Genomic DNA, 44,918 nt, shown 5'->3' on the forward strand with positions numbered 1-44,918 from the left:
TCATCCGGGTTGACCAGCCCCTGCACCACCGATTCGCCCAGACCATACGAGGAAGTCACGAACACCACCTGGTCGAAGCCGCTTTCGGTATCGATGGTGAACATCACCCCGGCCGCGCCCACATCGGAGCGCACCATGCGCTGGATGGTGCACGAGAGTGCCACCAGCTTGTGGTCGTAGCCCTGATGCACGCGGTAGGCGATGGCGCGGTCGGTGTAGAGCGAGGCGTAGACCTTGCGGATCGCATCGAGTACGTTGGCCGCGCCGCGAATGTTGAGATAGGTCTCCTGCTGGCCGGCGAACGAAGCATCGGGCAGGTCTTCGGCCGTGGCGGAGGAGCGCACTGCCACCGTCACCTCCTCGCCCAGCGCGGCATAGCTGTCGACAATCGCCTGCTCCAGCGCGTCGGGCAGCGGCGTCAGCATGATCCAGTCGCGGATTTGTTTGCCCGCCAGAGACAAGGCTTGGATATCATCGACATCGAGCTTGGCCAGCAACGCATCAATACGTTCGGCCAAGCCAAGATGCGACAGAAACTGGTGCCAGGCCTCGGCGGTCGTGGCAAAACCGCCCGGCACGCGCACACCCTTGGCGGAGAGTTGCGAGATCAATTCGCCGAGCGAGGCATTCTTGCCGCCCACCCGAGGCACATCGCTCATGCGCAGCTGGGATAAATTGATAACCAGCGAACCAGATACGGGTGATGCTTTCATATGACACAGCTCCTTCGTGAGGTGGTTTGTTGCTGCGCACAAATATATGGCACAAACTTTATGCAAACAACTAAAATGTAGTCGTTTGTGAATAACTACATTTTTAACCATCCCCGCAAAATTGCCATGACGAGAACCGTATTTTTTGTTTCCGACAGCACTGGTATCACGGCAGAAATGCTTGGCCACTCGCTGCTTACCCAGTTTTCAGGCGTCAGCTTTCAGCAGATCACCCTGCCGTTCGTCAACACACCTGAAAAAGCTGATGAAGCCGCGAAAACCATTCGCCAACAAGCTGGCAAAGATCAGGCCACACCCATTGTGATTGCCACGCTGGTTGACCCGGCCCTGAACCTGAATGAGCGCGTACCCGAAGCGCTGCATCTTGATCTGTTCGCGCCTTTCATCGGCAAACTGGAAACCGAGCTGAAGCAAACTGCCTCTCATCGCCCCGGTGTGGCGCATGCCATCTCGGATATCACGGAATACATGAATCGCATGGAGGCGGTAAATTTTTCCATGAGCCATGATGACGGCGTACGGCCGCGCGATCTGGCTGAGGCCGATGTGATCCTCGTGGGTGTTTCGCGTTCCGGCAAGACGCCAACCTGCCTCTACCTGGCACTGCAATATGGCATCAAGGCGGCCAATTACCCGCTCACCCCGGATGATTTCGGCAACAGCAACCTGCCGAAAATCCTGCATCCCTGGCGCAACAAGCTGTTCGGCCTGACGATTGATCCGGAACGCCTGTCGCAAATACGCACCGAGCGCGCACTCGGCAGCAAATATGCAGCACTGGAAAACTGCCGCTTTGAAGTGGAGGAAGCCGAAGCCATGATGCGGCGCAGCGGCATCGGTTTTCTGGATACCACCACGCTGTCGGTGGAAGAACTGGCCACCACCATCCTGCATCGAACCGGATTGAAACGGCATATTTTTGCCTGAATGCGCAATGCTTGACGGTCTGCGTCCTTTCACCGGACCGGGCGAACCGGTAAACTCGCGACTTCACCGATAAAACGTATCACCCGATGTCCCAGATCAAGATCCCCGCCTCTGCTGCCAGTGCCTTTGAATTTCGCAGTGCCGACCTGAAACTGGTTGCCTTTGCACCTGCCACGCTTGACCCGTTCAAGCTGGAAATTGCCCTGCGCGAAAAACTGGGTCAAGGAGAGCACTTTCTCTCGGGCGACCAGATCGCGCTTGATTTTTCCAGCCTGCCGGAAACACCGGAAGCCGATGAAGTGGCTGCGCTGGCAACCTTGCTGTCCCGCTTCAACCTGCAACTGGTCGCAGCACGTGGCGGCAACAAGGCACAGATGACGGCAGCCAGAACCGCAGGCCTGATCACGCTGTCGGATGAAAGCATGGCACCCGTCGCCGTCAGCGCCCCCGCAACCAGCGCAGCACGTACTCCGACACTGGTAATTACCCGGCCGGTACGCACCGGCCAGCAAATTTATGCCAAGGGCGGCGATCTGGTGGTGCTGGCACTGGTTTCGGCCGGCGCCGAAGTGATTGCCGATGGCGATATCCACGTTTATGCCCCCTTGCGTGGCCGCGCACTGGCCGGTGCCAAGGGCGATACCAGTGCCCGTATCTACACCACCTGCCTGGAAGCCGAACTGGTCTCGGTCGGTGGGGTTTATCGCACACTGGATGAGACATTGCCGACTTCGATCAAATCGCAGCCGGCGCAGATTTACCTCGATCAGGACAAGCTCGTGATCGAAGCCTTGAACGAAATCCGGTAAGCATCTACCGGCAACAACAGGCGGTATAGACCGCACAGATTAAGACAGGGGAACCAAGTGGCCAAGATTATCGTTGTCACTTCCGGCAAGGGTGGTGTCGGCAAGACCACCACCAGCGCCAGCTTTGCATCCGGACTCGCCTTGCGCGGCTACAAAACCGTCGTCATCGATTTCGATGTAGGCCTGCGCAACCTCGATTTGATCATGGGCTGCGAGCGGCGCGTCGTGTATGACTTTGTCAATGTCATCCAGGGCGAAGCGCTGCTGCGCCAGGCGCTGATCAAGGACAAACACTGCGACAACCTCTTTGTGTTGCCCGCATCTCAGACTCGCGACAAGGACGCGCTCACGCGCGAAGGAGTGGCCAAGGTCATCGACGAGCTGATCCACGACGGTTTTGAATACATTGTGTGTGATAGCCCGGCCGGCATCGAGACCGGCGCGCTGATGGCGCTCTATTTTGCCGACGAAGCCATTGTTGTCACCAATCCTGAAGTCTCATCGGTACGCGATTCCGACCGTATCATCGGCATTCTCGATGCCAAATCGAAAAAGGCCGAAGCAGGCGAAAGCGTGAAAACGCATCTTCTGATCACCCGCTACAGCCCCAAGCGCGTCGAGGCGGGCGAAATGCTCTCGCTGGATGACGTACAGCACCTGCTGCGCATTCCGCTGATCGGTGTGGTTCCCGAGTCGGAAACCGTATTGCAAGCCTCCAACGACGGTACACCGGCAATTCATCTGCACAACACCGATGTCTCCGAAGCTTACAAGGACGTGGTGTGCCGCTTCCTGGGCGAACAGAAGCCGTTGCGTTTCGTCGATGTCGCCAAGCAGCCGTTCTGGAAACGGCTGTTCGGAGGATAAGCCATGTCGATTCTTGATTATTTCCTGGGCAACCGCAAAAAAACCGCCAACGTCGCTCGCGAACGCCTGCAGATCATCCTGGCGCACGAGCGCGCTGGCCGGACCGGACCTGACTATCTGCCACAACTGCAGAAAGAATTGGTCGAAGTGATTTCCAAGTATGTTGCCGTGAACCCGGACGACATCAAAGTACAACTGGATCGCAAGGATGAACTGGAAGTACTGGAAGTCAATATCGTATTGCCGGAAATCACACGCCGCTGACCAGCCACTACGTTTCAGTTAGAATTCATTCTCATCCGGATGGCATCAGCCATCCGGCTTCTTGCAATACATACGATTCACGACGGCACAAGTCGTCCCAGCCGGATTTCAAGCATGTCCATCATCATCAAGTCAGCCGAAGATATCGAAAAAATGCGCATCGCCTGCCGTCTGGCCGCCGAAGTGCTGGATTACATCACGCCTTTCGTCAAACCGGGCGTGACTACCGAGGAGATCGATCGTCTTTGCCACGACTACATGGTGAACGTGCAAGGCTGTATTCCCGCACCGCTCAACTATGCGCCGCCGGGCTATACACCTTACCCCAAATCGATCTGCACCTCGGTCAATCAGGTGATTTGCCACGGCATTCCCTCTGACAAGCCATTGAAAAATGGCGATATCGTCAACCTGGACATCACCGTGATCAAGGATGGCTACCACGGCGACACCAGCCGCATGTTCCTGGTCGGCGACAATGTAGCCAGCCACGCCCGCCGCCTTTCGCAAGTCACGTTCGAATGCATGTGGATCGGCATCGATCAAGTCAGGCCGGGCGGGCATTTTGGTGATATTGGCGCAGCCATCCAGAAATATGCCGAGAGGGCCGGTTATTCGATCGTGCGCGAATTCTGCGGTCACGGTATCGGCCGTGGTTTCCACGAAGATCCGCAAGTGCTGCACTATGGTCGCGCCGGCAGCGGAGCGGAATTCAAACCCGGCATGATTTTCACCATCGAGCCGATGATCAATGCCGGCAAACGCGAGATCAAAAGCCTTGCAGACGGCTGGACCATCGTCACGCGCGATCGCAGTCTGTCGGCGCAATGGGAACACACGGTTCTGGTCACCGAAACCGGTGTCGAGGTGCTGACCCTCTCGGATCAATGCCCGGCCCGACCTGACCACCTCTTGCTGGGGTAAGCATCAATGACTGCTGTTGCCGAGATCCGCCAGGCCTATCGCGCTGATCGTGAAGCACTGCGCCTGCGCTATGCCAACCCGTTCAAGGCCTCGCCGTTGTTGCACGAAATGACCGAGCTCAGCGACCGGACCTTACAGCAACTATGGCAGCAGCATGCTTTCCCGGAAAACTTTCTGCTGGTGGCCGTGGGTGGTTATGGCCGGCGCGAGCAGTTTCCATTTTCCGATACGGATATCCTGATTCTGTTGCCTGATGACGCGACACCGGAACAGCTGGAATCCGTCAGTGCCTTCGTGGGCGAACTGTGGGATATCGGCATGGATGTCGGCCACAGCGTGCGCACGCTGGCTGAATGCCTGGCCGAGGCCGAAAAAGACATTACGGTGCAGACCACGCTGATGGAAAACCGCCTGCTGGCCGGTGACATGCAGCGATTTGCCGAACTGCGCCGGACACTGCACTGCCATATCGATCCCAAGGAATTTTTCGAGGCCAAGCTGCAAGAACAGCAAGTCCGCTACGACAAATACCAGAACGCGCTGTACAAGCTAGAACCGAATATCAAGGAAGCACCGGGCGGCCTGCGCGATTTGCAGCTGCTGGGCTGGATTACCAACAGCCTGGGTCTGGGCAAGAGCTGGCGCGCACTGGCTGCGATGGGACTGATCACCCCGGAAGAGCACCGCAAACTGCGCCGGGCAGAGCGCGTGCTGCGCTGCTGCCGCATCCAGCTGCACTGGCGCGCCAATCGGCACGAAGACCGCATCCTGTTCGATTATCAAAACCAGCTGGCCGAAGATTTCGGCTTCACCAGCACCGGTCAGGGCTCGCTCGCACTGCGCGCCAGTGAAGCCTTCATGGCGCAGTATTACCTGGCCGCACGCGTGGTCGGGCAGTTGACTCCGCTACTGTTGCAGGCGCTCAGGCAACGCATCTATTCCCAGATCGACACACCGGTCGTAGCCATCAATGCCCGTTTCCAGCGTCGTGGCGACCTGCTGGAAATGACTTCGCCCGATGTATTCGAGCGCACACCCTCGGCCATCCTGGAAGCCTTCCATCTCTACCAGACCCTGCGCGAAGTACGCGACATTGCACCGGCCACGTTGCGCGCACTATGGAATGCGCGCCCACTGATCGATGACCGTTTTCGCAATGATCCGGTCAACCGGCAGCTGTTCATCGACATTTTCAAGGCACCCGCCGGCCAGACGCATACGCTGCGGCGCATGAACCAGTATGGCGTGCTCGGTCGGTTCATCCCGGAATTCGGCGATATCGTCGGGCGCATGCAGCATGACCTGTTCCACGTCTACACCGTGGATGAACACACCATGATGGTGCTGCGCAATCTGCGCCGCTTTGCCGACCCGGCCTTTACCCATGAGTATCCGCTGTGCTCGCGCCTGCTGACCGAGTGCAACCATCCGGAAGCGCTTTATCTGGCCGCATTGTTCCATGATATCGGCAAGGGCCGCGGTGGTGACCATTCAGCCAAGGGCGCCGAGATCGCACGCAAGTGGTGCGCCAGCCAGCCGCTCAATGAGGAAGACCGTGAACTGATTCCGTGGCTGGTGCAGCATCACCTGGTCATGTCGCACGTCGCCCAGAAGGAAGATGTCTACGATCCAGACACCATCACGCGCTTTGCCGAGCTGGTCGGCAACCAGCGCCGGCTACGCGCGCTTTATCTGCTCACTGTCGCCGACATCCGCGGTACCAGCCCCAAGGTGTGGAATGCCTGGAAAGCCAAGCTGCTGGAAGATCTGTTCAGGGCGACCAGTCGTCTCCTGACCAGCCAGAACATCACGCTGGATTCCTGGATGGAAGAACGTCAGGAAGAAGCCAAACGCCAACTACAGCTCTATGGCTTCCGTCCGGACGCACACGAGCGCTTCTGGCAGGATCTGGACACCGTGTATTTCCTGCGCCATGATGCGCGCGAAATCGCTTGGCACACCCGCAACCTGTTTTCTCGCATCGAAACACAGGAACCGATCGTGCGGGCACGCTTGTCCGAATCCGGAGAAGGCCTGCAGGTACTGGTCTACACCCCCGACCAACCCGATCTGTTTGCGCGTATCTGTGCCTTTTTCGAGCGCGCCGGTTACAACATTTTCGATGCCAAGATTCATACGACACGCCGGGGTTACGCGCTCGACAGCTTCTACGTCTACATAGCCGACAACCGCCATCAATCCTATCGGGATCTGATCAGTTACGTGGAATACGAGCTGGCGCACCGCCTGAAAGAGCATGCCCCGCTCACGCCGCCACACAAGGGACGCGTCTCGCGCCAGCTGCGCCACTTCCCGATGGAGCCGCGCGTGAGCATCCGCCCGGACGAGCGCAGCGGAAAATTCCATGTCCTGTCCGTGCTGGCCGGCGATCGTCCGGGCCTGCTCTCGACCATTGCACACGAACTGTCGGCCAATTGCATCGCCATCGAATCGGCGAAGATCATGACGCTCGGCGAGCGTGCCGAGGATACCTTCCTGATATCGGGCAAGTTGCTCGATGACGACAAGGCGGTGGTGCAGCTCGAAACAGACTTGCTGCAGGCATTGCGCGGTTAGGCTTGGTTGAAAACAAAAAAACCTGTCGGGGACAGGTTTTTTCATGGGCAAGTAACTGCTGGCGGCAGATCAGCCCTCCAGGCTGACATAACAGACTTCGAGGATTTCAAGATCCTCGATACCGGTCGGGGTGCGCAGCTGTACCACATCACCCTCGCGCGCCTTGAGCAAGGCGCGGGCCACCGGTGAAGTCCAGCTGACATGATTGCGCGTCAGATCGGTTTCATCGATGCCGACGATGGCAATGGTTTCCTCTCGGCCATCCTCGCGCGCATACGTCACCGTGGCACTGAAAAATACCTGATCAGTGGCTTCGCGCGTCTCCGGATCAACCACTTCGGCATTTTCCAGACGTTTGGTCAAAAAGCGGATGCGTCGATCGATTTCGCGCAGCCGCCGTTTGCCATAGATGTAATCACCATTTTCGGAGCGGTCCCCATTGGATGCAGCCCAGTTGATCAACTGCGTCAACTCCGGCCGATCCTTGTGTACCAGCTGGTACAGTTCATCGCGCATGCGACGGTGCCCGCCCGGCGTCATATAGTTCTTGCTGCCGCTCGGCACCTTGAGTTCGGCCGGGAGATCGTCCTCGTCCTGATCCGTTTCCTTGGTGAATGCCTTGTTCATGCCCGAAACCCGTTACTCTCTGTCGACCGTCGCGCGCTTGACCGCCGTTTTTTCCTGACCGTTCAAACGCAAACCCGCCCACTTGATCATGGATAGCACTTCGGTCTCGTTCAGCTCATAAAACTGGCCGCGCTTCAAGCGCGGTGGCAGGCCGAATGCACCGAAGCGCACCCGCATCAGGCGGCTCACGGTCAGGCCGAAATATTCAAACATGCGGCGGACTTCGCGGTTGCGGCCTTCTTTCAGAATCACGTGATACCAGTGGTTCTGCCCTTCCCCGCCGCCATCGGCCAGTCTGTCAAAGCGTGCCGGACCGTCATCAAGCTCAATGCCGGCCAACAGTTCCTTTTTCTGCTCGTCGGTCAGCTCACCCAGGACGCGCACGGCATATTCACGCTCGACCTCAAAGCGCGGGTGCATCATCTTGTTGGCCAGATCGCCGGACGTGGTAAAGATCAGCAAACCGCTGGTGTTGAAGTCCAGGCGACCGATTGCGATCCACTTGCTGTTGTCGATCTTGGGCAGACGATCAAACACGGTAGTACGGCCTTGCGGATCATCGCGGCTGACCAGTTCGCCTTCCTGCTTGTGATAGAGCACGATACGCGGCAAACGATCCTGCCACTTGATATTCACGCGTTTGCCATCGTAACGCACCTCATCACCAGGGCGAACTTTGTCGCCCAGATGCGCGACCTTACCGTTGACGGATACACGACCGGCTTCAATGGCTTCTTCCATTTCACGACGGGAACCATAGCCCGTCATTGCCAGGGCTTTTTGCAAACGCTCGGCGTTAAGCTGTTCCGGTGGCAGGCGCTTTTCGCGTAGCTGCTTCAGAATCGCCACTTCCTTTTGCGAACCTGGGCGAACTTTCAGGCGCTTGGCACGAGTGGCAGGATCCGGATCGCGACGCTTGGTCTGACGTTTCTTGGCATCCTGCTGTTCGCCTGGCACACCAGAGGTGGATTGTGAACGCCCGGTATCCGGCGTAGCACGCACGGCATCGCGGGGGGGGCGTGTCTGCCATTCATCAAGCGGATCACGACGTTTGGAACGGGCCTGGGAAGCAGGCTTACCCGCGCGCAGCGTAGCCGCATCGTTGCGGGCGGTTTTCTGCTCGCGGATCTCTGGCTGCGGGCGACGGGCGCGGGGAGCGGATTTCATGGCGATACCAATCTGAAAAAAGGCATTGATTATACAGGGTTATAAAACATTCGGGCCGCTCATCGCGGCCCGATATTCATGGAATTCGACAAGCGCATCAAGCCTCGGTAAAAAACGCAATGCACCCCAAGCTGGTCAACCCAAGATTGAAATGCTGGCATGTCATCGACTGGCCGCTCAGACGCAATTCTGCCCGACGAATCAGGACATGCAGCACCTCAACTTCCTTGAAACGCTTGAGCAGCATCGTATCGTTGTTGATCAGCTCAGTGACCTCGGCAATCCTGGCATTGTCTCCCATTGCCAGGACGTGACCTTCATCCGGACTATGCAGTTGTATTGCCGGTGGAATTCGTACACCCAGTCTATTGATTGCCTCGGTCAGCACCTTGCCATACTCGGTCAAATCGCTGGCAGCCTTGGCACGAATATCTGCCAGTCGGATCCCATCTTCATCACCAGCATCGCTGGCCCCCAGAAAACGCGCGATCCCGGCATCCAATCCGGAACTCACAACGGCTTCATTACTCGCTTCCACAGCTATCCTTTCTTTACCATTTATCCTGATGACAAAATCGTCCATGCAAGCATTAGCTTTATTATTCATGCCACGAATCAACATAGCAAACCGATATATCAGTAAAAGCTGAAACTGACGAACGGTCAAGAGGTCATGCCACAAATGCCTAACTTGGCAAGTTCTGCTGCCAGGCCTCGACTGCCGCCAATTTGTGCACCTTGCGTAAAAAACACTGAAATGTCAGCAGAACCTAGACCAAACCATGCGCCAAAGCATAACGAAAGAGCTCGACATGGGAAGCGAATCCCATTTTTTCCATCAGGTTGGCTTTGTGAGTACTCACCGTTTTATTGCTGATCCGGAGCCGATCGGCAATTTCGCCAACACCCTTGCCTTGCGCAAGGAACTGAAAAACCTGCATTTCCCGACGGGTTAACCGATCCAGATGTGGCCCATCTGCCGCGCCATGCGTTTCAAAAGCCATATTCTGTGCAATCTGCGGATCGAGGAAACGTCTGCCAGTCGCTACCTCGCGAATCGCGGCAAACAACATTTCAGGATCCCGGTCCTTGGAAAGATAGCCCGCCGCACCGGCCCTGAGGGCTTGGCGGGCAATTTGTGGCTCGTTGTACATCGACAGCACAAGGATGGGCAGTCGTGGAGAATGCGCCCGCAACTGCGCAATGAGTTCTTTTCCATTGAGGCCGGGCATGTTCATGTCCAGCAGCAGCAGATCGGCCTCCAGCGTCTGGAGACACGCGATAATTTCCTCGCCGCTTGCCGCTTCAGCCACCACAGCGATATCCGGCACCAATGAAAACAGCTGCTTCAATCCTTCGCGCATGATCGTATGGTCATCCGCAATGAGCAGACGAATCATCCCTGTTCTCCTTTTCTTGCACCGGAAAGCGTATCTGGATTGTCGTTCCCTGCTCGGGAAGACTGACAACGACAAGTTCACCACCAAGCCTCAGCGCACGTTCGCGCATGCCCAGCATCCCCAGCGATGTCCACGCGGGAACCCTGCTATCAAACCCACAGCCATCATCACGAACTTCCAGCACATAATCATCGCTCTGGCGGCGCAGGACAACATTGACCTGGCGAGCTGCGGCATGCCGGGCAACATTGGTCAGTGATTCCTGAACAATACGAAAGAGCGCCGTCGCACGCATATCGTTCAGAGGTACATCATTTTCCTCGATGACCAGATGTGTGGCGATTCCGGTATGGCTGGCGAACTCTGTCAATTGCCACTCCAGTGCCGACACAATACCTGCATCAATGACAGACGGACGAAGGGTGCTGGCCACATCGCGCACGACCTGGATTGCCTTGTCAGCCAGGGCAATCAGCCCCTGTGCGCGTTCAACCAATGCCGGTATCTGCGCTGAAAACTGAAAACGCAAGCCGGAAATACCCATGCGCAATGAAGTGAGATGCTGGCCCAGCTCATCATGAATTTCCTGGGCGATATGTTTTCGTTCAGCCTCAAGGGCGATTTCCCGCTGCGTCATGAGTTCCTGCAACAACCTCAGTGACTCCTGAAGCTGCCGCTCGGTCTGCTTGAGCGCAGTGACATCATGGCCAATGGCCAGGAGTCCACTCACCCTGCCATCCAGGTCATATTCCGGAACTACATGGATGGCCAGGCTCATGGCTTGTCCGTCGATCAGGCGCGGCCATTCAAGCAGGATCTGCGCGGATTCACCGCTATCCATGACTTTTCGCAGGACTGCCAGGTACTCCTCAACCGGCATGCTCGCCCGCCAGCCACTGCCAGGAGCCACCCAGAGCACATCATCCATCGGAGCCAGAATTTCTTTGATGTAGACGTGATTGACATAGGTTCGCCGGCACTCTCTGTCATACCGCATGATGACACTGGGAGAATTTTCCGCCAGCGTACGGTACTTCTGTTCGCTGATGCGAAGCTCGAGTTCCGCACGTTGGCGCTCAGTGCGTTCGCGCAAAGAGGCAATGCCAAAGGCTAGGTTGCTGGCCAATTCTTCCAGCAGCAGTACTTCATCCGCGCCAAAAGCATGTGCTTGCGCACTGAAGATATTGAGAACGGCTGATGCCTTTGGACCCAGGCTGAATGGCAGTGCGATAGCTGCGCGCAAACCAAAGCGCCGTGCAATTTCCCGGCGAGCCAACCACGCGGGATGACGAGGAATGTCACGCTCGACCCCGACACGTCCGGAACGGACTGCATCTCCAACCATGCCGGGATCATGGCCTGCACCTGCGCAGGTAATCGCGGCATCAGCCAGATATGCTTCAGCCCCACCAGCAGTGGCAATGGGCGTTACCCCTCCGTGTACGTCGGGTATCAGGCGGCCGACCCAACACATCAGGTACCCGCCGACATCCACGATTTGCCGGCAAATCTCCTTCAGCAAATCGGTCTCATCCGCTGCCTGAATCACTGCCCGGCCGCATGCACTAAGCAACTTGAGTTCGCGATTGAGTCTGCGCAAATCATTTTGCGTGCGCGTGCTTCCCATCAGATCGGGCCTGACTCCAGCTATGCGCTGGACTCGCCCTCCCTCGTTACGCACCGTGATCCGCGTGGTACGGAAAAAGCGGCGACCACCGGGCAAATCCAGCTCCTTTTTCTTCAACTGACAACCCGCCCACCAGGCCAATACTTGTCCAAGAACCTTCGCGCTATCGCGCCAGCCAGACACGTGGCAAGCAAGCAGTCGACCAGCTGCTCAAATACAGTTGATCGACCGTCTCCGGCATTCTTCTTCAAAGGTTCGGATCAATGCGAGATTGCGTCATAGCCCGCAACGCCCCTGCCAACGCTCTGGTCATGAGCAGCTGGGGAACTCGCTAAAAGGCAAGCCATGAAAAGCATGGATTAAACGTACGCTTCCTCAATAACCTTTATCACAGTCTGTAGGCAGAAACGATGCCAGCCATTTCGCCTGCGAGACTATCCAGCGAGGTTGCAGCCCGGGCACTTTCTACCGCTGCAGCACTGCTTTCTTCCGACATTTGTGCAATCTTCTCAATCTGCGCTGCGATATTGTTGGTGGCCGCACCCTGCTCGCGGATCGCCGCTGCGATCTCCTCGACCATGCCCACCGCGTTGCGGCTGCCCTCACCAATGCGACGGATCGAATCGTTGGCTTCATTCGCGCACGCCACGCCCTGGCTAACTTCCGCCACCGCAGCTTCCATGCTGTGCACTGCATTGCCCGCGCTGGCACGCATTGCATCAATGGTACTAGCAATTTCTTGCGTGGAAACTGCCGTTCGTTCAGCAAGCTTGCGCACTTCATCAGCAACCACGGCAAACCCGCGCCCCTGCTCACCCGCACGTGCAGCTTCGATAGCCGCATTCAGCGCAAGCAGATTGGTCTGGTCGGCCACTTCCTTGATTACGGCTACCACACTGGAAATGCGGGCACTGTGTTCTTCCAGTTCATGGATACGAGAGGCTGCATCATGCACCGTCGTCGCAATCTGGTTAATTCCATGTGCTGCCTTGCCGATGACAGCCTCCCCCGAGACAGCCAGTTGACCGGATTCACTTGAAATACGGTTGGTTTCCTGCGCGCGATCTGCCACATGATTGATGCTGACAGTCATCTCCTCAACGGTGGCTGCCATGCCCGAAGCCGCCTCGCTTTGCTCATGCGAAGCCGTGGCAACCTGTGACGAGGTAGCTGCCATTTGGCTGGAGGCGGCAGCCACGGATTGTGCGCCAGCAGCAATCGATTTCAGATTGCCTTGCAGCCGATCCAGGAGGTTATTGAACGCGTGAACGGTGTTACCCAATTCATCCATGCGCGAGATGGGCAGCCGTTCGGTAAAATCCAATGCGTGATTCACCTGCTCCATCATTTGTTGCAGTCGGCTCAGACGGAATCGAAGTTCCCGAACCAGAAATAATCCAAGCAGGCCTGTCACAATCACGCCAATGACGATGGTGATCAGCGAAGCCAATTTTCCCTGCTCGGCACTGGCCAGGGCATCCTGGGAAATCTGGGCAGCATGTTTCTTGTTGAACTCCATGTGCTCATTGAAACCCAGTCTGATTTTGTCACCAAGGGGAGCAAGCTGTTCAAATAGGATGGCATTGGCACCGCTTTTATCGTTCTGACGGGATTTCGGCAACAACTGTGACTGGAGAATATCAAGATAGGACTGCAGGTTGGCTGTATTGGATTCGAGCAATTTCTTGTCCTCACCATCACCTGACAGCAACTTGCGATAATCCTGCAACTGCTGCATCAGCATTTTGGACTGACCTTCCAGTGACTTCTCGACTTCCAGCATCTTGGGCTCATCCATGTTCATGACATGGCGGTAGATGTTGATACGAATTTCCATATAGGTTTCTCGTGCTTCACTCAGCATTTCAATACTGGCCAGGCTATCACCTGTGATCTGCTGAATACTTTCTGATTCCTTCTTTGCCACGAACAGACCAACAAATCCTACTATCAGCAATGAAATGACAGAAATGATCAGCATCATCGAAATGCGCTGGGATATCGACAATTTCCTCATTTTTCTCTCCCTCATCGATCCGTGCCTATTGCAGAAAGATGAAATTATTTTTTTGTAAAAAATGATAAAAAATCGGCGCCAAACCGAGGTCGGCACCGATAAGTATTTTTATTTTCAGGCAATAGCACAAATTGAGAACATCGCCTGATTCCAACAATCACACACAACCAAGCATTTCCAATAAATATGACGACATCCCCATATTCATTGGAAAAACCTGACGATATCAATGGCAATCAAAATACTACACGACCAATCCATTTTCACCAGTAAGCAACAACCCTAACTCAAGATTTGCTTACCTCCCCGACAGACATCCAGCAGGGTGGAAAATCCACGAATTTCAATGTGATTTATTCGCCATGAGCCACTTCGCCCAGCAGACCATTCTAATGGTCATGCCAATAACCATGTGGCGAGTGTTTGTATCATTTATCCGGCACACCAGACAATCAGTGGTTTCAAATCAAAAAATAAGATTTTTCTTAGAAAAATATCAGAATATGCCTAATTTATTCAGGCAGTGGCAGATGATCAATTATCGAAGACATTGATTGGACGGATGCCTACCGCCGCACAAGCGGTAGCATCCATGGTTGACTAGTCCGCGAGCGAATCGCGCAACTGGTAGAGCAAGGCATGTGCCTCGCGCGGGGAAAGTTTGTCCGGATCGATATCCTGCAGCTGCAAGATAACTGGATGTGGTTCGGCTTCTTCGCTGGGGGCTGATACGGCAAACAGATCGCCCTGCCCCTCCACACGCACGCTGCTCTGCTCGAGTTCGACCAGCTTGCGCTTGGCTTGCCGGACGACTTCACGCGGTACGCCGGCGAGCTGCGCTACCGCCACGCCATAGCTCTGCGAGGCTGGTCCTTCCTGTACCGCATGCAGGAAAACGATGCTGTCCTTGTGCTCCACCGCATCCAGATGGACATTGGCCACCATCGGGTATTCCTGAGCCAGCCGGGTCAGCTCGAAATAATGCGTGGCAAACAGGGTGTAAGCGCGGTTCTTTTCGATCAATTGCCGTGCAATCGCCCAGGCAAGTGCCAGACCGTCGAAAGTGGAGGTGCCTCGCCCGACTTCATCCATCAGCACCAATGAGTGTTCGCTGGCATTGTTGAGGATGTTGGCGGTTTCGGTCATTTCCACCATGAAGGTCGAACGCCCGCCTGCCAGATCGTCGCTCGCGCCGATCCGGGTGAAAATTCGATCAACCCGGCCAATCACGGCGGCAGTGGCCGGTACCAAGCTGCCGACATGCGCCAGCAGCACGATCAAGGCCACCTGGCGCATATAGGTCGATTTACCGCCCATGTTCGGCCCGGTGATCAGCAGCAGCTTGCGCGCCAGATGCAGATCCACGCCATTGGGAATGAAATCGTCGATCTGTGCCTCGACCACCGGATGACGGCCGGCATCGATGCGGATCACGGTTTCATCGACGAACTCTGGCGCCACGTAATTGCCCAGCACGGCGCGTTCTGCCAGGCAGGCCAGCACGTCGAGCGTGGCCACGGCCTGCGCAGCCAGACGCAATTCGGCCAGATAGGCTTGCAGTTGTTCGAGCAAGCCTTCGAACAACGATTTCTCCAGCGCCAGCGCGCGCTCCTGCGCGGAGAGTGCTTTATCTTCAAAAGTCTTCAGCTCGGCCGTGATGAAACGCTCGGCATTTTTCATGGTCTGGCGACGTCGATAATCATCCGGCACCTGATCCAGATAGGAATTGGTGATCTCGATAAAGAAGCCGGCCACACGGTTGTATTCGACACGCAGCGTGGCGATGCCGGTGCGCTCACGCTCGCGCGCTTCCATCTCCAGCAAAAATTCGCCGCAGTTTTTCTGGATTGCACGCAGCTCGTCCAGTTCCGGCGAAAAACCGTCGGCGATCACGCCGCCTTCGCGCAACACCAGCGAAGGTTCCGGCAGGATCGCCGTGCTCAGCAGCGCGAACAGCGCCGGATCGGGCTGCAGCAACTGCGCCATGTTGCTGAAAAATTCACTCTGCGGCAGCACACCTGCCAAATGCGGTAGTTGCGCCAAGCTATCGCGCAGGCTGGAAAGATCGCGCGGGCGGGCGCTGCGCAGGGCAATGCGCGCCGTGATGCGCTCGATATCGGCCACGTTTTCGAGCACGCTGGTGATTGTCTGATAGCAACCGGATTCAATCAGCGTGGCAATCGCCGTTTGCCGCTCCAGAATGCGCGGCTGGCTGCGCAAGGGGTGATGCAGCCAGTGCGCGAGCAGACGGCTGCCCATGCCAGTGGCGCAGTGATCGAGCAGCGAAAACAGGGTGGGCGTGGCCTCCCCGCGTATCGTCTCGGTCAGCTCCAGATTGCGCCGGGTGGCGGCATCGAGTTCGATATATTGCGAAGGATGCTCCACGCGCAGGCCATCGAGTGCAGGCAGGATGCCACCCTGCGTGCTGCGCACATATTCCAGCAGCGCGCCGGCCGGGCCAACCGCCAGCATGGTATCCGTGACGCCGAACCCGGCCAGATCATGCGTGCCGAAATGCCGGGTCAGGTTGCGTCTGGCGGCAGCGGTATCAAACTGCCAGACCGGCAGCTTGCGCACCGGGATTGGCAATTGCGCCAGCAGCACCAGATCGGCATCGTCTGGCGCCAGGATTTCCGCCGGACGCAGGCGCTCCAGTTCGGACTGCAGCTTGTCGGCATCGGTATCCATCAAGGCAAAGTCGCCGGAAGCCAGCGACAGCCATGCCAGCCCAAGCTGACCCTTGTGCAGAGCCAGGGCCAGCAGGCGGTTTTCGCGTTTGTCGTCCAGCAGGGCGGTATCGGTGAGCGTGCCCGGCGTGACCACGCGCACCACCTTGCGCTCGACCGGCCCCTTGGCATTGACTTCGCCCACCTGCTCGCAGATGGCCACCGATTCACCGAATTTCACCAGCCGCGCCAGATACTGCTCAGCGGCATGGAACGGCACACCGGCCATGCGGATTGGCACACCGGCCGATTGGCCACGCGTAGTCAACGTGATATCGAGCAGTTTGGCCGCACGCACTGCATCGTCGTGGAACAACTCGTAAAAATCGCCCATGCGGTAAAACACCAGCTTGTCCGGGTGATCCGCCTTGATTCGCAGATACTGCTGCATCATCGGCGTGTGTTTTTCCAGCCCGTCTGACTCTGCCGTTGTGCTCTCACCTGCTTTGCTGATGCGCTTTACCATGCCTTCAACCTCATGCCGGGCGGCCCAAACCATGGCCACCGAAAAAATCAAAACCGCGATTATCCAATGTCTGGCCCGGTGCAAGGTAGAAAATTCAGGCTTGCCCTGTGTTGATCGTGGCGTTACGCTGCCCTGCTTTTGGCCCTGGACCTGTCTCAGAAGACGAGCAAGCCAAAGCAGGTGGCAGGAGGACAGCACACAGGAACCGGAATGTAGATGTGAGTACATGAGGATTCCGAATACTGCCCGACTGCCAGATGCGACGGCGCAGCCGTCTTATGAAACAGGTTCTTAATATGAAAGTGGAAATCATGTCCAACACCCCCGCCTGCCCGCAATGCACCCTGGAAAACACCTACCCGGATGGCGACAACTACGTGTGTGCCGACTGCGGCTTTGAATGGCCGGCCAACGCGGTATCCACTGCAGAAGACGATGACAGCGCCGTTGTGAAAGATGCCAACGGCAATGTTTTGGCTGACGGTGATGCAGTAGTGTTGATCAAGGATCTGAAGGTCAAGGGTTCTTCCATCACGCTCAAGCAAGGCACCAAGATCAAGAGTATCCGTCTCGTAGGCGGCGATCATGAAGTAGACTGCAAGACCGACGCCGGCAGCTTCATGCTAAAAGCCTGCTTCCTGAAAAAAGCCTGAGAACTTGTCCACGATCTTGCTGCAAGGCGATGATCAAGCTCTGAATCAAACAGCCAGGCTCCACCGGGCCTGGCTGGCGCAGTGACTTCTCCACAACTGATGGCGTACCAGGCATCTCCCGCCAGATATGTACATTGGCCATGGCCCGTATTTTGCCCTGCAGCAAAAAAACCATGATCATTGCATGGTAAATTCCTTACCGCATTTCTGCATTACCCCCACAAACCCGACAAGGAACACCATGAAACTCTCGACGCGGCTTATGCTGATCGTCCTGTGCACGGTTGTTGGCCTGATCCTGATGGCAGGCATGGCCGTACGCGATATTCATTCCACCATGCAAGAAGAGCGCGGCAACCAGATTCGCACCCTGTTGCATTTGTCCCGCGGGGTCTTGCAGGAACTGCACGAGCAGGAAAAGGCCGGCACGCTGTCGAGAGAACAGGCACAGCAGCAGGCTGTAACGCTGCTGAGCAGCATGAAGCATGGGGGTGATTACCTGTTTGCCCGCAATGGCGAAGATGTCTTTGTCGCCCACCCGGATACCAAACGCCTGGGCAAGCAGGATGTTGGCAGCAAGGTGCCAGATGGCCGTACCACGGTTCAGGTTTATCGGGATGCCCTAGCCCAATCGGACCCGGCACTGGTCACAATCTATACCAAGAAAGCAGGCAGCCAGAGCGAAGAGGTCTTCCCCAAGCTCAATGGCGTGACGCATTTCGCGCCATGGGGCTGGACCTTGGGCACCGGCTTTTTTGTCGATGACATCGAACAGGCTTTCTACCGGCACGCGCTGAAACTGGGCATTTTCAGCCTGGTGGTAATTCTGGTTGCGGTTGCACTGGCGGCAACCTTGTCGCGCCTGATCTATGCACAACTCGGGGGTGAACCTGCCCTGGCGATGCAGGCCACCACCAGAATCGCCGAGGGTGATCTCACCCAGAGTTTGCCGCAGGCACCGGAGGGAAGCTTGCTGCATGCGCTGGCCCGCATGCAACAGCATCTGAAAACCGTGATCCATACCATCGTGCGCGATGCGGACGCCGTTAGCGCGGCCTCGCGTGAAATCGCCGACGAGATGAAAATCATCAGCCGTTCTGCCGAACAATCAGCGGAAGCCACCTCTTCTTCGGCCGCAGCCATCGAGGAAATGACCGTGAGCATCGGCCTGATCGCCGAAAACGCACAGGAAGGGGAACGCAATTCGAGCCGCACGGCTCAACTGGCCGATATCGGTGAAGCACGGGTGCATGCGGCGTCCGATGCCATCCAGCACATATCCGGACAGATCAACACGGCCACGGACAAGATCGCCAGCTTGTCCGGTCGCTCGCGCCAAATTGGCGGCATTGCCGGCACCATTCAGGAGATTGCCGAACAAACCAATCTGCTGGCACTGAATGCAGCCATCGAAGCCGCCCGCGCCGGCGAGCAGGGGCGCGGCTTTGCCGTGGTGGCCGATGAAGTGCGCAAACTGGCCGAACGCACTGCTGGTGCCACGCAGGAAATCACGCAAGGCACCCTGGCCATCCAGAATGATACCGATTCGGTGGTGGACAGCATGCAGGCCATCCGTCCGCAGGTTGAACATGGCGTACAACTGGCCAACGAAGCGGCACAAGCCTTGCAGGATATCAAGAGCGGCAGCCACGATACCTTGGTCAAGATTCAGGACGTTGCCCACGCCACAGCCGAGCAGCGCGCCGCCAGCAACAACATCGCCCAGAACATCGAACGTGTTGCCGGCATGGTGCACCAGTCCGACCATGCGGTACGCCAGGCCGGGGAAACGACCGAGAAGCTGGCGGAACTGGCCGGGGATCTGCATGCCACGGTATCGCAATTCCGGCTTTAACCAGAAACAAGCACAGACCGGGGATCACCCGGCGTAACCATCTCAATACAAAGGAAAGGGAGTTTTATGGCTTACTTCAACTGGACGGATGATCTTTCCGTCGGCAATGCGCAAATCGACCATGACCACAAGCAACTCGTCAATCTGGTCAACAAACTGTATGACGCCATGAAGGCCGGGCAAGGCAACAGCGTGCTGGGCGGCATTCTGGATGAATTGATCAAATACACAGCCAGCCATTTCAAGCGTGAAGAAATGTTCATGCAGCAGATCGGTTATGCCGACATGGCCGCCCACAAGGAGGAACACGTCAAGCTGGTGAACGACGTGCTGGATTTGCAAACCCGCTTCAAATCCGGCTCCACCACCTTGTCGGTCAGCGTTTTCAATTTCCTGGGTGACTGGCTGCGCACGCATATCAAATCGCGCGATGCCAAGCTTGGGCTGGCACTGGCCGGCAAATAAGGGCCACAACATCTGATGAATCAGGGGGCGAATCACCGCCCCCTTTTTTGTCGGATCAATTTTTGCAGCCTTGAACAATCCGGCCCCAGGGCTGACAATCGCCCCCTTCCTTGCCTGCCTCGCCACGTGGCAGGTACATTGAATCAAGGCTTTCGCATGAATACCCTCCCCACTATCAATCTGATCGTCCACAAGCTCGTCAAGGAGGCGCATGGCCCGGCTAGCCTGGAATTGCGCCAGCAGGAAATGGCCATCACCCCGCTGACCGAGCAACTCGTCACGCAACTGAACGAGCTCTATTCGGCCAAACCGGCCAAGGGATTCGGCAAATTTGAAACCGATGCCGGGCAATTTCCGACCGAGCAACTGCTGCGTACCTACGTGCAGGAACAGACACTCGATTTCGTCCAGTTCAGTCAGCAAATGATGCAGCTGCTGCAAACGCGTGTTGAGGAAGAAAACCTGGCCTGCGGCGGTTATGTGCTGTTTGCGCGCATGCGCCACAGTGCCGCCGCCGATACCCTGCTGGTTGCGATCATTACCGAAGCCATCGGCATGGCCATGACCGAACAGCTGGACATGCAGGAAAGCCTGTACCTGGACATGGCCAACCTGCGCGCAGCCGGGCGCATCGATCTGGCGGCCTGGCAAAGTGACAGCGGCCGCTATATCAGTTTTCTGAAAGGCCGCACCGATGTCGCCAACTACTTCAAGCTGTTCCTCGGTTGCAATGATGTCGTGGCGGCGTTGAAGGAAACCCAGAAACTGATCAAGGGGATTGAGCAGTTTGCCGAAACGCAACAACTGGAACCCGAAGCACGCAATCAGCTGTTTGAGGAAGCACACCGCTATCTGGATGATCTGGGTGAAAACGACCTGCCCTGGAATGTAGATAGCGTGGCCAGCGTGCTGTGCCCAGAGGCACCGGAGGCGCTGCGCGCCACCCTCAATGATGAACAACTGGGTCTGAGCGGTGGCTGCATTCCGGATCGCCGCGCGATTCGCCCGTTGTTGCGCTTCAAGGGCGCAGCATCGAACTGGAAGCTGGAATTCAACCGCAGCAGCCTGCGCAATGGCGATGTGATCTACAACCGCAATAACGACACCATCGTGCTCTACAACATCCCTGACGAGCTGAAGCGGCAGTTACAGGCCGAATCCGGCAACAACGAATGATCCGGATTCTGCTTTTCCTGCTGTGCCTGAGTACGCCATCGCTGGCACAAACCCTGAACGGGCGCGTGGTAGGGGTCAATGATGGCGATACCCTTACCCTGCTGGTGGCTCGTCAGTCATATAAAATCCGCCTGGCCCAGATCGATGCGCCGGAAAAGGGGCAGCCGTTTGGCGAGCGCTCGCGCCAGTCGCTGGCCGAACTGGTCTTCGGTCAGGAAGTCAGCGTCGAGGTCGAAGCTGAAGACCGCTATAAACGGCTGGTCGGCACGATCAGACGCAATGGCAGCAATATCAACCTGCAGCAAGTGCAGCGTGGCATGGCCTGGGTCTATGTGCAGTATGCGCATGATGCCGGGATGCTGGCAGCAGAACAGCAGGCACGTGCGGCAAGTCGCGGTTTATGGTCGCAGCCCGATCCGCAGCCACCGTGGCAATGGCGCCGCCAGCAGAAAAAAGACAACGACTGGGATTGGCTGCTCGGTCTGTTTCTGGATCAGCAAAAGTCACGCACTACCGCTGCAACTGCCATGCGCTGCGGCAACAAGCTAAGCTGTAATCAGATGAAAAGTTGCGAGGAAGCACGCTTTTACCTCACGCAATGCGGGCTGGACAAACTGGACGGCAATCGGGACGGTACACCGTGCGAAGCGCTTTGCCGTTGAAACCCTGTCGCCGCAGACGTTAATCCGTTTGCAGCGGCTGTCCTCGTGGTCCATGCGCAATCAAACGCAAGCAGTATCAATGCCTGAACAGGTTATCAGCCAAGGATGCAACGATGACCCAGCAAGATACACTTTATATCGCTCGCGATGCAGCCGAAATCGCGGCCAAGCGCCTGCGGCTGAAACAGACCCGGCATACCGCCACCGGCTTGCTGTTGCTGATGACGGCGCTGTTTCTGGTCAGTACCTATTTTGAGGCAAGTCATCCGGCGCTGCCTTATGTGGTGGCCTTCAGCGAGGCCGCCATGGTGGGTGCGCTGGCCGACTGGTTTGCCATCGTGGCCCTGTTTCGCCGGCCGATGGGTTTGCCGATCCCGCATACCGCCATCCTGCCACGCAGCAAGGGCCGCATTGCCGACAACCTGGGCAGCTTCATCCAGAGCAATTTTCTTTCCACCGAACGCATTCTGGGCAAACTGCAAGAGTTCAACCCGGCAGCCCGTTTGTCGCTGTGGCTCAACAAGCCCCAGACGCAGAAACGCATGGGCAGCCTGGCTGTCCGCGCCGCCTCCTATGCCCTGAATGTGCTGGATGACCGGCGGGTGCTGGCGTTTCTGCAAGGCAGCATCGTCGCGCAATTGCAAAAACTCGACCTGTCACGTTTCAGTGGCGATCTGTTGCAGATACTCACCAGCAACGGCCGCCACCATGCCTTGCTCGATGAGCTGCTGCAAGAGATCGATCGCCAGCTCGAACGCCCGGAAGTGCGTTCGCGCCTGACCGAGCTCATCGCCAGCGAGCTGGATTTCCTGCGCTATATCCGCCTGGACCACGCAGCGAGCCGTTTTGTCGTGGAAAAACTGGTGCGTGGCATGCAAAAGGAATTGCAGGGCATGCATGCCAATCCGGATCACGCCCTGCGCATGCGCTTCGATCAGTATGTGGCCGGTTTCGTGGAAAAGCTGAAACACGATCCGGAGTTCCAGCACAAAGGCGAAGCCATCAAGCTGGAATTGCTGCAGCATCCGGCGCTTGCCACCTATGCCCAATCACTGTGGCAGCAGTTTGTGACCTGGCTGCATGCCGACCTGCACCGCACCGATTCCACCTTGCGCGCGCACGTTGTTGAACTTGCCGCCACCCTGGGACAACGCCTGCAGGAAGACCCGGCGCTGCAGGGCTGGATCAACGCGCAGATAGCCGAAGCGGCACCCGCACTGATCGAGGAGTATCGCGACAAGATCGGCCAATTCATTGCCGAGCAGTTTAAGGCCTGGGATGACCGCTACATGGTGGACCGGCTGGAATTGAACATCGGGCCCGACCTGCAATTCATCCGGGTCAACGGCACGCTGGTAGGTGGCTGTATCGGCCTGCTGATCCACGTTGTAAGCCTGATGCTGCAACAAGGCGCGCCAATTTATTAACCTGGCCCTTGAATTCATAGGGTTCATCATGCAAAAACCACGCTGCCACAGGTCGGGCTTTAACCTGACAGCCAGGGGCCGTGGATGTCGGAATGAATTCCGACCTACGGCGAGGTCGGTAAATTCAAGGGCCACCTTAGGCTCTGTTGACATTTGATTAATTTTTACGCGGCTGGGGTCTTTTGCTCCATTACGGCGTTATTTCCCAGGCCGCGGTACGGGTACCGCAAGTGGGAAATAACGCCGTAATGGAGCAAAAGACCCCGCCGCCCGAAGGGCAAGTCCGCCAATCTTGCCGGATGCTTTGTCGTCAATGCTCGCAATACACCGGTATTGCTGGCGCCTGGCTTCTCGCCCCGGCAAGTTGGCGGGCTTGCGTAAAAAACAATCAAACGTCAACAGAGCCTAATAGTGGGCTGTATCAGACAATATTGCGGGGAAACCCAACACCTTGATTCGGCAACGGAAAAGGATTGGTGTCAGCTGCTACATCTGTAGCAGCTTGTCCCAAGCGGGCTCGGGCCCCAGGCGCTCGGCCAGGAAATCCAGCAGTGTGCGCAAGGCCGGCGGCAGGTAGCGGCGCGAGGCATACACGCCATGGATGCCCATTTCCAGCGGCTGCCACTGCGGCAACACGGTAACCAGTGCGCCGGAATGCAGCAAGGGTGCAGCCAGATAGGTCGGCTGCATGCTGATGCCGGCCCCGGCCAGTGTCACTTCCAGCAAGGTGGAAACTTCGTTGGCGCTGATATTGCCACTGACTTGTACACTTTCCGGCATGCCGTTGCGACTGAAACGCCACTGGCTCTTGCCGAAATGGGCATAGGTCAGGCAATTGTGTTGGGCCAGATCTTCCAGCCTTTGCGGAATTCCGTTCTTTTCCAGATAAGCCGGCGTTGCACAAATCACTGACCGGCAGGGTGCCAGTTTGCGTGCCACCAGGTTCGGGTCCAGATCGTTGCTGATGCGTATGGCCAGATCGATGCGTTCTTCCACCAGATTGACCGTGCGGTCCAGCAACTGCATGTCCACCTGCACCAGCGGGTAACGCGCCACATACTCGGCAATCGCCGGCGCCAGATGCAGCCGCCCGAACGACATCGCGGCAGTGATCCGGATCAGCCCCTTGGGTTCAGCGTTGCGCATGCCGGCACTGCTTTCCAGATCGCTCACCTGCGCCAGCACCTGACGGCAACGCAGCAGGCAATCCTGCCCGGCATCGGTCAGGCTCAGACGGCGCGTGGTCCGATGCAGCAGGCGTTCACCCAGCCATTGCTCCAGCTCGGCCAGATAGCGCGTGACCATGGCGCGCGACATGTCCAGATTTTCTGCCGCAGCCGTCTGGCTGCCACTATCCACCACTTCGGCAAACACACGCATTGCGGTGATTCGGTCCATTATTTGATCGATCCATGCAACAAATATGCGATTGATACGCGGTTTTTTGCTGTATTTCAAGCAACTAGAATGCAATCACTCTCTACACATCGCACAAGGAACCGAAAATGAAAATCGCCCTGATCGGCGCTACCGGCAACATCGGCCAGGAAATCGCCAAGGAAGCACAACGCAAACAACACACCCTGACCGCGCTGACCCGCAGCGACAAATCTCTGCCAGCCGAACTTGCCGGCGCGCAACAAAAAGTCGTCGATATTCTCGATGTCGCGGCACTGACCGAAGCGGTACGCGGCCACGATGTCATCGCCAGTGCCTATGGTCCGGACATGGCTCAGCCGATTGCCCCGAATCAGGTGGCGGATGTGGCGCGCGCCCTGATCGCTGCCGCACGCGCGGCCGGCATCAAGCGTGTGGTGGTCATTGGCGGCGCGGGCAGTCTGGAAGTGGCGCCGGGCGTGCAACTGGTCGATACTCCGGGATTCCCGCATGCTTACAAAGCGGTCGCGCTGGCGCATCGTGAAGCCCTGAATGTTTTCCGCAATGCGACCGATCTGGACTGGACCTTCTTTGCTCCGGCAGCGGTCATTGCTCCTGGCGACAAAAAAGGCAATTACCAGGTAGGAGAAGGCAAGCTGCTGACGGATGCAGCCGGCAATAGCGCCATTTCCTACGCGGATTACGCCGAAGCCTTCGTTTCCGAGCTGGAACAGGGTACGCATCGCCAGGCCATCGTGACCGTTGCATATCGCTGAGATCCGGTTCAAAGCGATCAGGAGACATCATGCCCCACCCTACCCTGCACTATATCCACGATCCGTTTTGCGGCTGGTGCTATGCGGCGGCGCCGTTGCTGTCGGCCGCCCTGCAAATTCCGGGCTTGCAAATCGTACTGCACGCTGGCGGCATGATGTCCGGAGCCAACCGTCAACAGGTCACGCCGCAACTTCGCAGTTACGTGATGCAGCACGATGCCACCATCGCGCGCATGAGCGGCCAGCCGTTTGGCGATGCCTATTTCAACGGCTTGTTGCTGGATCAGAACGCGGTATTTGATTCCACACCACCCATCACGGCCATTCTGGCCGCCGACGCGCTCGGCGGGCATGGGCTGGAACTGCTCAAGCGCATCCAGACCGCGCATTATGTGGAAGGACGCAAGATCGCCGAGTTTGCAATCCTGCAGGAACTGGCGATCGAGATTGGCCTGGATGCCGATGCGTTCAACAAGGCGTTTCAGGCCTCGACCGGCGCTGCAACCGAGCGCCATCTCGCAGCCAGCCGGCACTTGCTGCAGACAATCGGCGGGCGTGGGTTTCCAACGCTGGCACTGGAAATCGATGGCAAGCTGGAACGACTGGATATCAGTGCTTGGTTGGGCAATCCGCAGGGCTTTGCCCAACAGCTGAAGCAAGCACTACCCGCAAACACAAACGCCAAACCGGCAGAAGACTTTTCCTGCAGATCAGACAGCTGTGGACTGCCTGAATAACCTGCCGCCCGCCAATAAAAACGCCGTGTTCATACGAACACGGCGTTTTATCTATCCCGACGACACGTCAGGTCAAACGTGCTGGCGAATCACCTGCAACATCTGGCCGAATACACGCGGGTTGCCGCAGAGCACGTTGCCGCTTTCGAAGTAGCCTTCTTCGCCATGGAAGTCGGTCACCAGACCACCGGCCTCGGTCACCAGCAGCGAACCGGCAGCCAGATCGCACTGCTTCAGGCCAAACTCGAAGAAACCATCAAAACGGCCGCAGGCCACGTAGGCCAGATCCAGCGCGGCAGCGCCTGGACGGCGCACACCACCAGCCTTTTGCGTCATGTCGCGGAAGATAGCCTGGTAGGTGTCCAGATTCTTGAAATCGGTATAGGGAAAGCCAGTACCTACCAGCGCGTCGGACAACTCGCGCACTTTGGAAACGCGCAGACGGCGGTCATTCAGGAAGGCGCCCACGCCACGGGTGGCGGTGAACAGATCATTGCGGCAAGGATCATACACCACGCCCTGGGTGATCACGCCCTTGTGCATCAAGGCAATCGAGACGGCGTATTGAGGGAAACCATGCAGGAAGTTGGTCGTGCCATCGAGCGGATCGACGATCCACACGTATTCCGAATCGCCGTGGCTGCCGGATTCCTCTGCTAGAATCGCGTGCTTCGGATAGGCTTCGAGGATGGTTTCGATAATGGCCTGTTCGGCAGCACGATCTACCTCGGACACAAAATCGTTGTGGCCTTTTTTCTCGGGCGAGATGAGATCCAGATTATTGGAGGCGCGCTGGATAATGGCAGCAGCACGGCGCGCAGCGCGCACCGCGGTGTTCAGCATCGGATGCATGACTTCTTCCTGTTGGCTTTAAAGAACTTGGCAAACACCCCTCTTGCGACAGGCATTTACCTAACAAATTGAATTTCGACGCGATTCTATCATTTCCCGGCTCATGAATAAACCAGACACCACCAATTCCACCGCCTGCCTCGATCAGTTTCGCGTGGTACTTTCCCACACCTCACACCCGGGCAATATCGGCTCCACGGCACGGGCGATGAAGACCATGGGCTTTCGCCACCTCTATCTGGTCAACCCCAAGGAATATCCGTCGGAGGTGGCGCGCTCGATGGCCAGCAACGCCGATGACGTGCTCGATGGCGCCATCGTCGTCGGCTCGCTCGAAGAAGCGCTGGCCGGCACCAGCCTGCAAGTCGCCATGACCGCGCGACGGCGCGAACTCACCCAGCCGCTGCAGACACCGCGCCAGCTTGTGCCCGAGCTGATCGCACACGCCAAGGCCGATGCGCAGATCGCGCTGGTCTTTGGTACGGAAATGTCGGGACTGACCATCGACGAAGTGCGCCTGTGCAACCGCATGGTCACCATTCCGACCAATCCGGATTACTCCAGCCTGAACCTGTCGCAAGCCGTGCAGGTGCTGTGTTACGAACTGCGCGCCAGCGTACTCGACGATGTGTCGTACCTGGCCGAACCGCACAAACTCGCCAGCCATGAATATACCGAGCTGTTTTTCAAGCATCTGGAAGAAACGCTGATCGAGATCGGCTTCCTCAAGCCCGCCCACCCCAAGCGCCTGATGCCACGCCTGCGCCGCCTGTTCCAGCGCACCGGACTGGAACAGGAAGAGGTGGATATCCTGCGCGGCATCTTGCGTGCAACAGTGGAGTTCGAGCGCTACGACCCCAGCCATCCGCGCTATGGCAGTGGCAGAAAATCAGACGTGACGGACAAAAAAGCAGAGTAAGCAAGTATGGGGGCTGGATTTGTACTCCGTTCTCCAGTTGGAGTGCACATCTTGCGGTCTGATCGGGCAGCAACCATCGCCCCGGCACCATGACAACGTGGATGGTGCCTGATCTCCGTTTCCGACTACTCACAGACATGCAAGAACACCCTAAACCCCTTCAAGGCCGCCGAGGAGTGGAGCAAGACAAATTTGCTTGCAAAATTGGCTTGCGACCGACGTAGGGCAGCGCGGAGCGCCGGCCGCCCGGGGGCTGCTTTCTTTGGTTACTTTCTTTGCAGAAGCAAAGAAAGTGACTCACCTGCCGGAGTGAACGCCCGGCTAATCCCGGCAGGCAGTACCGTGCGACCGTCTTACCCTCCTCCCTAGAAGATATGCGCGCCATAACCGCGTACACGGGTGAGATGTGCCACAGGGCAAGGCTAGGAACAGATCCTCAACAAGCTCCCCGCCCGAAACGCCAGCAACTGCCCCGACTCGAATTGCGTCCAGAGCTCGTTATCGGTCAGCGGCTGCGTCGCAATCACCGCCACGCGATCATCAGGCGTGGTGACCTCGGCAAAATCCACGGCCAGATCGGCATCGGCCAGATGCGCCACGGTAAACGGCGCCTGGCGCACGATATACCAGAGCTGCGTGCTGCAGTGGGCAAACAGCGTATCGTGCCAGCCCAGCAGAAAATTGAACGTACCCTTCGCGGCCAGTTGCGCCGCCCATTCTTTCAGGTAGGGATAGAGTGCCTCGGCGGACGGTGCCACCGGGAAGGTGCGCGCAATCTGATCGAGCAGCCAGCAGAAAGCATGCTCGCTGTCACTGTTGCCGATCGGCTGGAAACGCAGCCCGGTGCAATCCGGCATGCCCTCCAGATTACCGTTATGCGCAAAGATCCATTCCCTGCCCCACAGCTCGCGCCGGAACGGATGCGTATTGGCCAGACTCACCTTGCCCTGCGTTGCCTTGCGGATATGCGCGATCACATTGCGGCTCTTGATCGGATATTCGCGCACGAAACGTGCCACCTGCGAAGTCGCGGACGGCTCCGGATCGAGAAACACACGCCAGCCATCTTCCTCGAAAAACGCGATGCCCCAGCCATCGGCATGCTGATCAGTCAGACCACCGCGGCGATGAAAACCCTCGAACGAAAACACGATATCGGTCGGAACATTGCAGTTCATGCCGAGCAATTGGCACATGGCGGTTTTCCTTGCTGCCTGATACGGGCTGAAAACGCAATTATCGCATCAAGCGCCATGCATCACCCACTCAACCACTTGTCGATTTTCGCGCATGGATACATCCTTCTGGCTGACACCGGCAACCATGAGTCAAAGATGCGGTTCTCGGTACAAATCCTGCAGCTATGCCAGCCTATGAGCATCAAGTAGAAACACCGGCGCAAAACCGCCACCGGGCGTGCGGAAATTGGTGGTCTGCCCCGTATACAAGCGGGCGGCGAACAACTGGATGCGCCCGCTGTAGACATAGGCGCGGATATCGTATTTCAGATCATTGGCCGCGTTATCGACCGCGACACGCCGCTCCGATGGTGGCGCAATGGCCTGTGCCACATAATCACCCCTCAGGATCTCCTGCCAGACCCGGTGCGTGAGCTTGTCGCCCCGGTAAGCGGCACGGCTACCGAAACCGCTCGCAGGCTTGAAGAACAAACCCTTGCGCTGCGCCCACAACACATCGGCATTGGCGGGCGAGACAAGCCGCGTGTGCGGCACACCGGCCAGCAAGACTTCTTGACTCGTCTTTGAGACAACCAGCGCCGCCAGTCGCTGCGCATCGCTCATAACAGCCAGATGGCGCTTGTCGGCATACAGCGCATGCGCGCGCGGATGCGGGGTGACGACCACGGCGCCTGCCTCAAACGCCTGGCGCAGCGCAGTACATTCAGGGGTTTCCAAATAGAAATCCGTCAGGCGGTTATAGACCAGATCGATCACTTCGCTGCCCAGCAACAGACGACTGCCATCCCAGCGCAGCTCGCGGAGATCAGCAATCACGGTACGGATGCCGGCGCGCTCGAACAGCTGCTGGAACAGCAGAAATTCCGGATAAAGAAACTGCTGGGCGGGAGATTCATCGACAATTGCGATGCATCGCGGCCTGCCCGCCCTGCCCTGCAGACGCCATTCATTTTCGAACATGGCCAGCAACTCGGCCTCGATCCCAGACAGATCCGTGGCGGGCACCTGCAACGCTTCGACTTCGGCACAGCAGGCACGCTGCGCGCGCGCCAGTGCGGTATTGAGCAGAAAGCCGCCGGCATTGGTGTTGATCTCGATGAGCTGCGGCCCGGCTTCACCCAGATGGAAGTCAAAACCGAAAAATACGCTGCGCGGACCGTGATCCAGCCTGGCGGATTGAGGCGCCTGCGCCAGCACGCGCGCCTGCCAGACTGGCAATGCCACCAGTTCTTCCACGGCTCGCACAATCGCCTCCATGCCTTCGCGCTGCGCGGGCGAGATAAACACCGTGGTCGCGGAAAACAGGTTCGGATGCGTTTGCAGCACGCCTTCGGCACCAAGTTGCCGGAGCAATGCCGCACGATCAAGGAAACTGCACACACAACTCCGGTTCAATGCCTCGGCCGAGGGTGTTCCGTAAAACACGTGCAGAACGGGAGTTGGGTTCTCGCTCATGGACTGACCTCGTCATTCACTTGACGCGCTTGCCCTCGGCATCGACCACCACTTCACCATCTTCCTTGGCAAAAGGTGCTTGCTGTGCAGTCGGCAGAATATCCAGCACCACTTCGGATGGACGGCACAGGCGCGTACCCAATTCGGTGACCACGAACGGGCGATTGATCAGGATCGGGTGCTGTAGCATGAAATCGATCAACTGGTCGTCGCTCCATTTTGGATCGTCCAGCCCCAAATCATCATAGGGCGTACCCTGCTTGCGCAAGACATCACGTACCGTCAGGCCGCTGGCGGCAATCATGGTCACCAGCTCGGTGCGGCTGGGCGGGGTTTCCAGATAAAGGATCACCTGTGGTTCAACCCCGGCATTGCGGATCATGGCCAGTGTATTGCGCGACGTGCCGCAGGCGGGGTTGTGATAGATGGTTACTTGGCTCATTTGTGAATTTCCCATAATTTGACGATTGACGGATCAGGCAACTCGTCTCTCATACCACGGTTTGCAGGTATTGACGATCTTCACCAGCGACAGCATCACCAGCACCTCGACCAGCACATCAACGACAGTCGCCAGCGCAGCGCCACGCCAAGCAGGATCAGGCCATGCGGTTTCTTGCCAACATTCTTCACCGCATGCCAGTCGATCTGGATCATCATCGGATAGATCATCACCCAGATGAACACCGCCACCACCAGATTCACATGCGCGATTTCCAGCGCGGCAATCGCCTGAAAGGCATCGGGTATCAAGAGCCCCAATCCCACCCCGGCCAGAATGCCCAGTGCTACCCAGACCGTGAGATAACGCTCAGACAATCCCATTTCAGCTCCTTTGCAGCTGTTGCGTTTACATGCCTATTAAATATTTGAATGATTCAACAAAATTTAAAATATCGTCACAAAAAAGTGGCCGGATCAGCCCAGCAGGAGCAACAGGCTATCGCAGCACGGCGATGCCGCACACAAATCCGCGCACTGCTCGGGATGCCCGGCACAGCATTCTTCGGTCAGGTAAGCGATCAGATCGAGCATCAGCGGGATATTGGCACAGTAGCGCTGGAATCGCCCCTCCTGCTCCACTGTCAGCAGCTTCGCCTGCGTCAGTGCCTTGAGGTGAAATGAAAGATTGGTGGGCGGCACATTTAGTGTCGTGGCAATTTCGCACGCGACCATGCCTTCCGGACCACGCTTGACCAGCAAGCGGTACACATCCAAGCGCACGCTGGTGACAGCGATTCAAAAATACGGGTAGCAGATTCTTTTTCCATAATGAAATATTTAAATATTTGTTGAAATATAAAAATAATAAGCACGCAGGACATATTGATCTATGGCATCCCCCAAACACCAGAGTTGATGATCCAAAAAAAAACAGCTTCTCAAGCCATGAAAAAAGCCGGCGAACATGCGCCGGCCCAAGCAGGAAGGAGAGGAAGTTTTTATAAATTAAATGGTTAGCTAGCCCCGAATACCATATCGGGCAGGAACAGAACACTGGTCGGCCAGACAATCATCAGTATCACCAAAGCAATCACGGCACCAAGTAGCGGTAGCGCTTCCCACGTATATTCATCCATCGGGCATTTCAAAATGCCACATACCGTGAACATGGCCACGCCGACTGGCGGAGTCATGCCACCTAAGGTGACGCACGTCATCATGACCAAGCCAAAGTGAACAGGATCAATTCCGGCGCGTTGGATGATCGGCATCAGGATCGGGGTGAGCAGCAATACGATTACCGTCGATTCCAGGAACATGCCCAATAGGATAATGAAACTGATCAGCAGTATCATCAGAGCAATCCGGTTATCGGTAATGCCAACCAGGAAAGATGCCGCAGTTTGCGGAACAGCTTCCAGCGTGATCATGTAGCCGATCATGGAGGACAGCATGATGATCAGCATGATCATGCCAATATCGCTGACGCTGTGACGCAAGGCTTCGATCAGCTTCTCAAGCTTCATCTCGCGGTAAATGAACATCCCGACGAAAATGGCATAGGCAACGGCAAAAGCACCAGCCTCGGATGGGGTGAAGATGCCATAACGAATACCGACAATCAGCAAGATCGGGAACATCAAGGCCCATTTGCACTCCCAAGCCCGAGTCAGAATTTCCTTTATGGACGGAATTTTGTCCAATTCTGGCTTGTAATCGCGCTTGCAGGCGACGAAGTAGGCCGTGCCCATCAGGACAATCGTCATCATTACGCCTGGCACCACACCGCCAACAAACAAGCGCCCAATGGAGACGTTACCCATAAAGCCATACAAGATCAGGCCAATACTCGGTGGAATCGTTGCGGTAATCAAAGACCCAACGGAGATCACTGCGCTGGCATAGCCGCGGGTATAGCCTTGTTTAAGCATATCCGGGCCGAGAATGCGCGCTTCCATGGCCGCATCAGCTACAGCCGAACCGGAAACCCCACCCATCAAGGCGCTCAGCATAATCGCAACCTGCGCCAAGCCTCCGCGCATCCAGCCTGTCAGTACCGTAGACAACAAAATTAGGCGTGATGTAATCCCTGAAGCATTCATCAGGTGGCCGGCAAACACGAACAGAGGCACTGCCAGCAAAGGGAAAGATTGCGTGGCAGTAGTAATTTTCTGAATGGCGATTTCTGGTGGTACCGGCCCGAAGATATAGAACATCACCGCTGAAATACCGATGGCAAAGGCAACCGGCATGCCCATAAACATCAGAAACAAGAATAGTAGTGTCAGAATGCCGCTCATTTACATCACCGTTCCATCATGACCTTCAAGAGAAAGTGTTTCGCGACCTGTCAAACCGCGATACAAACGCGTTACCGTCGTAATCAGCATCAGCAAGGCGCCGACCGGAATACTTCCGGTAACCCAGCTATAACTGATACCTACATCACCCAGAATGCGTTCCACATTTTGCAGGGTCAGCTTGGCACCATACCAGATTAAAAAAGCCAAAAAAATGGCGATGGCGATCATCCAGACAATGGCGAGAAATTTCCGAACAGACCGCGAAAAGTGCTTGATTACAATATCAATTTCAATGTGAATATTCTTTTTGAGAGCAAGATCAGCACCTAAAACACAAGCCCAGGCGAAACTGAGTTGAGCCAAATCCACCGCCCAGATTACAGGCGAACCAGCAGTACGAGTTGCTGCTCCAATCAGTACAAAAATAGAAGTTGCCGCGAAGAACGCCATGGCCAGGCGTTCCTCCAGCTTGAAAAGAATGTTGGCCATGGCTTATCCCTTACTTCTTGCCAAGCACTTGATTGACCTGCTTGCGCAGTTCGGTATAGCCGAGCTTGTCGTAAACCACCTTGGTCGATTCCACGAACGGCTTGGTATCGACATTGACAACCTTGACACCCTTGTCTGCCATCATCTTCTCGAAATTGGCGATTGAGTCGATTGTGGCCTTGGAGCCAATATCGCCGGCCTTCAAAGCTTCATCGCGTACCACTTTCTGCAGGTTGGCCGGCAACTTGTCGAACCAAATCTTCGAACCCACCAGGCCAGTGATCAGGCTGATGTGGCCAGTCTTGGTGATATGGGTGACGACTTCATACAGGCGCGAGCCATAGGTAGCAGGGGATTGTGCTTCGGCCGCATCGATGGCTTTCATCTGCAGGGCGGAATAGGTTTCAGCCCAAGGCATCGGTGTTGGGGTCGCGCCGAGCGCACGTACGGTTTCCAGCCATACCGGGGCACCTGGCGTGCGCATGCGTACGCCTGAGAGGTCGGCCGGCTTGCTGACTGGCTTGGTAGTCAACAGATGGCGGTCGCCCTGATACCAGTTGAAGGAGAAAATCTGGTGGCCAGAGGCCTTGCGCAGCTTCTGGTTCCAGTCTTCCATCAGCGGGGACGTTACGATTTTGCGCATTTCGTCAAAGCCGCTGGCAACATAAGGCGCGCCGAGAATGCCGAACTCCTTGACGAACGGAGCCAGACGGCCGCCGTCGACCAGCACTGCAACACCTGCACCGGCACGCGCTTGTTCCAGCACATCCTCATCCGGGCCAAGCTGTGAGCTTGGGAACAGCTTTACACTGATTTTTCCTCCCGAATTCTTTTCCACTCCTTCCTTGAATTGCTGCAAGCCCTTGAACATCGGATCATCAATAGTCAACGCCGAACTTACGTTCAGATTGAAATCAGCGGCATATGCGCTGGCAGACACGAGAACAGAGGCCACTGCAAAAGACAGCAATTTGATCTTCTTCATGGTTTTTCCTTGATCACACGGGTGGTTGAACTGACTGCTTTGGCTTTTCCCATCCAAAGAGTGCTTGAATGGTAGTATGCTTTTTGTGATAATGCAACTGCTTTGTAGCGATGAGAAAGTAGGCTACATCCCAAAATCTGAGCGTTTTTTAGGTGATTCACACTAAAAAGCCAAAGATTTTTGTTACTTTGTGCCGATTAACGGCAAACTGCCATACCAATTTACCGGTATCTTGTATAGGAGATGTCTGATGAAGATTGTTGACGCCAAAGTCATTGTTTGTTGTCCGGGCCGTAATTTTGTAACCCTGAAGATCACCACTGACGAAGGCGTGGTGGGCTGGGGGGATGGCACGCTGAATGGCCGCGAACTGTCGGTGGCCAGCTACCTGCAGGACCATGTCTGCCCGCTGCTGATTGGCCGCGATCCGCAGAAGATCGAGGACACCTGGCAGTATCTGTACAAGGGCGCGTACTGGCGCCGCGGCCCGGTCACCATGTCCGCCATTGCTGCCGTCGACATGGCGCTGTGGGATATCAAGGGCAAGCTCGCCAACATGCCGGTCTACCAGTTGCTGGGCGGCGCTTCGCGCGAAGGCGTCACCGTTTACAGCCACGCTACCGGCCGCGATATCCCGGAAACGCTCGACGCATTCGCCAAGTACAAGGAAAAGGGCTTCAAGGCGATCCGTGCCCAGTGCGGCGTGCCGGGCATGAAGTCGGTCTACGGCGTCTCCAAGGGCGGTGCGTATGAACCCGCCACCAAGGGTTGGCCGGAAGAACAGGTCTGGTCGACCGAGAAGTACCTCGATTTCGTCCCGAACCTGTTTGCCGCGATCCGCGACAAGTTCGGTTTCGACACTCACCTGCTGCACGATGTGCACCACCGCCTGACCCCGATCGAAGCCGCGCGTCTCGGTAAATCGATCGAAGACTACCGCCTGTTCTGGATGGAAGACCCGACCCCGGCTGAAAACCAGGAAGCGTTCCGCCTGATCCGCCAGCACACCGTCACTCCGATCGCCGTCGGTGAAGTGTTCAACTCGATCTGGGACTGCAAGGACCTGATCGAAGAGCAGCTGATCGACTACATCCGCATGACCATCACCCACTCTGGCGGTATCACCCACATGAAGCGCATCGCCGACCTGGCCGCGCTGTATCAGGTGCGTACCGGCAGCCACGGCCCGTCGGATCTTTCCCCGGTGTGTATGGCTGCGGCACTGCACTTCGATCTGGCAATCCCGAACTTCGGCATGCAGGAATACATGGGCTACCACGCCGAAACGCTGGACGTGTTCAAGGTGAACTACACCTTCGACGACGGCCTGATGCATCCGGGCGAGTTGCCGGGCCTGGGTATCGACTTCGACGAAGAACTGGCCAAGAAGTACCCGTACGAACCGGCTTACCTGCCGGTCGCGCGCCTGGAAGACGGCACCTTGTGGAACTGGTAATTGATTGACTGCGCCGGCGAATAGCTGCCTCCCGAAAAGGGATTTGTTTCGCGGCATCGGGCGGTGCGTTTCATCCGACTCGTCGAATCAATCCATCGCTCATTTTTGATTTTTATCCCGGATATGAATCCGGCTCATTCCGACCACAAACATAAATACAAATACTTGTATGGAAGGTACGCCTTCCATACAAGAAACTTCTCACCTCAAGGAATCGTTCACCATGCGTTTGTCCAATGAAAACCTGCAGCATTTGCCTGAATCGATCAAACGTCCGGCTTATGATCGCAGCAAAGTTACCACCTCCATACTGCATCTGGGTTTGGGGGCATTTCATCGTGCGCATCAGGCCATGTATACCGATGCCGTGCTGTCCTCTGGCGATCTGAACTGGGGTATTGCTGGCGCAGGTGTCATTTCTGCCGACATGAAAGATGCGCTGGCCCCACAGGATGGCTTGTACACGTTGTATGCGCGTGGTGCCGATTTTCATGAGGCGCGCGTGATCGGTTCGATTACAGAATTGTTTGGCGGCGCAGAAGAAGCGGATCAGGTGGTTACACGCATGAGCGATCCGGCGATTCGCATCGTCAGCATCACCGTAACGGAAAAGGGTTATTACCTGGATCCAGCAACCGGCGAATTGAACCTGAATGCACAGCCGATCAAGAACGATCTGGCCAACCCGGAACATCCCACCACGATTCTGGGCATGATCGTGCGCGGTCTCGATCTGCGCCGTCAGCAGCAGATTGCGCCGTTTACCGTGATGAGCTGCGACAACCTGCCGGCCAACGGCATTCTGGCCCGCAAGGCGGTCATCGGCTTTGCGCGTGAATTCGATGCAGAACTGGCGGCCTGGATCGAGAAAGAAGTGGCCTTCCCCAGCACCATGGTAGACCGTATCACGCCCGCAACCACCGATGCGGACCGCGCGATGGTGAACGAGCTGATCGGGATGGAAGATGCCTGGCCAGTGGTGACGGAAGAATTCTCGCAGTGGGTAATCGAAGACAACTTCACCATGGGTCGCCCCGACTGGACCCTTGGCGGCGGGATCTTCTCCAACGAGATCGAATGCTGGGAAAACATGAAGCTGCGCTGCCTCAATGGTGCGCATTCGACATTGGCTTATCTGGGCCAACTGTTTGATCGCGATACCGTGGCATCCGCCATGGGTTTTGATCTGATCACCGATACGCTCGATACCCTGTGGCTGGAAATCCGTGAAGTGCTGCACGCGCCACAAGGCGTGAATACGGCGGACTACGTGGAAAGCCTGAAGCAGCGCTTCCGCAATCCGAATTTGCGCCACCTCACGGCACAGATTGCTTCGGATGGCTCGCAAAAATTGCCGCAGCGCTTGCTGGCACCCCTGCGCGAGCGTATTGCGAAGGGGCTGACATCACCCGCCATCGCGACATCTGTCGCTGCCTGGATTCATTTCATCGTGAAAAGCGCGCATGCCGGTCAGCCGATCAATGATCCGATGCGTGAAGAACTGGTGCGTTGTGCATTGCTCTCCAACAAACCGGATGAAATCGTGGCCAACCTGCTGGGGATCGAGAAGATTTTCGGTGCCGACCTGCCCGCCAATGCCGCATTTGTGGCGGCCGTGCTGCAGAAATTTGAATGGCTGCGCAGCGAAAAAGGCATCAATGCCTCTCTTTGAAATTATCCAGGAACAAGTTCTAACCCATATTGGGGCGCAACAGGCTGGCGACAGAAATCGCCAGCTTTTTTGCACCAACCGGATTGAGGATAAGCATGACCAAGCCATTCATGGATGAGCATTTCCTGCTGAAATCATCCACGGCACAAAAGCTGTATCACGAATATGCCGAACACCTGCCTGTGGTGGACTATCACTGCCATCTTTCCCCCCAGGAAATTTACGATAACCAGCCGTTTGCCAATATGACTCAGCTCTGGCTGGGTGGCGATCACTACAAATGGCGTTTCATGCGCTCTGCCGGGCTGCGTGAGGAATACATCACAGGGAAACAAAAAGACGAGGCCAAATTCAAGAAATTTTGCGAGATTCTGCCGCAGGGCGTCGGCAATCCGCTCTATCACTGGAGCCATCTCGAACTTCAGCGCTATTTCGGCATTCACGAACTGATTTCCAGCGAGAGTTCCGATGCAATCTGGCAGGCCTGCAACGCACGTTTGCAGCAGCCGGACGCTTTGCCGCGCGCACTTATCCAACGTTCCAACGTCAAGGTTGTCTGTACCACGGATGATCCGGCCGATGATCTTTTCTATCACGCAGCCCTGCATAAACTTGGATTCGAAACCCGGGTGCTGCCAACCTTCCGTCCTGATGTGTATCTCAATATCGGCCAGGCAGACTATGCACGACACCTGACCCGGCTGGCGATGGCCAGCTCAATGTGTATCACCTCGTATGATGATCTGTTGCGGGCACTGGATCAGCGCATTGGATTCTTTGCGGCACACGGCTGTGTGGTGTCGGATCACGGGCTGGATGATGGCGTATTTTTCGAGGCCGCCAGCGATGTGGATGTGCGGGGCATCTTCGACAAGAAATTGAATGGCCAACTACTCACAGATCGCGAGATCGATCAATTCCGTACCGCCATCCTGCTGCATCTGGGCCGGCGTTATGCGGAAAATGGCTGGGCCATGCAGCTGCACATTGGCGCGCAGCGTTCAAACAACAGCAAGATGCGGGAGCGGATCGGACCCAATACCGGTTTCGATTCGATTGCCGACCGGCCCATTTCGCACAATCTGGCGGCATTGCTCGATGCGCTGGATCGTGATGACCTGCTGCCGAAAACGATTCTGTATTGCCTGAATCCGATCCATAACGAAGTCCTGGCAACCATGATCGGCAACTTCCAGGATGGCAGTCGTGCCGGAAAGATCCAGTTCGGTTCAGGTTGGTGGTTCAACGACCAGAAGGACGGCATGATCCGGCAGATGACTGCTTTGGCGCATCTCGGCTGCCTGGGCGCGTTTGTCGGCATGCTGACGGATTCCCGCTCGTTCATTTCCTATCCCCGCCATGAATATTTCCGGCGGATTCTGTGCAATCTGATCGGCGAGTGGGTGGAGGAAGGCGAGTACCCGGCAAACTGGTCGATGCTCAGGCAAGTGATTGAGGGCATTTGCTACCACAATGCCATGCATTATTTCGATTTTGAACGTAAGACAGGCTGATCAAAACGCATAAACCATGGCGGTTATGCCGCCATGGTTTGCTCAGGATTCGAATACGTCAGGATTCTTTTCTGCGATATTGGGCAAGGATTTGATGATCTCGCGCAGATGAGTGCGCATGGCTGCAGCAGCGGCCGTGGCATCGCCAGCCTCGATGCTGTCCACGATACGGGTATGCTGTTCGATGATATGGGCGATAGGTGTAGCATCATCCAGGCTCAGGTAGCGCACGCGATCCATCTGCGCCTTGACGCCCTCAATTACTCGCCAGGCATGGGCGCGCCCCACGGAATAGGCCAGTTCGCGGTGAAAGTCTTCATCGAGTGCCAGAAATTCTTCGTTATGCCCTGGTGGTGTGCTGGCTTGTGCTGCGATGATGTCGCGCAACACCTTGATCTTGTCGGGCAAGGCACGCATGGCTGCTTCCTGCACCACCGCGACTTCAATCACTTCGCGCACAAATCGTGAATCCAGGACATCGGCAACCGAGATCTTGACGACAAACGTCCCCCGTTGCGGCAAAACCGTGACCAGACGTTCTTCCGCCAGTTTGATGAAGGCTTCACGCACTGGTTGCCGGCTCACCGAATGTTTTTTGCTGATTTCGGATTCTGACAATGCTTGACCTGGGCGCAACTCTCCGCGAATGATGGCCTCATGCAACTGGTGGTAGAGCTGGGTACCAATGGACATGGGTACCAGCGGTTGCAAGCGCGAGATTCGTTTGCTGCTGTGATCCAACATGTACTCCCAAGAATGCATTCAAAATGAATAAGCTGATTGTACCATACCAGGTGTAATGCTTTTCCATATGGATACAATGCACCCGGCATTGGGCTGGTCGTTAGCGGTCGCGCTCAGCGACCTCTGGGTGTGACGGGTTTTCTCCGGAGTTTTCGATACGCTCCGGAAAACGTGCGGCGATGTCGGGCAGCGACAGGATGATTTCACGTAGATGCGTTCGTACCGCTGCTGCCGCAGCGACAGGATTGCGGGCTTCGAGCGCGTCAGTTATTCGGGTGTGCTGTTCGATCAGCAGTGAGAGTGAGCGGCTGTCATCCAGACCGAGATAGCGCAGACGGTCCATCTGGGCCTTGATGCTTTCCGTGACACGCCACGCGTGCTGATTGCCTGAAGACAAAATGATGGTGCGGTGAAATTCTTCGTCCAGTCGCAGGAAGGTTTCACAATCATTTTGCTGGGCGGCGATTGTTTGTTGGGTGATCACGCGACGTAATTGATCGATCAGGTCCGTGGGAGCAGTCAGCGCTGCTTCCCGGGCGATGGCAACTTCAATTGCTTCGCGGACAAAGCGGGCGTCAAGAACATCCTCAACCGATATTTTGGCAATGTACGTGCCGCGTTGCGGCAGGATCATGATCAGCTTCGCTTCAGACAGTTTGATCAGCGCTTCTCGCACGGGTTGGCGGCTGGTGGCAAATTGGCGAGCAATTTCCGCTTCTGACAAGGCTTTGCCAGGCGCGAGATCTCCCCGGATGATTGCTTCGCGCAACTGGCGGTAAATCTGGGCCGCCATGCTACCAGCCTGACCGAATGCTGTTTTCCTGCTTGTATTTTTATGACCGGGGACTTGTTCCATCTGCCTTATGCTTCCTATTGGTATCCCAGTATATCACTGAGAGTGCAAGATTTCGGAAGTGATGGACAAGAGTGCCTGTCAGCGGGTGCACGTTACTTACGCAGCTGGCGCAGGCTGGTATTCGGCAGATCAGAACACGCTCGCCATTCGAATGACTGCTGTGCCGGGGTCAATGTCTACACGATAACTGCCAGGGTTGGCATGGTTACCCAGATACACTAGGCTCTGTTGACATTTGATTAATTTTTACGCGGTTGGGGTATTTTGCTCCAGTACAAGGCATTTCCCAGGCCGCGGTACAGGTACCGCAAGTGGGAAATAACGCCATAATGGAGCAAAAGACCCAGCCGCCCGAAGGGCAAGTCCGCCAATCTTGCCGAATGCTTTGTCGCCAATGCTCGCAATACACCAGTATTGCTTGCGCTTGGCTTCTCGCCCCGGCAAGTTGGCGGGCTTGCGTAAAAAACAATCAAACGTCAACAGAGCCTAGCGCATAGCCTTGCCATTCAGAGGTATTCATGGCATAAATAGAACGATCGTTCAATTCATAAAGCCTCTGATTCGCTTCAATGCATTTTGCCGTTGTTCGCTCAGTGTTTGTGAATCCAGATTATTGTTTGCGTACTGTTTGCTGAGTTCGCCACTACCGGGCGACTCGAAGTTTGCCACCTAGCCTGCGTGATGATGGATCTGCCTCGCCGTATTGCCCATCTGGACATGGATGCGTTCTTCGCTTCGGTGGAGTTGTTGCGTTATCCCGAGTTGAGTGGCCTGCCGGTCGTCGTTGGTGGCCGGCGCGACCATGCACCCGTCATTCTGGCAGATGGCACGCGCCAGTTTGCGCGCTTGCGGGAATATGCCGGGCGCGGGGTCGTGACCACATCGACTTATGAAGCGCGCAGGCTCGGTGTGTTCTCGGCCATGGGAATGATGAAGGCAGCACAACTGGCGCCGGATGCCATTTTGCTGCCCGTCGATTTTGACTCGTATCGTCATTATTCCCGGCTATTCAAAGCAGCAGTGGCAGGCATTGCACCGCAGATTGAGGATCGCGGTATTGATGAAATCTATATTGACCTGACCGAAGTCGCTGGAGATTCCGCTGCGCTGGCCATGCGTATCAAGCAAGCGGTATGGACGACGACCGGGCTAACCTGCGCCATCTGCGTTGCCCCCAACAAATTGCTGGCCAAGATTGGATCAGAGTTCGACAAACCGGATGGCCTGACCCTCTTGACCCCGGCGGATCTGCCAGGCCGAATCTGGCCACTGGCCGTATCCAAGATCAACGGAATCGGCCCCAAGGCCAATGCCAAGCTGGACTCCTTGGGCATCCATACCGTGGGCGATCTGGCGCAAGCGGATCTTGGGCTGTTACAGCGGCACTTCGGCCGCAGTTATGCCAGCTGGCTCGCCGATGTGGCACAGGGAAAGGACGAGCGGCCACTCTGCATCGATTCGGCACCCAAATCGATCAGCCGGGAAACCACGTTTGAGCGTGATCTGCATCCGCGCCAGGATCGCGCCACCCTGTCGAATGTATTTACCAGCCTTTGCCAACGTGTGGCCGATGATCTGAAGCGCAAAGGCTATGCCGGACATACTATCGGCATCAAGCTACGCTTTGCTGATTTTCACACAGTAACCCGTGACTTGACCCTACCCACCGCCACGGCGGATGCGCTGGCAATCCGTAAAGCGGCGACCGAGTGCCTGAAACGAATTCCTCTGCATCAAAAGTTGCGGTTATTGGGCGTAAGGGTCAGTGGGCTGGAGGATGCGAATCAACAGTGCGGAGCATTGCACATCCCCATCCAGGGCGAACTGTTCTTTTTTGATGAATGATCAGGTACCGCTACACAAGGGGACCCATCAATATTCCAGCATACGCGGCAGTGTCTTGGCTTGTTCGACCCATTTGGCAACTTCAGCTTCCGAGGTAATCTGGTCATCTTTTTCGATGCCACGACAAATGCTCGCGCCCGCGCCGCCACGTTAGCCCGTGTCAGCACCGATTTGTACCACACCGATCCCTTTGCAGAAATGCACTGCACTACCCATGAAACGAGCGAGGAAGAAAAACGGGGTTAAAGATTTTGAAAAAACAGGCCAGCGTAGGGGAATGTAGTGGTCAAGTTTTTTCGGGCACACCGATAAGTTGTTTTGTTGCCATTTCTCGTTACGCAGGAAATCGGCGATTTCGCCATTTTCCTGCAACGGCTGCAGTCGCATGAAGGCACTGCTGCTCAACGGCCCTCTGCCCGATGTGGTAGTTGTCCACTTCTGGCTTGCAGAGATTCGTGCCGTGGTACCGTATATATCGGGCGTTGTCTGCTGCCAGCTTAATTTGCACTACCACCGCCGACCTTATCCCCGGTCTGCACGACAAATGACGTTTGTGGCCGGATTGCGGCAATTCTTGCTGTTGCTCGCGGGCATCGGCAAAACCGCTCTCTTTCATTTTGGCCATTGAACCCGGGACATATACCCACCATTCAAGCAGCCTTCAACACCAGGCCAAAACCGAGACCCATATGCACAATTCATTGAAAACTGCGCCATTTGCCTCGCAGCATCAAGATTACGACGCCTGGTTTGAGCAGCACCAGGCGGCCTACCTGTCAGAGTTGCTTGCTGTGCGTGCCCTGCTGCCGCTGGAAGGACGCGGACTGGAAATCGGCGTGGGAACCGGGCGTTTTGCCGGCCCATTGGGGATTGGGTTCGGAATTGATCCGGTAGCGGAGATGCTGGGCCATTGCCAAGCCCGCCATATTGCGGTGGTCCGCGCCATGGCCGAAGCACTGCCGTTTGCCAATGCCTGCTTCGATTACGTGCTGGCAGTTACTGCCATCTGCTTCATGAACAGCGTTGATCTGGCGCTGCAGGAAGCGTGGCGGGTACTGCGGCCACGCGGGGCAATCATCATCGGCTTTATCGACCGGGAAAGCCCATTGGGGCAAAGCTATCTGGCCCGCCAGAGCAAGAGCGTATTCTACTGCGATGCGCATTTTTTCTCGGCGAGCGAAGTGGACAAGCTGCTCGATACCACTGGATTTGTCGATCAGGTCTGGTTGCAGACATTGTCTGTACCCCTGGCGCAGAACGGAGAAATTGAACCCGTCAAACCCGGCACAGGATTGGGTGCATTTCTGGTCGTGCGTGCCATCAAACCGTAGAACTGAAACGGATCACATCAGCCAGTCCGGTTTCTGGATCATCACCCCGCCGATGATCAGCAATACCGATCCACCCAGCCCACGCGTAATGTGTGCATAACGTGTATCCAGCCCTGTGATTTCGAGTACCAGCTTGGCCGCAAAGAACCGCAGCAGATAGACGCGGTAGTACCACACCGGCAGTGACGGCAGTAAAACCAGCAGACACCGCACGACAAGTAATTTCCCTCGCAAGGCGGTGAACCAGCACTTGCACATCAGTCATTTCACTATTTTTTTGACGCCTTCAGCTTGGCAAATGCCAGCAACAAACCAGGCAATACTCTCCAGATAGAAACAAAAACAATAATTACATTATATTTATAAATATATTGGAAATATAAGTAGCATAGGCTACTATTTGATCCATCGGGATTCAGGCTGTCGGCAACCCGGCACACAATCGGGCTGCCTGTAATTTTTTCATTCGACACAAGGAATTAACCCCATGTCTTTCACTTCCAAGCTGTTGATTATCGGTGGCGTTGCAGCAGGTGGCTCGTTTGCTGCCCGTGCGCGCCGCCTGTGTGAAAACGCCGAGATCATGGTGATCGA

At 56.4% G+C, this 44,918-nt stretch carries 43 protein-coding genes; 21 read left to right on the forward strand and 22 right to left on the reverse strand.

The genetic code is table 11. The features are described from left to right. The coding region (locus tag AC0KVQ_RS12595) for a PEP/pyruvate-binding domain-containing protein (protein WP_473421512.1) at window positions 1–713 on the reverse strand (713 nt) is incomplete at its 3' end. 126 nt (window positions 714–839) lie between these two features. Here AC0KVQ_RS12595 and ppsR point away from each other — a divergent pair. The 6 genes from ppsR to AC0KVQ_RS12625 all read left to right on the forward strand — a co-directional run bounded on the left by ppsR (window position 840) and on the right by AC0KVQ_RS12625 (window position 7,102). Further along, complete coding sequence (gene ppsR, locus AC0KVQ_RS12600; RefSeq protein WP_473421513.1) at window positions 840–1,661, forward strand: posphoenolpyruvate synthetase regulatory kinase/phosphorylase PpsR; 822 nt, start codon at window positions 840–842, stop codon at window positions 1,659–1,661. A gap of 86 nt (window positions 1,662–1,747) precedes the next feature. Continuing rightward, window positions 1,748–2,470: a septum site-determining protein MinC gene (gene minC / locus AC0KVQ_RS12605; protein WP_473421514.1), complete on the forward strand. Its 723-nt coding sequence runs from the start codon at window positions 1,748–1,750 to the stop codon at window positions 2,468–2,470. Between the two features lie 57 nt (window positions 2,471–2,527). Further along, a complete protein-coding gene (gene minD / locus AC0KVQ_RS12610) occupies window positions 2,528–3,337 on the forward strand; it encodes a septum site-determining protein MinD (protein WP_473421515.1) in 810 nt (269 codons plus the stop codon). Window positions 3,338–3,340: 3 nt separating this feature from the next. Next, complete coding sequence (minE, locus tag AC0KVQ_RS12615; RefSeq protein WP_473421516.1) at window positions 3,341–3,601, forward strand: cell division topological specificity factor MinE; 261 nt, start codon at window positions 3,341–3,343, stop codon at window positions 3,599–3,601. 114 nt (window positions 3,602–3,715) lie between these two features. After that, window positions 3,716–4,525, forward strand: coding sequence for a type I methionyl aminopeptidase (gene map, locus AC0KVQ_RS12620; RefSeq protein ID WP_473421517.1), 810 nt, complete (start codon window positions 3,716–3,718; stop codon window positions 4,523–4,525). 6 nt (window positions 4,526–4,531) lie between these two features. Then, window positions 4,532–7,102, forward strand: coding sequence for a [protein-PII] uridylyltransferase (locus AC0KVQ_RS12625; protein ID WP_473421518.1), 2,571 nt, complete (start codon window positions 4,532–4,534; stop codon window positions 7,100–7,102). Window positions 7,103–7,171: 69 nt separating this feature from the next. Here the strand turns inward: AC0KVQ_RS12625 and greB are convergent, their stop codons facing one another. The 7 genes from greB to mutS all read right to left on the reverse strand — a co-directional run bounded on the left by greB (window position 7,172) and on the right by mutS (window position 17,060). Beyond that, window positions 7,172–7,729 carry a transcription elongation factor GreB gene (greB, locus tag AC0KVQ_RS12630; RefSeq protein ID WP_473421519.1) on the reverse strand — a complete coding sequence of 186 codons (558 nt, stop codon included), beginning with the start codon at window positions 7,727–7,729 and terminating at the stop codon, window positions 7,172–7,174. Window positions 7,730–7,741: 12 nt separating this feature from the next. Continuing rightward, on the reverse strand, window positions 7,742–8,896 hold the full coding sequence (rluB, locus tag AC0KVQ_RS12635; protein WP_473421520.1) for a 23S rRNA pseudouridine(2605) synthase RluB: 1,155 nt from the start codon (window positions 8,894–8,896) through the stop codon (window positions 7,742–7,744). Window positions 8,897–8,993: 97 nt separating this feature from the next. Continuing rightward, entirely contained in the window at window positions 8,994–9,563 is a 570-nt protein-coding gene (locus tag AC0KVQ_RS12640; RefSeq protein ID WP_473421521.1) for a hypothetical protein, read from the reverse strand. Between the two features lie 103 nt (window positions 9,564–9,666). Beyond that, window positions 9,667–10,296, reverse strand: a complete 630-nt coding sequence (locus tag AC0KVQ_RS12645) for a response regulator (RefSeq protein ID WP_473421522.1) — start codon at window positions 10,294–10,296, stop codon at window positions 9,667–9,669. Then, window positions 10,271–12,040, reverse strand: a complete 1,770-nt coding sequence (locus tag AC0KVQ_RS12650) for a GAF domain-containing protein (protein ID WP_473421523.1) — start codon at window positions 12,038–12,040, stop codon at window positions 10,271–10,273. Before AC0KVQ_RS12650 ends, AC0KVQ_RS12645 begins: the two co-directional genes overlap by 26 nt. Window positions 12,041–12,311: 271 nt before the next feature. Further along, a complete protein-coding gene (locus tag AC0KVQ_RS12655) occupies window positions 12,312–13,940 on the reverse strand; it encodes a methyl-accepting chemotaxis protein (RefSeq protein WP_473421524.1) in 1,629 nt (542 codons plus the stop codon). 600 nt (window positions 13,941–14,540) lie between these two features. Beyond that, a complete protein-coding gene (gene mutS / locus AC0KVQ_RS12660; RefSeq protein ID WP_473421554.1) occupies window positions 14,541–17,060 on the reverse strand; it encodes a DNA mismatch repair protein MutS in 2,520 nt (839 codons plus the stop codon). A 383-nt stretch (window positions 17,061–17,443) separates the two neighbouring features. Here mutS and AC0KVQ_RS12665 point away from each other — a divergent pair, with 383 nt between their 5' ends. From AC0KVQ_RS12665 to AC0KVQ_RS12690, 6 genes are all read left to right on the forward strand, one after another. After that, entirely contained in the window at window positions 17,444–17,785 is a 342-nt protein-coding gene (locus AC0KVQ_RS12665; RefSeq protein ID WP_473421525.1) for a zinc ribbon domain-containing protein YjdM, read from the forward strand. Window positions 17,786–18,026: 241 nt separating this feature from the next. Beyond that, a complete protein-coding gene (locus AC0KVQ_RS12670) occupies window positions 18,027–19,640 on the forward strand; it encodes a methyl-accepting chemotaxis protein (RefSeq protein WP_473421526.1) in 1,614 nt (537 codons plus the stop codon). Window positions 19,641–19,706: 66 nt separating this feature from the next. Beyond that, the gene (locus AC0KVQ_RS12675) at window positions 19,707–20,105 is read left to right on the forward strand and encodes a bacteriohemerythrin (protein WP_473421527.1); all 399 of its coding nucleotides are present in this window, start codon (window positions 19,707–19,709) and stop codon (window positions 20,103–20,105) included. A 156-nt stretch (window positions 20,106–20,261) separates the two neighbouring features. Then, a complete protein-coding gene (locus AC0KVQ_RS12680) occupies window positions 20,262–21,281 on the forward strand; it encodes a nucleoid-associated protein (protein WP_473421528.1) in 1,020 nt (339 codons plus the stop codon). After that, window positions 21,278–21,943, forward strand: coding sequence for a thermonuclease family protein (locus tag AC0KVQ_RS12685; RefSeq protein ID WP_473421529.1), 666 nt, complete (start codon window positions 21,278–21,280; stop codon window positions 21,941–21,943). The genes AC0KVQ_RS12680 and AC0KVQ_RS12685 overlap by 4 nt, the downstream gene beginning before the upstream one ends. Before the next feature lie 113 nt (window positions 21,944–22,056). Beyond that, window positions 22,057–23,370: a DUF445 domain-containing protein gene (locus AC0KVQ_RS12690; protein WP_473421530.1), complete on the forward strand. Its 1,314-nt coding sequence runs from the start codon at window positions 22,057–22,059 to the stop codon at window positions 23,368–23,370. A 486-nt stretch (window positions 23,371–23,856) separates the two neighbouring features. Here AC0KVQ_RS12690 and AC0KVQ_RS12695 read toward each other — a convergent pair whose 3' ends face one another. Then, a complete protein-coding gene (locus AC0KVQ_RS12695; RefSeq protein WP_473421531.1) occupies window positions 23,857–24,768 on the reverse strand; it encodes a LysR family transcriptional regulator in 912 nt (303 codons plus the stop codon). 107 nt (window positions 24,769–24,875) lie between these two features. Here AC0KVQ_RS12695 and AC0KVQ_RS12700 point away from each other — a divergent pair, with 107 nt between their 5' ends. Next, window positions 24,876–25,523 (forward strand): NAD(P)-dependent oxidoreductase, encoded by a 648-nt coding sequence (locus AC0KVQ_RS12700; RefSeq protein WP_473421532.1) that lies wholly within the window; start codon window positions 24,876–24,878, stop codon window positions 25,521–25,523. Between the two features lie 29 nt (window positions 25,524–25,552). Continuing rightward, the gene (locus AC0KVQ_RS12705; protein WP_473421533.1) at window positions 25,553–26,260 is read left to right on the forward strand and encodes a DsbA family protein; all 708 of its coding nucleotides are present in this window, start codon (window positions 25,553–25,555) and stop codon (window positions 26,258–26,260) included. A 72-nt stretch (window positions 26,261–26,332) separates the two neighbouring features. Here the strand turns inward: AC0KVQ_RS12705 and AC0KVQ_RS12710 are convergent, their stop codons facing one another. After that, window positions 26,333–27,112 carry an inositol monophosphatase family protein gene (locus AC0KVQ_RS12710; protein WP_473421534.1) on the reverse strand — a complete coding sequence of 260 codons (780 nt, stop codon included), beginning with the start codon at window positions 27,110–27,112 and terminating at the stop codon, window positions 26,333–26,335. A 103-nt stretch (window positions 27,113–27,215) separates the two neighbouring features. Between AC0KVQ_RS12710 and AC0KVQ_RS12715 the strand changes: the two genes are divergently transcribed. Further along, window positions 27,216–28,031: an RNA methyltransferase gene (locus AC0KVQ_RS12715; RefSeq protein WP_473421535.1), complete on the forward strand. Its 816-nt coding sequence runs from the start codon at window positions 27,216–27,218 to the stop codon at window positions 28,029–28,031. 422 nt (window positions 28,032–28,453) lie between these two features. On the opposite strand, the gene AC0KVQ_RS12720 is transcribed toward AC0KVQ_RS12715, so the two are convergent. The 8 genes from AC0KVQ_RS12720 to AC0KVQ_RS12755 form a co-directional block, all read right to left on the reverse strand. Then, on the reverse strand, window positions 28,454–29,227 hold the full coding sequence (locus tag AC0KVQ_RS12720) for a class II glutamine amidotransferase (RefSeq protein ID WP_473421536.1): 774 nt from the start codon (window positions 29,225–29,227) through the stop codon (window positions 28,454–28,456). Between the two features lie 165 nt (window positions 29,228–29,392). Beyond that, entirely contained in the window at window positions 29,393–30,685 is a 1,293-nt protein-coding gene (locus AC0KVQ_RS12725; protein WP_473421537.1) for a hypothetical protein, read from the reverse strand. Window positions 30,686–30,701: 16 nt separating this feature from the next. Continuing rightward, the gene (arsC, locus tag AC0KVQ_RS12730) at window positions 30,702–31,127 is read right to left on the reverse strand and encodes an arsenate reductase (glutaredoxin) (RefSeq protein ID WP_473421538.1); all 426 of its coding nucleotides are present in this window, start codon (window positions 31,125–31,127) and stop codon (window positions 30,702–30,704) included. 95 nt (window positions 31,128–31,222) lie between these two features. Further along, window positions 31,223–31,510 carry an arsenic resistance protein gene (locus tag AC0KVQ_RS12735; RefSeq protein WP_473421539.1) on the reverse strand — a complete coding sequence of 96 codons (288 nt, stop codon included), beginning with the start codon at window positions 31,508–31,510 and terminating at the stop codon, window positions 31,223–31,225. A 93-nt stretch (window positions 31,511–31,603) separates the two neighbouring features. After that, a complete protein-coding gene (locus tag AC0KVQ_RS12740; protein ID WP_473421540.1) occupies window positions 31,604–31,909 on the reverse strand; it encodes an ArsR/SmtB family transcription factor in 306 nt (101 codons plus the stop codon). A gap of 233 nt (window positions 31,910–32,142) precedes the next feature. Beyond that, the gene (locus AC0KVQ_RS12745) at window positions 32,143–33,429 is read right to left on the reverse strand and encodes a TRAP transporter large permease (RefSeq protein ID WP_473421541.1); all 1,287 of its coding nucleotides are present in this window, start codon (window positions 33,427–33,429) and stop codon (window positions 32,143–32,145) included. Beyond that, a complete protein-coding gene (locus AC0KVQ_RS12750; RefSeq protein WP_473421542.1) occupies window positions 33,430–33,921 on the reverse strand; it encodes a TRAP transporter small permease in 492 nt (163 codons plus the stop codon). A 10-nt stretch (window positions 33,922–33,931) separates the two neighbouring features. Next, window positions 33,932–34,906, reverse strand: coding sequence for a C4-dicarboxylate TRAP transporter substrate-binding protein (locus tag AC0KVQ_RS12755; protein ID WP_473421543.1), 975 nt, complete (start codon window positions 34,904–34,906; stop codon window positions 33,932–33,934). A gap of 250 nt (window positions 34,907–35,156) precedes the next feature. Here AC0KVQ_RS12755 and manD point away from each other — a divergent pair, with 250 nt between their 5' ends. The 3 genes from manD (at window position 35,157) to uxaC (ending at window position 39,548) form a co-directional block, all read left to right on the forward strand. Next, window positions 35,157–36,362 (forward strand): D-mannonate dehydratase ManD, encoded by a 1,206-nt coding sequence (manD, locus tag AC0KVQ_RS12760; protein WP_473421544.1) that lies wholly within the window; start codon window positions 35,157–35,159, stop codon window positions 36,360–36,362. A 223-nt stretch (window positions 36,363–36,585) separates the two neighbouring features. Further along, window positions 36,586–38,034 (forward strand): mannitol dehydrogenase family protein, encoded by a 1,449-nt coding sequence (locus AC0KVQ_RS12765; protein ID WP_473421545.1) that lies wholly within the window; start codon window positions 36,586–36,588, stop codon window positions 38,032–38,034. Between the two features lie 95 nt (window positions 38,035–38,129). Further along, window positions 38,130–39,548, forward strand: a complete 1,419-nt coding sequence (gene uxaC, locus AC0KVQ_RS12770) for a glucuronate isomerase (protein ID WP_473421546.1) — start codon at window positions 38,130–38,132, stop codon at window positions 39,546–39,548. A gap of 42 nt (window positions 39,549–39,590) precedes the next feature. On the opposite strand, the gene AC0KVQ_RS12775 is transcribed toward uxaC, so the two are convergent. Then, window positions 39,591–40,241 (reverse strand): GntR family transcriptional regulator, encoded by a 651-nt coding sequence (locus AC0KVQ_RS12775; protein ID WP_473421547.1) that lies wholly within the window; start codon window positions 40,239–40,241, stop codon window positions 39,591–39,593. Between the two features lie 151 nt (window positions 40,242–40,392). Continuing rightward, window positions 40,393–41,148: a GntR family transcriptional regulator gene (locus tag AC0KVQ_RS12780; protein ID WP_473421548.1), complete on the reverse strand. Its 756-nt coding sequence runs from the start codon at window positions 41,146–41,148 to the stop codon at window positions 40,393–40,395. A 681-nt stretch (window positions 41,149–41,829) separates the two neighbouring features. Between AC0KVQ_RS12780 and dinB the strand changes: the two genes are divergently transcribed. Beyond that, window positions 41,830–42,993, forward strand: coding sequence for a DNA polymerase IV (gene dinB / locus AC0KVQ_RS12785; protein WP_473421549.1), 1,164 nt, complete (start codon window positions 41,830–41,832; stop codon window positions 42,991–42,993). Between the two features lie 150 nt (window positions 42,994–43,143). On the opposite strand, the gene AC0KVQ_RS12790 is transcribed toward dinB, so the two are convergent. Beyond that, window positions 43,144–43,380, reverse strand: coding sequence for a hypothetical protein (locus AC0KVQ_RS12790; RefSeq protein ID WP_473421550.1), 237 nt, complete (start codon window positions 43,378–43,380; stop codon window positions 43,144–43,146). On the opposite strand from AC0KVQ_RS12790, the gene AC0KVQ_RS12795 reads away from it, so the two are divergent. Further along, window positions 43,379–43,621, forward strand: a complete 243-nt coding sequence (locus AC0KVQ_RS12795) for a hypothetical protein (RefSeq protein WP_473421551.1) — start codon at window positions 43,379–43,381, stop codon at window positions 43,619–43,621. The genes AC0KVQ_RS12790 and AC0KVQ_RS12795 overlap by 2 nt on opposite strands. Before the next feature lie 61 nt (window positions 43,622–43,682). Further along, window positions 43,683–44,324 carry a class I SAM-dependent methyltransferase gene (locus tag AC0KVQ_RS12800; RefSeq protein WP_473421552.1) on the forward strand — a complete coding sequence of 214 codons (642 nt, stop codon included), beginning with the start codon at window positions 43,683–43,685 and terminating at the stop codon, window positions 44,322–44,324. 12 nt (window positions 44,325–44,336) lie between these two features. On the opposite strand, the gene AC0KVQ_RS12805 is transcribed toward AC0KVQ_RS12800, so the two are convergent. Beyond that, the gene (locus tag AC0KVQ_RS12805; protein WP_473421553.1) at window positions 44,337–44,537 is read right to left on the reverse strand and encodes a hypothetical protein; all 201 of its coding nucleotides are present in this window, start codon (window positions 44,535–44,537) and stop codon (window positions 44,337–44,339) included. Window positions 44,538–44,918: the final 381 nt, after the last annotated feature.

The sequence above is a fragment of the Formivibrio sp. oc-25 genome (assembly GCF_055810895.1).

Bases quoted from the DNA above. Each gene is read 5' to 3' on its own strand.
- ppsR (WP_473421513.1), top strand. From the start codon at position 840: ATGACGAGAACCGTATTTTTTGTTTCCGACAGCACTGGTATCACGGCA.
- minC (WP_473421514.1), top strand. From the start codon at position 1,748: ATGTCCCAGATCAAGATCCCCGCCTCTGCTGCCAGTGCCTTTGAATTT.
- minE (WP_473421516.1), top strand. From the start codon at position 3,341: ATGTCGATTCTTGATTATTTCCTGGGCAACCGCAAAAAAACCGCCAAC.
- map (WP_473421517.1), top strand. From the start codon at position 3,716: ATGTCCATCATCATCAAGTCAGCCGAAGATATCGAAAAAATGCGCATC.
- AC0KVQ_RS12625 (WP_473421518.1), top strand. From the start codon at position 4,532: ATGACTGCTGTTGCCGAGATCCGCCAGGCCTATCGCGCTGATCGTGAA.
- greB (WP_473421519.1), bottom strand. From the start codon at position 7,729: ATGAACAAGGCATTCACCAAGGAAACGGATCAGGACGAGGACGATCTC.
- rluB (WP_473421520.1), bottom strand. From the start codon at position 8,896: ATGAAATCCGCTCCCCGCGCCCGTCGCCCGCAGCCAGAGATCCGCGAG.
- AC0KVQ_RS12645 (WP_473421522.1), bottom strand. From the start codon at position 10,296: ATGATTCGTCTGCTCATTGCGGATGACCATACGATCATGCGCGAAGGA.
- AC0KVQ_RS12655 (WP_473421524.1), bottom strand. From the start codon at position 13,940: ATGAGGAAATTGTCGATATCCCAGCGCATTTCGATGATGCTGATCATT.
- mutS (WP_473421554.1), bottom strand. From the start codon at position 17,060: ATGATGCAGCAGTATCTGCGAATCAAGGCGGATCACCCGGACAAGCTG.
- AC0KVQ_RS12665 (WP_473421525.1), top strand. From the start codon at position 17,444: ATGTCCAACACCCCCGCCTGCCCGCAATGCACCCTGGAAAACACCTAC.
- AC0KVQ_RS12670 (WP_473421526.1), top strand. From the start codon at position 18,027: ATGAAACTCTCGACGCGGCTTATGCTGATCGTCCTGTGCACGGTTGTT.
- AC0KVQ_RS12675 (WP_473421527.1), top strand. From the start codon at position 19,707: ATGGCTTACTTCAACTGGACGGATGATCTTTCCGTCGGCAATGCGCAA.
- AC0KVQ_RS12680 (WP_473421528.1), top strand. From the start codon at position 20,262: ATGAATACCCTCCCCACTATCAATCTGATCGTCCACAAGCTCGTCAAG.
- AC0KVQ_RS12685 (WP_473421529.1), top strand. From the start codon at position 21,278: ATGATCCGGATTCTGCTTTTCCTGCTGTGCCTGAGTACGCCATCGCTG.
- AC0KVQ_RS12690 (WP_473421530.1), top strand. From the start codon at position 22,057: ATGACCCAGCAAGATACACTTTATATCGCTCGCGATGCAGCCGAAATC.
- AC0KVQ_RS12695 (WP_473421531.1), bottom strand. From the start codon at position 24,768: ATGGACCGAATCACCGCAATGCGTGTGTTTGCCGAAGTGGTGGATAGT.
- AC0KVQ_RS12700 (WP_473421532.1), top strand. From the start codon at position 24,876: ATGAAAATCGCCCTGATCGGCGCTACCGGCAACATCGGCCAGGAAATC.
- AC0KVQ_RS12705 (WP_473421533.1), top strand. From the start codon at position 25,553: ATGCCCCACCCTACCCTGCACTATATCCACGATCCGTTTTGCGGCTGG.
- AC0KVQ_RS12710 (WP_473421534.1), bottom strand. From the start codon at position 27,112: ATGCATCCGATGCTGAACACCGCGGTGCGCGCTGCGCGCCGTGCTGCT.
- AC0KVQ_RS12715 (WP_473421535.1), top strand. From the start codon at position 27,216: ATGAATAAACCAGACACCACCAATTCCACCGCCTGCCTCGATCAGTTT.
- AC0KVQ_RS12720 (WP_473421536.1), bottom strand. From the start codon at position 29,227: ATGTGCCAATTGCTCGGCATGAACTGCAATGTTCCGACCGATATCGTG.
- AC0KVQ_RS12725 (WP_473421537.1), bottom strand. From the start codon at position 30,685: ATGAGCGAGAACCCAACTCCCGTTCTGCACGTGTTTTACGGAACACCC.
- arsC (WP_473421538.1), bottom strand. From the start codon at position 31,127: ATGAGCCAAGTAACCATCTATCACAACCCCGCCTGCGGCACGTCGCGC.
- AC0KVQ_RS12735 (WP_473421539.1), bottom strand. From the start codon at position 31,510: ATGGGATTGTCTGAGCGTTATCTCACGGTCTGGGTAGCACTGGGCATT.
- AC0KVQ_RS12745 (WP_473421541.1), bottom strand. From the start codon at position 33,429: ATGAGCGGCATTCTGACACTACTATTCTTGTTTCTGATGTTTATGGGC.
- AC0KVQ_RS12750 (WP_473421542.1), bottom strand. From the start codon at position 33,921: ATGGCCAACATTCTTTTCAAGCTGGAGGAACGCCTGGCCATGGCGTTC.
- AC0KVQ_RS12755 (WP_473421543.1), bottom strand. From the start codon at position 34,906: ATGAAGAAGATCAAATTGCTGTCTTTTGCAGTGGCCTCTGTTCTCGTG.
- manD (WP_473421544.1), top strand. From the start codon at position 35,157: ATGAAGATTGTTGACGCCAAAGTCATTGTTTGTTGTCCGGGCCGTAAT.
- AC0KVQ_RS12765 (WP_473421545.1), top strand. From the start codon at position 36,586: ATGCGTTTGTCCAATGAAAACCTGCAGCATTTGCCTGAATCGATCAAA.
- uxaC (WP_473421546.1), top strand. From the start codon at position 38,130: ATGACCAAGCCATTCATGGATGAGCATTTCCTGCTGAAATCATCCACG.
- AC0KVQ_RS12775 (WP_473421547.1), bottom strand. From the start codon at position 40,241: ATGTCCATTGGTACCCAGCTCTACCACCAGTTGCATGAGGCCATCATT.
- AC0KVQ_RS12780 (WP_473421548.1), bottom strand. From the start codon at position 41,148: ATGGAACAAGTCCCCGGTCATAAAAATACAAGCAGGAAAACAGCATTC.
- dinB (WP_473421549.1), top strand. From the start codon at position 41,830: ATGATGGATCTGCCTCGCCGTATTGCCCATCTGGACATGGATGCGTTC.
- AC0KVQ_RS12795 (WP_473421551.1), top strand. From the start codon at position 43,379: ATGAAGGCACTGCTGCTCAACGGCCCTCTGCCCGATGTGGTAGTTGTC.
- AC0KVQ_RS12790 (WP_473421550.1), bottom strand. From the start codon at position 43,380: ATGCGACTGCAGCCGTTGCAGGAAAATGGCGAAATCGCCGATTTCCTG.
- AC0KVQ_RS12800 (WP_473421552.1), top strand. From the start codon at position 43,683: ATGCACAATTCATTGAAAACTGCGCCATTTGCCTCGCAGCATCAAGAT.